The sequence below is a fragment of the Pedobacter sp. MC2016-05 genome (genome assembly GCF_026239735.1).
GTDB lineage: Bacteria > Bacteroidota > Bacteroidia > Sphingobacteriales > Sphingobacteriaceae > Pedobacter.
Window position 1 is genome coordinate 1 of sequence record NZ_JAPIVT010000009.1, and the last position, 57,671, is coordinate 57,671.

General features: G+C 38.5%; 44 protein-coding genes (1 of these 44 running past the window's edge). 17 read left to right on the plus strand and 27 right to left on the minus strand.

The annotated features are described in order from the left end of the window. From OQZ33_RS13150 to OQZ33_RS13165, 4 genes are all read left to right on the plus strand, one after another. The coding region (locus OQZ33_RS13150) for a sensor histidine kinase (protein WP_265799479.1) at positions 1 to 820 on the plus strand (820 nt) is incomplete at its 5' end. Positions 821 to 1,196: 376 nt separating this feature from the next. Beyond that, positions 1,197 to 1,856, plus strand: coding sequence for a recombinase family protein (locus tag OQZ33_RS13155; RefSeq protein ID WP_265799480.1), 660 nt, complete (start codon positions 1,197 to 1,199; stop codon positions 1,854 to 1,856). A gap of 241 nt (positions 1,857 to 2,097) precedes the next feature. After that, positions 2,098 to 3,189, plus strand: a complete 1,092-nt coding sequence (locus tag OQZ33_RS13160; protein ID WP_265799481.1) for a ligand-binding sensor domain-containing protein — start codon at positions 2,098 to 2,100, stop codon at positions 3,187 to 3,189. A 590-nt stretch (positions 3,190 to 3,779) separates the two neighbouring features. After that, positions 3,780 to 4,637, plus strand: coding sequence for a DUF5694 domain-containing protein (locus tag OQZ33_RS13165; RefSeq protein ID WP_265799482.1), 858 nt, complete (start codon positions 3,780 to 3,782; stop codon positions 4,635 to 4,637). Positions 4,638 to 4,980: 343 nt separating this feature from the next. Here OQZ33_RS13165 and OQZ33_RS13170 read toward each other — a convergent pair whose 3' ends face one another. The 3 genes from OQZ33_RS13170 to OQZ33_RS13180 all read right to left on the minus strand — a co-directional run bounded on the left by OQZ33_RS13170 (position 4,981) and on the right by OQZ33_RS13180 (position 9,495). Continuing rightward, the gene (locus OQZ33_RS13170) at positions 4,981 to 6,219 is read right to left on the minus strand and encodes a PepSY-associated TM helix domain-containing protein (RefSeq protein ID WP_265799483.1); all 1,239 of its coding nucleotides are present in this window, start codon (positions 6,217 to 6,219) and stop codon (positions 4,981 to 4,983) included. Positions 6,220 to 6,274: 55 nt separating this feature from the next. Next, positions 6,275 to 8,647 carry a TonB-dependent receptor gene (locus tag OQZ33_RS13175; RefSeq protein WP_265799484.1) on the minus strand — a complete coding sequence of 791 codons (2,373 nt, stop codon included), beginning with the start codon at positions 8,645 to 8,647 and terminating at the stop codon, positions 6,275 to 6,277. 347 nt (positions 8,648 to 8,994) lie between these two features. Then, positions 8,995 to 9,495 carry a hypothetical protein gene (locus OQZ33_RS13180; RefSeq protein ID WP_265799485.1) on the minus strand — a complete coding sequence of 167 codons (501 nt, stop codon included), beginning with the start codon at positions 9,493 to 9,495 and terminating at the stop codon, positions 8,995 to 8,997. Between the two features lie 455 nt (positions 9,496 to 9,950). Here OQZ33_RS13180 and OQZ33_RS13185 point away from each other — a divergent pair, with 455 nt between their 5' ends. Further along, the gene (locus OQZ33_RS13185; RefSeq protein WP_265799486.1) at positions 9,951 to 10,724 is read left to right on the plus strand and encodes an SDR family NAD(P)-dependent oxidoreductase; all 774 of its coding nucleotides are present in this window, start codon (positions 9,951 to 9,953) and stop codon (positions 10,722 to 10,724) included. Between the two features lie 59 nt (positions 10,725 to 10,783). Continuing rightward, complete coding sequence (locus OQZ33_RS13190) at positions 10,784 to 11,701, plus strand: helix-turn-helix domain-containing protein (protein ID WP_265799487.1); 918 nt, start codon at positions 10,784 to 10,786, stop codon at positions 11,699 to 11,701. Positions 11,702 to 11,774: 73 nt separating this feature from the next. Here OQZ33_RS13190 and OQZ33_RS13195 read toward each other — a convergent pair whose 3' ends face one another. The 10 genes from OQZ33_RS13195 to OQZ33_RS13240 all read right to left on the minus strand — a co-directional run bounded on the left by OQZ33_RS13195 (position 11,775) and on the right by OQZ33_RS13240 (position 20,387). Continuing rightward, positions 11,775 to 12,071 carry a S41 family peptidase gene (locus tag OQZ33_RS13195; RefSeq protein ID WP_265799488.1) on the minus strand — a complete coding sequence of 99 codons (297 nt, stop codon included), beginning with the start codon at positions 12,069 to 12,071 and terminating at the stop codon, positions 11,775 to 11,777. An 8-nt stretch (positions 12,072 to 12,079) separates the two neighbouring features. Next, positions 12,080 to 12,505 (minus strand): S41 family peptidase, encoded by a 426-nt coding sequence (locus OQZ33_RS13200; protein WP_322975060.1) that lies wholly within the window; start codon positions 12,503 to 12,505, stop codon positions 12,080 to 12,082. A 112-nt stretch (positions 12,506 to 12,617) separates the two neighbouring features. After that, positions 12,618 to 12,839, minus strand: a complete 222-nt coding sequence (locus tag OQZ33_RS13205; protein ID WP_265799489.1) for a hypothetical protein — start codon at positions 12,837 to 12,839, stop codon at positions 12,618 to 12,620. A 340-nt stretch (positions 12,840 to 13,179) separates the two neighbouring features. Continuing rightward, positions 13,180 to 14,532 (minus strand): DUF4932 domain-containing protein, encoded by a 1,353-nt coding sequence (locus OQZ33_RS13210; protein WP_265799490.1) that lies wholly within the window; start codon positions 14,530 to 14,532, stop codon positions 13,180 to 13,182. A 644-nt stretch (positions 14,533 to 15,176) separates the two neighbouring features. Further along, positions 15,177 to 15,923 carry a glucose 1-dehydrogenase gene (locus OQZ33_RS13215; protein ID WP_265799491.1) on the minus strand — a complete coding sequence of 249 codons (747 nt, stop codon included), beginning with the start codon at positions 15,921 to 15,923 and terminating at the stop codon, positions 15,177 to 15,179. A gap of 83 nt (positions 15,924 to 16,006) precedes the next feature. Next, positions 16,007 to 16,918: a helix-turn-helix domain-containing protein gene (locus OQZ33_RS13220; RefSeq protein ID WP_265799492.1), complete on the minus strand. Its 912-nt coding sequence runs from the start codon at positions 16,916 to 16,918 to the stop codon at positions 16,007 to 16,009. Between the two features lie 416 nt (positions 16,919 to 17,334). After that, positions 17,335 to 18,489 (minus strand): MFS transporter, encoded by a 1,155-nt coding sequence (locus tag OQZ33_RS13225; RefSeq protein ID WP_265799493.1) that lies wholly within the window; start codon positions 18,487 to 18,489, stop codon positions 17,335 to 17,337. A gap of 69 nt (positions 18,490 to 18,558) precedes the next feature. Further along, complete coding sequence (locus OQZ33_RS13230) at positions 18,559 to 19,140, minus strand: TetR/AcrR family transcriptional regulator (protein ID WP_265799494.1); 582 nt, start codon at positions 19,138 to 19,140, stop codon at positions 18,559 to 18,561. Between the two features lie 254 nt (positions 19,141 to 19,394). Next, positions 19,395 to 19,904: a hypothetical protein gene (locus OQZ33_RS13235; protein WP_265799495.1), complete on the minus strand. Its 510-nt coding sequence runs from the start codon at positions 19,902 to 19,904 to the stop codon at positions 19,395 to 19,397. A 66-nt stretch (positions 19,905 to 19,970) separates the two neighbouring features. After that, on the minus strand, positions 19,971 to 20,387 hold the full coding sequence (locus OQZ33_RS13240) for a lysozyme inhibitor LprI family protein (RefSeq protein ID WP_265799496.1): 417 nt from the start codon (positions 20,385 to 20,387) through the stop codon (positions 19,971 to 19,973). A gap of 479 nt (positions 20,388 to 20,866) precedes the next feature. Between OQZ33_RS13240 and OQZ33_RS13245 the strand changes: the two genes are divergently transcribed. Next, positions 20,867 to 21,226: a response regulator transcription factor gene (locus tag OQZ33_RS13245; RefSeq protein ID WP_265799497.1), complete on the plus strand. Its 360-nt coding sequence runs from the start codon at positions 20,867 to 20,869 to the stop codon at positions 21,224 to 21,226. Here OQZ33_RS13245 and OQZ33_RS13250 read toward each other — a convergent pair. Then, positions 21,223 to 21,450, minus strand: coding sequence for a LuxR C-terminal-related transcriptional regulator (locus OQZ33_RS13250; protein ID WP_265799498.1), 228 nt, complete (start codon positions 21,448 to 21,450; stop codon positions 21,223 to 21,225). The two genes, OQZ33_RS13245 and OQZ33_RS13250, sit on opposite strands and share 4 nt — an antisense overlap. Positions 21,451 to 21,968: 518 nt before the next feature. Between OQZ33_RS13250 and OQZ33_RS24495 the strand changes: the two genes are divergently transcribed. The 3 genes from OQZ33_RS24495 to OQZ33_RS13260 all read left to right on the plus strand — a co-directional run bounded on the left by OQZ33_RS24495 (position 21,969) and on the right by OQZ33_RS13260 (position 24,396). Beyond that, on the plus strand, positions 21,969 to 22,259 hold the full coding sequence (locus OQZ33_RS24495) for an SdpI family protein (protein WP_416338753.1): 291 nt from the start codon (positions 21,969 to 21,971) through the stop codon (positions 22,257 to 22,259). A gap of 328 nt (positions 22,260 to 22,587) precedes the next feature. Then, positions 22,588 to 23,559, plus strand: coding sequence for an aldo/keto reductase (locus OQZ33_RS13255; protein ID WP_265799499.1), 972 nt, complete (start codon positions 22,588 to 22,590; stop codon positions 23,557 to 23,559). After that, positions 23,560 to 24,396 (plus strand): helix-turn-helix domain-containing protein, encoded by an 837-nt coding sequence (locus OQZ33_RS13260; protein ID WP_265799500.1) that lies wholly within the window; start codon positions 23,560 to 23,562, stop codon positions 24,394 to 24,396. It abuts the gene before it with no gap. A 582-nt stretch (positions 24,397 to 24,978) separates the two neighbouring features. On the opposite strand, the gene OQZ33_RS13265 is transcribed toward OQZ33_RS13260, so the two are convergent. The 3 genes from OQZ33_RS13265 to OQZ33_RS13275 all read right to left on the minus strand — a co-directional run bounded on the left by OQZ33_RS13265 (position 24,979) and on the right by OQZ33_RS13275 (position 26,213). Continuing rightward, positions 24,979 to 25,134, minus strand: a complete 156-nt coding sequence (locus OQZ33_RS13265; RefSeq protein WP_265799501.1) for a hypothetical protein — start codon at positions 25,132 to 25,134, stop codon at positions 24,979 to 24,981. Positions 25,135 to 25,483: 349 nt separating this feature from the next. After that, a complete protein-coding gene (locus tag OQZ33_RS13270; protein WP_265799502.1) occupies positions 25,484 to 25,834 on the minus strand; it encodes a phytase in 351 nt (116 codons plus the stop codon). 112 nt (positions 25,835 to 25,946) lie between these two features. Further along, on the minus strand, positions 25,947 to 26,213 hold the full coding sequence (locus OQZ33_RS13275) for a hypothetical protein (protein WP_265799503.1): 267 nt from the start codon (positions 26,211 to 26,213) through the stop codon (positions 25,947 to 25,949). Positions 26,214 to 26,669: 456 nt separating this feature from the next. On the opposite strand from OQZ33_RS13275, the gene OQZ33_RS13280 reads away from it, so the two are divergent. Continuing rightward, complete coding sequence (locus OQZ33_RS13280; RefSeq protein ID WP_265799504.1) at positions 26,670 to 29,855, plus strand: SusC/RagA family TonB-linked outer membrane protein; 3,186 nt, start codon at positions 26,670 to 26,672, stop codon at positions 29,853 to 29,855. A 17-nt stretch (positions 29,856 to 29,872) separates the two neighbouring features. Next, positions 29,873 to 31,528, plus strand: coding sequence for a RagB/SusD family nutrient uptake outer membrane protein (locus OQZ33_RS13285; protein ID WP_265799505.1), 1,656 nt, complete (start codon positions 29,873 to 29,875; stop codon positions 31,526 to 31,528). Between the two features lie 492 nt (positions 31,529 to 32,020). On the opposite strand, the gene OQZ33_RS13290 is transcribed toward OQZ33_RS13285, so the two are convergent. From OQZ33_RS13290 to OQZ33_RS13325, 8 genes are all read right to left on the minus strand, one after another. Then, a complete protein-coding gene (locus OQZ33_RS13290) occupies positions 32,021 to 32,356 on the minus strand; it encodes a response regulator (protein WP_265799506.1) in 336 nt (111 codons plus the stop codon). Positions 32,357 to 32,843: 487 nt separating this feature from the next. Continuing rightward, the gene (locus OQZ33_RS13295; protein WP_265799507.1) at positions 32,844 to 33,458 is read right to left on the minus strand and encodes a Crp/Fnr family transcriptional regulator; all 615 of its coding nucleotides are present in this window, start codon (positions 33,456 to 33,458) and stop codon (positions 32,844 to 32,846) included. A gap of 449 nt (positions 33,459 to 33,907) precedes the next feature. After that, positions 33,908 to 36,190 (minus strand): family 20 glycosylhydrolase, encoded by a 2,283-nt coding sequence (locus tag OQZ33_RS13300; RefSeq protein ID WP_265799508.1) that lies wholly within the window; start codon positions 36,188 to 36,190, stop codon positions 33,908 to 33,910. Positions 36,191 to 36,239: 49 nt separating this feature from the next. Beyond that, positions 36,240 to 38,129 (minus strand): beta-galactosidase, encoded by a 1,890-nt coding sequence (locus OQZ33_RS13305; RefSeq protein WP_265799509.1) that lies wholly within the window; start codon positions 38,127 to 38,129, stop codon positions 36,240 to 36,242. A gap of 9 nt (positions 38,130 to 38,138) precedes the next feature. Continuing rightward, the gene (locus OQZ33_RS13310) at positions 38,139 to 38,930 is read right to left on the minus strand and encodes an SDR family oxidoreductase (RefSeq protein WP_265799510.1); all 792 of its coding nucleotides are present in this window, start codon (positions 38,928 to 38,930) and stop codon (positions 38,139 to 38,141) included. Positions 38,931 to 38,941: 11 nt separating this feature from the next. Then, complete coding sequence (locus OQZ33_RS13315) at positions 38,942 to 40,585, minus strand: UxaA family hydrolase (RefSeq protein WP_265799511.1); 1,644 nt, start codon at positions 40,583 to 40,585, stop codon at positions 38,942 to 38,944. Between the two features lie 10 nt (positions 40,586 to 40,595). After that, the gene (gene fucP, locus OQZ33_RS13320; RefSeq protein ID WP_265799512.1) at positions 40,596 to 41,882 is read right to left on the minus strand and encodes an L-fucose:H+ symporter permease; all 1,287 of its coding nucleotides are present in this window, start codon (positions 41,880 to 41,882) and stop codon (positions 40,596 to 40,598) included. Positions 41,883 to 42,433: 551 nt separating this feature from the next. Beyond that, on the minus strand, positions 42,434 to 43,294 hold the full coding sequence (locus OQZ33_RS13325; RefSeq protein WP_265799513.1) for an AraC family transcriptional regulator: 861 nt from the start codon (positions 43,292 to 43,294) through the stop codon (positions 42,434 to 42,436). 390 nt (positions 43,295 to 43,684) lie between these two features. On the opposite strand from OQZ33_RS13325, the gene OQZ33_RS13330 reads away from it, so the two are divergent. Continuing rightward, positions 43,685 to 44,572 carry a helix-turn-helix domain-containing protein gene (locus OQZ33_RS13330; RefSeq protein ID WP_265799514.1) on the plus strand — a complete coding sequence of 296 codons (888 nt, stop codon included), beginning with the start codon at positions 43,685 to 43,687 and terminating at the stop codon, positions 44,570 to 44,572. 301 nt (positions 44,573 to 44,873) lie between these two features. Here OQZ33_RS13330 and OQZ33_RS13335 read toward each other — a convergent pair whose 3' ends face one another. Both OQZ33_RS13335 and OQZ33_RS13340 read right to left on the minus strand, forming a co-directional pair. Next, positions 44,874 to 46,949, minus strand: a complete 2,076-nt coding sequence (locus OQZ33_RS13335) for an alpha-L-fucosidase (protein ID WP_265799515.1) — start codon at positions 46,947 to 46,949, stop codon at positions 44,874 to 44,876. 118 nt (positions 46,950 to 47,067) lie between these two features. Then, a complete protein-coding gene (locus OQZ33_RS13340; RefSeq protein WP_265799516.1) occupies positions 47,068 to 49,563 on the minus strand; it encodes a glycoside hydrolase family 95 protein in 2,496 nt (831 codons plus the stop codon). Positions 49,564 to 50,990: 1,427 nt separating this feature from the next. On the opposite strand from OQZ33_RS13340, the gene OQZ33_RS13345 reads away from it, so the two are divergent. The 4 genes from OQZ33_RS13345 to OQZ33_RS13360 form a co-directional block, all read left to right on the plus strand. After that, positions 50,991 to 52,127 (plus strand): FecR family protein, encoded by a 1,137-nt coding sequence (locus tag OQZ33_RS13345; RefSeq protein WP_265799517.1) that lies wholly within the window; start codon positions 50,991 to 50,993, stop codon positions 52,125 to 52,127. Positions 52,128 to 52,396: 269 nt separating this feature from the next. Beyond that, complete coding sequence (locus tag OQZ33_RS13350) at positions 52,397 to 55,690, plus strand: SusC/RagA family TonB-linked outer membrane protein (RefSeq protein ID WP_265799518.1); 3,294 nt, start codon at positions 52,397 to 52,399, stop codon at positions 55,688 to 55,690. A gap of 19 nt (positions 55,691 to 55,709) precedes the next feature. Further along, a complete protein-coding gene (locus tag OQZ33_RS13355) occupies positions 55,710 to 57,215 on the plus strand; it encodes a RagB/SusD family nutrient uptake outer membrane protein (RefSeq protein WP_265799519.1) in 1,506 nt (501 codons plus the stop codon). An 89-nt stretch (positions 57,216 to 57,304) separates the two neighbouring features. Continuing rightward, positions 57,305 to 57,671, plus strand: partial view of a glycoside hydrolase family 97 protein gene (locus OQZ33_RS13360; protein WP_265799520.1) — the 5' end (the start) only. It continues 1,577 nt past the right edge of the window; 367 of the gene's 1,944 nt are visible here — the first part of the coding sequence; it begins with the start codon at positions 57,305 to 57,307; its stop codon lies off the right edge, out of view.

Sequence of the window (57,671 nt, forward strand, 5' to 3'; positions counted from 1 at the left end):
CGAAGTGCAAAGCGGAAAACTATTATTAGATGAACGGTTTATATATGGAGGCCTCTGGCGCAGCATTTATTTTATCCTGCTAGCCTCCGGTTATTATTCCCTTATCAATTACCTAAAAGAGCGGGATAAGAGAGAATTATCTGAAAAAAGTTTCCTTGTCGGGCAGCTAAAAGCCAAACAAACACAGATAGAACTGCACCATAGCAAAAATGCATTTCTCCGTGCCCAGATCAATCCGCATTTCCTTTTCAACACCATTAGTTTCATTTACAGCAAGATCCATAAAAGCGATCCCAAAGCCGGCAAAGCACTTGCGCTGCTATCCAGGATCATGCGATATGCCCTGCGCAGCGGCAACGAACCATCACTGATCAAAATATCAGACGAACTGCAGCAGATCAGAAACCTTATTGCCCTATGGGAAATGCGCCAGGAGGGCGAGCCAACAACTTTCCTTTTGGAGATCGAAGCGCGTGCCGAGCAGCATGAGTTCATTCCTCTGGTCTTGCTCACGCTGGCAGAAAATATGTTCAAGCATGGAAACCTCAGTCATTCGGATTATCCCGCAACACTGAATATCCAAAGAGACGAGATCTGCCTCTACATTCAAACCCGTAACCTGGTCAATACCGGGCTGAATGACAGCGGAGACCATACCGGACTGCAGAACATCAGGCAGCGCTTGCTGCTCAGCTACGGACCACAGGCACACATCGAGCATTATACACTTGGAGATCAATATATCGTGAAGATAAAGACACCACTCGAGATTCCATCTTCACAGGATCCCTTTTTAAACCACGTTACAGGTACAGAATAAATATAAGAAACAATTATATGATGATTATGAGAAGGCTAAAAATAACATATCAACAAGCTATTCGACATTTAGCTAATTAACTTTTCGCTCGAAAGTATACCGGCATGCAATAAAAAAAGACCAAGCCATGGAAGGCGGGTTTTACTTTGTCAACAATACGGGCCGTCAAATGAGTTCTAGCGCGGTTATCATGCCGTTAAAAAAATAAAACGTTAATGCTTTCTATAATGGTGGCAGCAGAATATATAAAGCTCTATTGGCTACTATAATAGCAAGCAATAATAAATATTTCATCTAAAATAAACGGTGGTTTTATAAGATTTTAAAATCTGTCTAGGATTTAATCAATATTCTAAAACCCCAGCTTCCCAAAAACTTGTATCACAAAACAAAGTTTATTAAATTTACAAAGAAGGGTTTTAGTGATACAATAATGAAGATCGGATACGCTAGAGTTTCTACTAAAGAACAAAATTTATATTTGCAAATTGAAGCACTCGAAAAAGCGGGGTGTGAAATCATTTTCAGAGAAACAATTTCTGGAGCAACAAAAGTTCGCCCAGAACTTGATAGAATGATTAGCCAGTTTCGAAAAGGTGATGAATTGGTTGTTTGGAAATTGGACCGTTTGGGAAGAAGCTTAAAACATATAATTGATTTAGTTTTAAGATTAAGTGAAGAAGGAATTATTATCAAAGGTTTAACCGATGGAGTTGATACATCAACAATTAATGGTCGCCTTTTTTTAAATATCATGGCTTCGTTAGCTGAATATGAAAGGGAATTGATCAGAGAAAGAACAAAAGCCGGCTTAGAATCCGCGAGGGCAAGAGGCCGTACGGGAGGCAGGCCGAAAGGTTTTACCAAAGACACGATTTCCAAATTGTTGGTTATGCGCTCAGTGTATAAAGATTTCGATAAAACTCCTGAAGAAATCTATAAAGGACTACAATTAACTAGAGCAAGATTTTACCGCTATTCAAAGATCCTAGACACTTACAATAACGAGGAAATAAAAAACATGCAGAAAAAATAAAAACCATTATTTTATTACCTTTACTAAAGCTTAAAAGATAAGCTCTTTATTGTTCTAAATAAAAATCATCCCAAGATTTATTAGCCAAATGTCGTGTGAAACGACTATAAACGTTTAAAACGCTTATTTACGATAACAAAATTTATAAACAAAACAGCTGAAACAACATCAAGGCGCGGGTTCTAAAAAAGGTGTTGCGTAAATCTAGATGTTGTGCGTCATACTAAAAGACACCGTTACAATGAAAGTGAAAATATATAATCAAAACATTTTTATCCTTTTATGGACATTATTTATTGTTGTAACAATCTCTTGCAATAATCAAAGTCAATCAAATAAGGAAAATCAGATAGTACAGACTAAAGCTGACAGTAAATTATTGAAATACACAACTGGGGTTCGGTCATTTTTAGAGGATAGTAAAGGAAATGTTTGGTTTGGTAGTGGCAATGAAGGAGTGTGTTTGCTTCAAAATGGGAAGTTTCAATATTTCACAACAGAAAACGGGTTAAGTAATAATCAGATAAGAAATATTTATGAAGATAAAAATGGTATAATATGGTTTGAATGTGGCAGAGGATTAAGTATATATGATGGACAAAAAATGTCTATTTACAAAGAAAGGAATTACGATTCAACAACACAATGGCAATTAGGAGATAAAGATATTTGGTTTAAAGGCGATGAATTAGAAGGCTACAACAAACTTGAAAAGAATCCAGGAGTGTATCAGTATGATGGAAAAAAACTTTCCTATCGCACATTTCCTGTTACACCAAAATCCGAAGTTGAGCGTAGGTTTCATTATGCAATTTCAACACCTTTTTTAAAAGGTAAAAATGGCACGATTTGGTTTGGAGCCTACAAAGCGTTAGTTGGATATAATGGCTCAGATTTTAAAATAATAACTGATGAATATCTTGGGCTAAATGGAGAAAATGGTTCTTTGCATATTCGGAGCATCTTGGAAGACAGCAAAGGAAATCTTTGGATTGCTAATAATGGAAGCGGTGTTTTAAAGTATGATGGAAATGAAATAATTAATTTCACAACACAACAAAAATTACAAAAGGAGAACACCAAAGGCAGCTCACTTGAGAGAGCTTTTTCCATTGGAGAGGATGCTTCAGGAAATATTTGGTTTGGGACTGTAGAATCTGGGGTATGGAGATATGATGGCAATTCCGTTAAAAATTTTACTAAAGACGATGGACTTGAGAGCAAACACATTTGGGAAATATATAAAAGCAAACAAGGAGAATTGTGGTTTGGAGGCGCCAATCCAAGTGGCGTATATATTTTCAATGGAAAGTCTTTTGAAAGAAAATATTAAAAGTACGAACGCACAACATCGGTTTGGCAATATGGCGGGGAAAGTGCTTTTATGAAACATTTATGCAAGGTTGAACTTTAGTAATTCTTTTCGATATTTGTGCTAAAAGTCCGCCACATCGCCAAGCCGAAAACCGTTGCAAGCATTACCAAATAATGAATTGCGATAGGCCAAGAATTTATATTTAAATTTTGTCTCGCGAAACGAACTTTTAATTTGCTATTATATTATCATTTACTCATTATCAAAAACTAAAAATTAAATTTGATTAATGAAATGGCTTATGATAATATAGGAAAAAAGCGGAGTACTTTAGGACAATAGTAGGCGACTCTGCTTACTATAATATTCTCAAGCCCTACCTTCTGGAACTTATTAAATAACTAGGAAATAGTGATAATCTAAAACGAGAATTTTAAGCTAGGGTTATAAAGACATAAAAGCTTTTTAATATCATATTTGGCATGATATTCCCTGCTGCCTTAATTTATATTATTGTGAATAATTAAGAACATAATTATACAAAGGCTATCAATTAAATACCTGTAACAAATAATAATATCAATGCTCTAAGGATCAAAATTGAAAAGATGAAATTAAAGTTTACACTACTCATTTGCTTGATAGCAACCTCGCTAGTAAATTATGCCCAAACTTCCAAGACTGACATCCTTATTTTGGGTTCAGATCACTTAGGGCAAATATATAAGAAAGAATTTCCCACAACAGATGTATTTATGCCACAGGCGCAGAAGTCTGTAATAGATTTCACTAATTCGGTAACGGCTTATCGGCCTGATATGGTATGCGTTGAGATACTACCAAAATACCAAGGAGAAATTGATAGTCTCTACTCACTATACTCACGAAACAAGCTTGATTTCAAAAGTTTGGAGGATGGAAGAAGTGAAGTGTACCAAATCGCCTTTCGTATAGCTAAAGAAATGAAGCTAAAGAAGATTTATTGCGTAAATGCTCCCGGTGGCACATCACAAAGCATCCTAGATAATGGTGATAACATCGAAATATACAAAAAAGAAGGATTAGAATTAAGAGCGTATGCCGTTGAGAAACTGACCCAACTACAAAAAGGGACAATAAGTTTCAAAGACTATCTTCATTTTGGAAATCAACCAGAGATTGCTCAGAAAGTTTATCATTTAAGATATGTTACTCCGTCAAGAGTTATTAATGGACGGTTTAAAAACCCTGATTCAATGATTGACACAGCCTACGTAAATCCCAAATACATTGGTGCAGAATTAACTTCAGTTTTTAAGAATCGAGATTATAAGATTTATTCTAATATTGTTACGGGTCAAATGGAAGCAAGATCTAAAAGAATTTTACTAGTTATTGGAGTAGCACACATAGGCTCTTTAAAAAACATATTGAGGGATGATAGTGAATATAATATCATTGACATTCGAACCTATTTAAAAAAATAGCTTTATACCATAATTTACAAAGAAGGCTTGTTACAGTACAAGCCTTATCTTTGAATCATTATGAAAAAATTAAACGTAATTTTTATATAAAAAACGATCTTGTCTTTCTAATTCTGGCAGATAAGTACATTTTTGTGCGTTTGCGCCAAAGCATCAATATTCCCAAAAAACGGTCGAATTTTGATAGGCCAATAGATATTCATTATGAATAGTTTATCTCAAAAAAGGAAAGTATTCCTCCTACTATATTGTTCTTTCAGCTCTAAGGTTAGCTGCACCAAAAACCGCGAAGAAAAAATCTTTAAAAAAATGAACAAATAATTCTGATAAGAATAAATTTAATTTATTCGGCCCCATCAACTTGACTCTTTCTATATACTTTCTTGCTTCTCTTACCCCATTTCCTGTTATACCAGATAATAAAACCAGTTATTGGAAGACTTGCCCCGATAATACAGGCTATGAACGCGATTATTTTAGTTGGCAAACCGAGGATTTGTCCGGTATGAATATCGAAGTCCATCCGGTAGATCTTTTCGCCTAAGGACAAGCTACTATAAGGCCTGGCTCTTTCACCTTTACTCAATAATTCCTTGCCTGAGATTTTGTCAAAATAATGTACAGCATTGTTGTAAATAAGCGTTCCGTCCCCGAACTGGACCATCACCTGATAGGAATCATTTGATTTTTCGGGAAAATCGATAGAAATTTTACCATAGCGGTCTCCATATTTCTGATGCATCCTATCCCATATTTTGTCTTCAATATTTACCGAATGGGTATCTACAGTAGTGATGGTGTCCGATGTTGGTGGATCATAGGATTTTTCTGCCGGTGCCCGCCAGGTAAGAGTGCGGAAGACGCCATGTTCAAACCATCGAAAAGTAAACATAATCCCCGTTATGGTCAGCAGCATAACGAAAAGCAATGAATAAAAGCCGAAAACATTATGTAAATCGATATTTAAGCGCTTCCATCCGGCAGACCATTTTACCCTGAAACTTTTTTCCCTTGTTTTTTTTGTCCACTTGAGCGGGAACCACCAGATAAGACCAGTGATCATGGTTACCACGAATATGATACAGGCAGCGCCCACTATTGGGCTGCCAACTTTCTGCGGAAGCCATAGGAAGCGGTGGCCAGCCCGGATGAAAATAAAAAACTTTTCTGCTGGCGCAGCTTCGGATTTATCCTTTAAAATCTCTGCAGTGTAAGGATTAACATACAACTGAGCAAAAGTGGATGTATCGGGGCGATAAAAAATCAGTGCCGACTTACCTGGCTTACTATAATTGATACCTGTGATTTCCGCACCCTTCAATCCTTTTTTGTCAAAATAATCCTGAACCTTTTTTTCTATTGCTGAGGGAGTTAGATAAGGCTTGTCAAGAGCAATAACCCGCTGATAAGGCTCTGTAAAATACCAGGTTTCATACCTCCAGGTCCAGATTCCGCCAGTGAGGCAAACAACGAATACGATCACTCCTGAAATTAATCCGAGCCAGAGGTGTAGCCATTCAGAGACCTTTCTGAATATTGACTTTTTTGATTTTTTGGTTACGTTTGATTTGGCTTTAAGCATGAGATAGAAATTAGCGCAGCCATTTTGTTAAATGGCTGCGCTGTTGGAACATTAATTAAAATTTAAAACTGATGTTCGCCAGATACTGTCTCAAGGTTTCCGGTATGCCATAATTTGTCCAGTATTTTTCATTGGAGATGTTGTTGGCCTTAATGCTTAATCTCCATTTGGGCTGATCATAAAATACGGACGCATTGATTACCGTATATTTTGGAATAACAATGGTGTTTTCCGCATCAAAAAAGTTATCAGACACATAGTTGCCACCAAATCCGAGTCCGATGTTTTTGAGGGTTTGCCCAGTAAATTTATAACTTACCCAAATGTTGGCATAATCCGTTGGCGTTTGCGCTTGGTAATTGCCCACGTTCGCAGCGGCATTGATGATGCGGTAACTGTTTTTGGCATAACCTGCAACAATATTCAATCCAGATATTGGATTGGCGATCACTTCAGCCTCAAATCCTTTACTTTTTGAAGTTGCATCCTGAATGGTGATACCATTGACCAAACGGGTATCGTTAGTAATTTTTATGTCGTAATAACTTAATGTTGCATTCAGTTTTTTACCAAAGGCTTCCACTTTAACACCACCTTCCCACTGATTTGCCTGGCGAGGTTTCAGGATGTCTATCGTTCCGGTTGGCTGCGTCACCGGACCGTTGTTCTGGAAACCGTTCATATAGTTTCCAAATAATGACAATTGATCTTTCACAACCTGATAACTCAAGCCAAGTTTTGGAGAGAAAGCCGTCTGGTTAAAGGATCCTGTGGTTGCCTTTACACCGTTTGAGATTGGTGCTGCATTTTCAAAACGGTCCACACGAAGGCTCAACATGGCATTTAACCGGTCTGTAATGCTCAACACATCAGATGCATAGGCGCTGTATGAGCCCTGTTTGTTCGTGGTGTTGGTCTGACTGGTTGAAGTGGCTATTAAAGCACTTATTTTTTCAGAATTTAGTCCCGGAATCACTTGAGAAGTGTTCAGGTTGATTCTATCATATACACCAAGGTTGGTGAATCTTAAGGAACTTCTGAATGTATAGAAATTAACTCCTGCCAATAAGCGGTTTCTCATACCTGCAAGCTTAAAATCACCATTGAAGTTTTGCTGACCATTTAATGAAGTAAAAATCCGGGGACCATAATTAAATATTGCACGGTCAAATATATTATCTGAAATCCACTGCGGATATATCTGGCTACTGTGATCTATCTGGTTTTCTCCATAAGAGATACTGGTAGTCGAGGTCCATTCTTCTGAAATCCTATACTTTCCTTCGGCGAATATATTAGTTGATTTTAAAGACGCATCAATGTCTGCTCCGCCAAGAGAAGTCTCAAACCCAATTGGAATGTCCCTGAAGTTTTTATAACCCGTTCTGCCCAGATTCTGGTAGTATGCTACCGTTGAACGGTTGGTCTGATTGAATTCTCCTTCAAAAAGGAAAGATAAACGGTCACTCACTTTATAGGCAAAACTTGGCGCAAAAGTATACATGCGCTTATACCCGAAATTTTGAAATGAATTTTCACGATGTGCTGCTGCATTTATCCGCAGGAGCGCTGTTTTATCTTTATTCAATGGGGTATTTATATCAGCGGTCAGCCGGCTAAGTTCATAACTACCAAGCGTCACTCCTACTTCTCCCGCCAGACTATCAAAGGGTTTTTTGGTTACCTGATTGATTAGTCCACCGAAACTAACTATACTTGAACCAAACAAGGTTGCCGATGGGCCTTTGATTACTTCAACCCTCTCCAGATTAATAGGGTCGGTTTGGTAAGACTGTACTGCTAAACCATTTCTAACCGTTGTAGTTGCATTGAAGCCCCGTATAGTGGCACCTGTTCCTCCAGCGGGATTATTGTTTGGCGCAATGCCTGGGACATTTCTTAATGATTCCTTGAAATCTACAACGACCTGTTCGGCAATCAGTTCTTTCCCTACTGAGGTATAAACCTGAGGATTCTCCAGATTATCCAAAGGCATTCTGGCAACATATTCTGATTTTTTATTGGCAAACTTATTGGTTTTAAAAGACATGATATTTACGGATTCAAGTTGTCCGGAAGTTTCAGTCAGCGTAAAGATCATGGTAGTATTCTGACCAGATATTACAGCTGTTTCCTTTATCTGGGCCTGTAAGCCAACAGATTTTGCAGTGACCGTATAATTTCCTGCAGGAAGCCTGTTGAATCTGAATTCCCCTTTTTCATTTGTTTGAGTAGATCGATTCAAAGGTGAAATGGCGATCGTTACGGCAGCCGCTGCTCTTCCATCGGAAGTCTTTACCGTTCCCACAAGAGCAGATAGTTGCGCCTGAGCGCTCAGTGAAGCAAAAACCAGAAGTAATATAATGACGCTAAAGTATTTGAATATAGATGTTTGAACTGTTTTGTCCGGGAAAGTAAAAAGATTCATAACGAAGAGTTTGGATTAAATTTTCGCAAACATAGTTATTATTTAGAATAAAACTAAATAAAAACTGCGATAGTTTTTGTCCATATATATGAGACATTAATGTAGTACAATATAATTCGCTTAGGTGGAGATTACTGGTTAGCCTTACCAAGTCAAAAATAAGATACATTAGTGTCCATGAAAATCTCTCGCCATTACTCGAGCTTTGTCGAGCAAAATTAATCCTTTCTATATTTGTCTCACAAAACGAAGGTATTGATTTACTAACCCATCTACGACTCGAGTTAAAATTGCAATACGCTCCAATACAATGAGGAATAAGCGTGGTAACTAACATTGAAAAGCCACTAGTTTTTAAAATCCTTTTTAAATTCAATTCGATATGCTTCACCATTAGAATTGCTCAGATTAGTAATGGAAGTTGGCGTTTCTGGCCCGATCAGTTGGCCTAAATTGATTGGCATTTCCTTAATCAATAAACTATCCGTTTTAACTAGCGTTCCCCTAGCTTCTTTATAATTGTTTATTTGACATGAAACTATAGGTTTAGCAATCCACATTATACTGCTCCATCTATGAGTATGAATGGGTTCAGATTTTTTGCTGTCAAGTGCTACCATCAAAACACGAACATTGCTGTCTTCATAAACCAGTCTATGATTTTTTGGTGCTGCTACCATGGCATCTAGGCTATCGGGCCACCTCCACTTTGCTGACGCTGAACGGGTATCCGCTAAAGTTTCGCGTGCTATTTCCTGAGATTTCATAGCGTCAGTGCTATATTTTAATAAGAAAAAAACTACTATTCCACCAACTAATAAACCCAAAATAAATTGACCGAATTTCATAAATGAAGTTTTAAAGATTGATTTTCAACTATTTAATCATTGTAACTAAAACCTAAATATACTCAATCTTGCTTGCAATATCTGCAAGGATCAGTTACTAATAAATTAAAGATATCTACTAAACATCACTTACGATTTGCTTCAAATTTAAAAAATTGCAAAAATTTTCTGAGGGCTGACCTTAGTTGATTAAAGTGTCTCCCGCCTTTACTATTATTTAGCCTTTTAATGTGAATAAGAAATATAGGTTGGAACTTTACAGTTGTCTCAAAAAATCAGGAATAAAATAACACCGCTTATTCCCTAGGGAAAGAAACAATAAACTGGTATTTTGCAAATAGGAATATAGCCATGTTGTATTTACCTCTATACGGCTTCAAGATTCCTTGATTTGGATACACCTAAATCTTTCTCAATTTTCAGATTTGCTATATAAATTATAATCAATTAAAATTATGCTAGTAAATAAAAAGAAAGTAGCACTGGTATCAGGTGCTAATACAGGAGTTGGCTTCCAAATTGCCAGGGCGCTTACTGAAAATGGTTATAGGGTATATGTCGGTTCACGTGATCTTCAAAAAGGAGAAAGTGCTGCTTCAGAAATTGGCGGTAATGCAGAAGCGGTACAGTTAGACATCACTGATTCTGACTCCATTGTTTCGGCAGTCAAAATTATTGAAAATGAATACGGATATTTGACATTACTTGTAAATAATGCTGCCATTTCACATGTCGGTCAATCCGGAAGGACAATGGAAGAAGTCCTAGGTGCGCAGCGTGCAAGCATTGTGCCTATAAAGGAGTTGAAAAATGTTTGGGAAACCAACGTCTTCGGTACTTTATCCCTAACACAGGCCTGTCTACCCTTGTTGCACCAAGCGCATACTGCCAGAATTGTGACGGTATCGAGTGCTTTGGGCTCGCTTGGCATCAATTCAGATCCTGATAACCCATACCGGTTTGCATTTGATGCTGCTTATGGGGCTTCCAAAACAGCACTTAATGGCATATTTCTGTCTCTTTCCATAGATCTGGAAAAGACAAATATCAAAGTTCATCTGGTGAGCCCGGGCTTTACAGCAACGGCACTCAACAATTTTCAGGGAACGGATAGCGTGGAGGAAGGATCTATCGAACCCATTAGAGTAGCGCTTGCCGAAGATCTGCCGACAGGAAGTTTCACAGGACCATCCAATGCGAGCGGCAAAGACAACAAACTCCCCTGGTAGTATTTAATTTAGAAAAACCTGTGATGAAAGTTATTACAGGTTTTCTGTATATTCAAAATATGAAGACTAAAGATGATAAATTGATCCGTTTTATATCCATATCAGAAAGTCACAAAGCTTTCGGCTTGCCTGCACCACAACATCCTTTGGTAAGCCTGATCCACTTCAATGAAAACAATCCATTCAATATGGAGATGGCACCCATATATGATGTGGTAAATTTTTATAAGATCACCTTTATCACAAAAAACAGCGGCAGACTGAAATATGGACAGGATTACTATGATTTTGACGAGGGCAGCATGTTGTTTTTAGCACCTAATCAACTGGTAGGAAGTACCGATTACAATAGCAAAACTTATTGCTACATACTACTGATACACCCCGATTTTTTACTGGGTCATCCGCTGGCAAAAAAAATAAAGCAATACGGCTATTTTTCCTATTCTTCCAGTGAAGCGCTGCATCTTTCATCAAAAGAGCGGGAAGTTATTCTTTCCATTTACGACATCATGCAACAAGAGTTGAACAATGGGATAGATGAATTTAGCCAGGAGGTAATTATTGCGCAGATCGAACTGATGCTAAGTTATGTCAACAGATTTTACAAACGCCAGTTTATCACGCGAAAAGCAGTCAATAGTGACCTGTTGGAAAAAACAGAAAAAATTATAGATGGATACCTCAATCAGCAATCCCTCAAACTGGGCCTACCGACTGTAAAATATATTGCTGATCAACTCAATATCTCACCTGGTTATTTAAGTGATATGTTGCGTTCACTTATTGGTAAAAGTGCACTGCAATATATACACGAAAAGTTAATTGATAAGGCAAAAGAGAGATTAACGACTACGGAGCTGTCTGTAAGTCAAATTGCTTATGAACTAGGATTTGAACATTCCCAAAGCTTCAGCAAATTATTCAAGACAAAAACCAATCAAAGTCCAATGGAGTTTAGAAAGTTATTCAATTAGATTTGCTGGTGAAAAGGCTTAGCTGGCAGAAACAAAATCGTTTCAAAAAATGAAGCTTATGTCGCTTAAAAAATTAATTTTTAGATGTTTCTGATTCGATAAACTTTACTGCCTCCTGAATATTAGCGTCGGACATCAGGTTTTCAAAATTATCCTGTTTGGAGATGACAATATCAGGAACTATGTAAGGGTAGTAATTTCCATCTCTATCGCTGTCATAACCTGTCGGTAATGCGATCAGCGACCCAAATGGTAAAGGCCATGTAACATTACCTGTGGTGTATCCGGCCGTATTCCCACCTATAAAAATAGTATTTTCCTTACCCTTAAAAGCAAGTGCGGTTACCTCACCAGAGCTTCCGGTGAACATTCCTGTGATTACCGCCACCTTTCCTGATCAAGTAACCTTCCGCTCGGTGTAATAGCTGCAATGGTTTGTGATTTCTGAATATAGCTTCCATCTACTAGTTTGAATTTCCTGACGGATTTCTTATTCTCATCGAGTTCACCCCATATCTCATTGTTCCCCAGCAGGTCGTACAAAGCTAAAAGCATTGGGGCAGAGTTGCCACCCGTATTTAATCTCAAATCAATTATCCAGCCTTCCAACTTATGACTTGATTTAATTCTTGAAATCCAATCATACAACGGCTGAGCAATCTTACAAATATTTTCTGCAGAATTATCTGAAAAAACCATTCCAGGTATCATGACGTAGCCGAACTTATCGTCAATGACCTTGACTTCAAAAGATGGCTTACTGTCATATTTTTTTTTCCATTCAACAGATATAACTCTTTGGATATTGCTTTTCTACTAGCAGTATATCTATCATCGCCCCTGTACACCAAGCAGTTTGTGGCATTAATCTTATCAAAAACATGAGTTATTCTTTTAGGGACCCTTCGAAAGTATTTTAAGATTCAAGATTTTTATAAGTATCACTTTCAACGGATTTCCAGTCAACTTTTTTTCGGTCTAAGTAACCGACCTTTAACGTTTTAAAAAGTGCTTTGTAAAATATACCGATACTATCAGCTGTTTCAATGAGTGAGTCACTATTTTTTTTTGTCACAGTTTGAGTAACACCAGAAAGGTAAGTAAATACGAGGAAAAGGATAATAATTGAAACTCTCATAAGTCAATGTTTTTTGTAAGACGAGAAATCAATCTAACAGGTTCAATATAAATAAGAATTTGTCTTCGGTATAAGTTTAACCAAACACGCAGAATCTGAAGAAGCGTGAGAAGATTAATGGAGTCTCCGCTCTTGGCTTTTTTTGGTGTTGTTCTATCTACACCGGCCCCGTTGGCGACAACGTTTTGCGTGAGATCAAGTTCAAACATAATAGAATTGCTTTGCGATAGATCGAGCGAATTTAAAGGTTATACGTTGCATCACCCAGGATTAATGGCGATATCATTCATAAAGATCAATAGTCTATTGCGCAATATGGGTTGCGTTTTTTGCTATAATTTTATGGTGTGGTATTGAAGCTGACCACAAAATTTTTAATTGGCACTTGATCAACTGACTTGAATGACCGGCCACTGAGCTCAAACTCATATTCTTTTCCTTTTTCCAGCGCAGTTTCTAAAATTATTGACGTATTATCTTTGGAATAGCTTACCTTACTAATCTTTGGGAAGGCGTCTTTCCCTTTATCGGTGAGGTTTATGGAATAACCTTTGCCGAATAGCGGCCTGTCAAAATTGATGGTAATGGAATGGATTGCCGGATCAACATTTTTACTATTATTGGCAAATTCATCTATTGAGGTCACTTTTGGCCTTTGTTGTTCAAATCTATTTTGGTAAACAGAGATATTTTGGGCATAATCATGATATGCCAGTATAAGGTTAGGCAGGTAACTTTCCAACGTCGGATATCTATCCCGCTGTTGATCATATTTCTCCAGTTCTATTAAAAGCTCATTAATCCAAAGAAAACCCCGATCGAGTTGTTCTAAAATCTCACGATCGATAGCCTGCTTATCGAAGCTGTGATCTTTCATATACTTAATTACCGCCGCCCGTACAAGTGCCTCGCTGATCATCGTTTGCCAACCTGCATAAGCCTGTCCACTCATTTGTTCCTGAACCGCTTTGTAAATGACCTGTCCATTCTTCTCAAAACGGGACGGATTCTGGTCAGTGAGATAATTCACAAAACTATGGTTAAATTCATGTAACAGCGTCGGAAAATAATCCCTTAGATCAAATCTGGCCATTCCTGTGCTGTCTATAGTCCAAGTTCCCATAATGGCATATACCTCACGTTTTCCATCTTTATAAAATATATCGGGGCCATAATTTCCTCCACCATTCCCAACCCCATTGATAATAATAAATTTCTCTTTCGGTGACTTGCCATAAAAATCCTTATACCAATTTAGATCAAGCTGGTCATAAATAGTCAGAAAACGTTGACTTACTTCCTTATAAATATCGGCATTCGCCTTAAAAAAAACATCCGCCCTGGAGTCTTTATAAAACTTTCCCAGCAGCCGGATAAACTCCTGTGCCTTTTCCATTTTCCATCGTTTTTCAGGAACAGAATCTGAAAGCTTCACCAACGGCTTAAAGCCAGGGGCTGGGCCTAAATGCACCGCCATTTTCATCACCGCATCATAGCCAATGCCATTTTCTTTACGAATCTTTTTAATATAGGAAATCAACTCATGATTTTTATAAGCACCAAAGTGTCGTTCAATATTATCTGTATAACGTTTGAATTGCGTAGAACTGAATTCCTGTGCACCGGCCAGCCTAAATACGATACTTAACAATTCTACCCGCTCATCCACCCTGGGTTTTGCGAGAATTGTCACCCCCTGCGCAGCTAAATTTGAAGAAGCAATAGAAAAAAATAATAAAAAGGATATTGATATACGGAAAGGAAAATTCAAATTCATGCGAGGACTAAAAGATTGCGATCATTAGTTAAATAACTTTACTAAGTTAAAAAAAGGATTTAACATCTTTATCTGACATTACATTATTGGTTGACTAATTTATTATCAGTTATTAATTATATTTTACCACCTTTCTACTACCTAACCGTATTAAAGATAAAAAGCATGTGTAAAATCGAAACTAGCTGGCATCTCCCATAGGAGCCTGCCTTGTTTTATCTGCTCCCCTGTCACGCCCTCAATTTCATATCTACTTTTCCTTGAAATTTAAAGAATACGGGTGATGTTCCAACAATCTTGTGATTTAAGCAATAAGTTCATTTATAAATTCTTGCTATAACCCTTATATGTATATATCGAATTTTGTAGCTTTCGTTTTCCAAAGCACACTTAGGCCTATCTCCCCCAACTTACATCTGAAGTCAGTTTCTATAAATATTTCATGGTAACTTTTGTTGCCCCCTTAACAAAAGCAAACGCCTTGCTTTTGTAATATAAAAAGGCTCTCTCAAAATGAGGAAGCCCTTTGTTAATCTATCAAACTTTATTTTATTGAAGATCTATTGAATACTCATTCCACCATCTATTACTTGTTCCGTCCCGGTTAGAAAGGATGATTCATCAGATGCTAAAAATACCACAAGGTCACTAACTTCACTCGCATCCGCCATTCTTCCCAGAGGCGTAACATCTGCTGCCCCACTTCCATCTTCTCCAGTCGCTTCAACCATCATTGGGGTTTTGATATATCCGGGATGCACTGAATTGGCTCTGATATTTTCTTTACCATACTCAACCGCTGCTGCCTTTGTCAGACCTCTGACAGCAAATTTACTGCCCGTGTAGGCCAGGCTCGGATATCCGGGAATTGCTACTATTCCGGCAACTGAGGAAATGTTTACAATGGAACCTACACCAGCCTTCTGCATCGAAGGTATAGTATATTTCATTCCATAGTAAACAGCATTTTGATTGATCTCAATCACCTTCAGATATTCTTCTTCCGTAATTTCAGTTACCTTCTTTATAGGTCCTAAAATTCCTGCATTGTTGACTAAAACATTGATCGGTCCAAACTTTTCCTCGCCTTTCGCGACAACATCTTTCCATTGCTGCGTATCGGAAACGTCGTGTTTAATAAAAAACGCATTTTCGCCTAAGTCATCTGCGATCTTTCTTCCCCTGTCCTCATTCAGATCGGTAAGTATTACCTTCGCTCCTTCTTGAATAAATTTTCTTGCATGCGACTCCCCCATTCCTTGGGATGCACCTATAATTATTGCTGTTTTTCCTTCTAATCGTTTCATACTAATTAAATATTTGTGATAACATAAAATTAGCGATTGATCTTCTCCTATTACTTACCAGAAATTGGAGAAACTTTATCATTTTATGGATTAATCAAATTATGGTGTGTCCGGAACGAAATGGGTGTCTCACCTGTCTGCTTTTTAAAATAACGGCTGAATGATTGAATATTGGTGAATTCAAGATGATCAGCGATTTGACTGATGGAATCCCGGGGATCCGACAAACGAACTTTGCATTCAGACAGCAGCGCCATATTGATGATTTCTGAAGGCGTTTGATGAAACTGACTTTTAACAATTTTGTGAAGGTAATTCGTTGTGATATTCAGCTCCTGAGCGTAAAATTCGATGTTTCTGAAAGTCAGGTAGTGTTTTGAGACAAGCTTTTTGAAGTCATATCCTATCTGTTCTTCACGGGGTTGGTGGATGCTGTTTCTGTTTTCGATATACCGGTTTACTAAAAAATCACTTTCATTAATCAGGGCCAAAAGAATACTTTTAGCGGAATAGATCCATCGTTCATTGTCCGCTTCTGATACAATTAAAAAATCAAGTGTTCTCGTAAACAGTGTATTCATTTTCGAGTGATCCTCTTCAGTAAGCACAACCTGAGAACCGAACTTATTTTTCAGAAAAGAGTTGGGTGCAATTGAAAAGAAACTTTCGAAAAGATAATCCATAAACTTTTTCGTAAACAGTACAAACATCCCCTTCGTACCAGCCTCTATTGTGATCACTTTTACATTTTGTTCAGGACGATAGATCAATAATGAACGCTTATCTACCAAAAAATTCTGGTAATCCACTTCAATCATGATGCTTCCGGAATTGATAATTCCATAGGCAAAGTAGTGCGGTTTCATTTCAAAAGGCTCAAAAATCTCCGGTACATCTGTCAGATACAGGAAATCATCTGAAATACTCCAGTCGAGCTTTCTGTAGTTGATGATATTCCTGATCGTATACTCCTTGATTTTATCCTTTGCTTCCATTGATTTAAGTTATCAAATTTATCGCAATGACACCTCATTTTCAAGCAATCTATTATTTAGTAGCCTTGATGCAAATTTGTATATTTCTTGAATGATTAAATTCAGATGAAAACGTTTCGACCAAATCCTGAACAGAACATTGGGGCTCAGTAATGGTGTCTGATCTTTGTTAATAAAGCCAAAGCTGCAGAATTGATTATCCAATGTATTGAAGCCAAGTAATTTACATCATGACTAAAAAGCTATTAAAATAATTTGTAACCTTTAGAAGCGAAAACCAGTTATATTGAAGATTTAATTATGGTGCAGCTAAAGGTTCAGTCTCCTGCGCCAAAGCAAAAGGAGGAACGGAATAAATGGAACAGCGTTGAATGCTGAACCTTAAATTCGTAGCAGAATTGGATTGATACCACCTTCTAAGCCCTATCCAGCCAGGCTCTCCAGAAAATCATCAATATAGCCAATAGACCAAAACCCATTCCCACCCAGGGCGTAACGGCTATCCCATAATGACTGATGAACCAACCACCGGTTGCCGTACCGAGCGAAACTCCAAGATTTCCAAATGAAGTCTGGAGGCTATTTGCAAATTCCTTCGCATCCTGCGCCGCAGATACCATGTATCCAACCCCAATCAGGAAACAAGGTCCATACATGACTCCCCAAAAACCTACCACCAGCGAAATATTAAGAAATGAATGGGTTACATACTGAAATGCAAACGGCATCAGAAAAATACCTGAAAGGAAAACTAGCGTTGTACTGATCATATATTTACCTAATAGCCGGCCAGCCAAAAAATTAGATATCACACCCATTACGCCAAACAACAGGAGCATATAGCTGATTTGCGAATCCGTTAAGCCCATTGCTTTAGAAAGAAAATCTGCAAAATAACTATAAGCGCAAAACCACGCGGTGATTAGAAATAAATTCAACCCAGTTCCCGCAATAAACTTTGGCCTTTTGAGTATATTCAACTGGTTTTTGAACGACTTTACTTCAGTGTTCGGCATAGCAGGCAGTCCTTTATAAATAATTACCAAAGTGAACAAAATCACCATAGCCTGAATCACGTAACTGAATTGCCAGGCATAAATACTGGCGATAAAAGTGGTGAAGGGAATCAGTGTTACCTGCGCCAGCGCTATACCACCTATGATGATACTGGTCAGGCGCATCTGTATTTGAGGGGAAGTATCTTTGACTGCCGCAGCGATGGCCATCGAAAAAAAGGCCGGATGTAAGATGGTCGGCAAAATCCGCAGAACCATCAGCAGCCAGAACGGAGGGCTGAAAGCCGAGCCCACATTGGAAACCAAAAATAATCCCAATGCATAAAGCATGATTTTCTTTTTATCAAACCGCGAGGCATATAAAACCATAAATGGTCCCGTCAACGCAATAGTCAAGGCGAACAAGCTCAATAAATAACCTGCCGTACCAATACTAAGATGATAATACGCCGCTATTTGCGGCAAAATGCCAATGACCCCAAATTCAGTACTGATAATTCCGATAACGCCCAGACATCCGATGTAGGCCACTTTTTTATTTACACTTAAATTCATATTAAACCGATCAGTTTAAAAAAGATTAAAAAAATATTTATTGTTGATTATTTTTAAAAAAAGGAAACCCTATGCTTTAACCATGCTGATCAAGTTCTCAATCATATCATAAACCGCCTTTCTGTTTTTATTCAAAGCATAATTTTTAAATAGTGCACTGGAGGAAGCTGCAAAAAAATCAGCTGTCAGTTTAGCATCCACGTTATTTCTAAGGGATCCCTGGGCCTGCCCGGCTAATAAAATATTATAATAGATTCCCTCAATCTTCTTCTCACTGCTCAACAGTACCCGCCTGACATCTTCATCGCCTGGCGATATTTCAAAAGCCATCTTAACAGCCAGGCAAGTCCTCCCTTCCCTGATACTCTGGTCAACCGCAAGCCTGAACATTCTCCTTAAGTTTTCGATTGCATCAGTATTAGCCCCCCCGGTAATGGCCGCATATTCAGCCACTTTACCTTTCAGGTACTTGGTCAGGCATTTGATCAGCAACTCTTTTTTATCCCCGTAAGTAGGATAAATACTGCTGCGATTAATACGCATCTCCCGCTCCAGGTCAGTGATAGAAGTGACATGATACCCTTGCGTCCAGAAAAGTTCCAGCGCTATATCCAGTTTTTGCTCGTAATCAAATTCTTTATTTCTTCCCATGATGCTACAAAGATATATTTTAAACTGATCAGTTTAAAATAATAACCAAATAAAATATAGCTCATTTATTGATCTTCACTTTTAGTGTCAAAAATTAAACTGTCAGACTTTCAATCTCCTTTCTTCTCCTCCATCGTTGGTTTCCATGGAGTGAAGAATCAGGCTAAGCGTTTTAACCAGGGAGCCAGATTCAGCCAATGGAAAGATCTCTAATCCTCCCAAATAAAGCCAAATCAAAACTAACTTCTCTTATCTCATTTGCAGTAATAAGTCTCAAAGTGCCCTTTAAAATCAATATTCTGTTCCGTCCATTTCACATTAACCTGGCCGCTCACCTTATCCGCTGTGATGGAACTAATGGTAATAATGGTTTGTTCAGAAGAGAATAATGAACCATTCTGACCGCTTGGGTCGCCAGGATCATTGACCAGGATATAAGTATCGTTGCCCGAAAATGTCCCTGTTTTTTTAGGCACCGTCAGGCGTATCGAAAAATCATTCAATGGAGAGCTACAGTTTTTAGATTGATCTCCTGCCAGGTATATACTGAACAGGTCTTCGGGACGGTAGTTGTTCATACCAAATTTTGTATAACGCTCCAGTGTCACTTTTGCCGTAAAAGGCGATCCGTATAGCTTTCCTGTAATTACCCTGGGCACATCTACTTCGGGAGGGGTTTGCGCTTCCTTTTTCTTACAGCAAGTAAAGATACTGATGAGGAAGATTAGACAAAAGAATCGTCTTGAGAGCTGATAAAAAGTCATTGCAAGTGGAGTGTTAGGTAATAGTATAGGGGATTAATTAATACATATTTGAAAGACCGGAATGTGCTATGATTTCATCCTCACCGAGCCCAGGCAAACTTCACCTTCTTCGATTCCGGTGATCCATAAATTTAAAAATTTAATTCGGTCTCTGGTCAGCGTTTCCAGGTATATCGATTCGCACATGGGCGCCACCGAACCATAGGTTCCGCTGTTGGGGTATCTCGCGGCCAGTTCTGCATCACGAAGCTGGATCCAGAGCCGCTGTGCATTCCTGAATTTTTTAATAAAAGTAGTTTCCCTGACATAGCTTTTCAGGATTTTTTGGTACACGCCATTTAGTTCCGCATCTGCCTTTTTATAATCCGAATAGGCCTTCATATTCAGGGAGGTTTGTGACTGTGCAAAAGTCGTAGCGGTAAAGAGCAAAACCATAAAGACAGACGCCAACAGGAAAATCAAGGATTGGTAGAGGTTTTTCATGGGTTTGATTATTGATATTCGCAATCTAAACCCTAAAAAGATCCTTTTGTTTGAGTAACTTGCTTACCCTGCTTAGACATATCAATACATCTGGGTCTTCTCTCGCTAGGCCATCAAAAACTTACAACAAATCAATTGTTGTTGAGAAGGGGTCAATTTATCGATTTATTCATGTTGATGAAACCAAGGAATTTAGCTTATTTTGTCCTTCTGGGATCAACATTATTGAGAAAATGCTAAAAGAAAGAATAGTTTTATTTCCCGCACTATAGAAATGACAGAAATAAATAGCACCTCACCTGATAGCAATACCCTAGGAACAGTTGGTTTATTTTCACTAAAGCGAAAATCATTCACCATTATACCACACACTCTGGTGTAAGAAAGTTAGAGTTGATTAGTTCATTTCATTCATTGTATGATTTGCAAAACATTCCTTAAATAATGCTGATTTTACTATTACACACAAAATTAGTCTTATGGCAAAGAGAATAATAGTATTAGAAGATGATGAAGGCATAAGAGACGTTATGCATCTCATTTTATCAATGGAAGATTACGACACTACAAGTTATGATTCGGTCAACGCATTTAAAAACAGAGAAAGCATTCAGCCGGATCTTTTCATTTTGGATGTAATGCTGCCAGATGGAAACGGAATTGACGTCTGCAGAGATTTGAAAGGCTTAAATCACGTTACACCTATATTGATGATGAGCGCAAATGCATCAAGGAAGGATATTGAGCAAGGGTGTGCTGCCGATGGCTTTATTGAAAAACCTTTTGGTATTAATCAGGTACTTGATAAAGTGCGGAGCCTCATCGAAGGCATAAATTAAACAAGCAGCCCGGCTCTAAAAGCGAAAGCAACAAGCGCTGCGGTATTCTTAGTTTTAGTCTTCTGCATCAGTGCCACCCTATTACCTTCAATTGTTCGCCTGCTTGCAAAAATTCGAAGTGCAATTTCCTGATTTGTCAACCCTTCAGCAATCAGTTCTAGAATTAATCTCTCACGCTTGCTAATCATGATAAAAGGCTTGTCAATAATAAAATTGTTATGCATCTTTAAATGTAGTCAATAGACATTACCACATCATGAATTTACCTTATATTGAGTACAAACACGCTATAATAATTGAGTCATAGGTTCATTATCGATTTAGCTTTTGGTAGTAGCAATGTGTGTGATTTTTGTTTGCGTAGCTAAGGGTTGCTCTTTTCGCACGATGCAAAAAAGGTTGCGATCAAAATTATGCTGCTACTATATACTTCATTTGCTATGTTTTAAAAGATTTAATTTAAATATTTCATCGGTATGTACCCAACAGTATAATTGGACTTATTAAAAGGTTCAGTTTTTATAATTTAATGGTTTTCTTTTTGATAAGACGGAATCTTTCCTAAAGGTTATTTTTTTAAAAAGCGACGGTTTGCAAACTAACTCTTCATAACAGTAAGTTTAAAAGTAATTAACATTGCTATTTGCATTCGAAGGTTTTAAGTTTACATTTGATTATGCAGTTGACCCCAATATTTGTAGCAATAATCATAGCTGGTGTTGTCTTCTTCTTGGCCGGTATAATGATACTTATATTTCCTCCTAACAAGATAAACAATCTTTACGGCTATCGTACCAAAAATTCGATGAAATCTCAATCTTCGTGGAATTTTGCTCAAAAGTTCTCCGGGTGGGAAATTATTAAATCAGGAATCATATTGTTTATTTGTTCACTAGTTGGATTACAGTTCGATTTCAGCCAAAAATTTGAATTACTCGTTGGATTAAGCGTATTGATCGTTGTTGTTAGTATTTTTTTACTAAGAACTGAACAGGCAATAAAGAAACATGCCTTAACTGAAAAGCAACTATAAATAAATAGCATTGTTGAACAATGGTGGATTTTTGATAGACATGCTTTCATAAAATGTAATTCGATATATCGATAGCTGATGTATTGACACATTGCCCCACTTCTCATCATCCTTAAAGTAAACAGCAACATTAATGTATTAGAACTGTAATCTTGAATTAACTGTCACCCAAGGCCATAAATAGACATTAAATACTTTTGCTCAATTTTGAATGCATTAGTCAGGTAACCAGGTTTCCTTTCCTAGAATCGGAAGCATGAGCCGTATAAGCAAATTAATTGAGCTGTGCAGACAATTTTAGTTTCCTTCTCTGTTGGATATTTGTGCTATGAAAAACATCAATAAAATTCAACTGGGCCAAGATGGCCCTTTCGTATCCAGCCTTGGGCTGGGTTGCATGCGAATGTCTTCAATCTGGGGAGGACCTACTCCAGATGAAACGGAAAGTATTGCCACTATTAATGAGGCCTTGGATCTGGGCATTAACTTTTTAAATACCGGCGATTTTTACGGCGCCGGCCACAACGAAATGCTCATCGGAAAAGCGATAAAAGAGAGACGGGATGAGGCTTTTATCAGTGTCAAATTTGGAGCGATTTTCCATAACGGTCAATGGCTGGGCCTTGACCTTAAGCCAAATTCAATTAAAAACTTTATCAATTACTCGCTCACCAGACTTGACATCGAAACCATTGACCTCTATCAACCCAGCCGGATGGATGATAGCGTCCCGGTAGAGGATATTATCGGAACAGTGGCTGAACTGGTTAAGGAGGGAAAAGTCCGTCACATCGGCGTATCAGAAATTACTGCGGATCAGCTACGCAAGGCCAACGATGTTCATCCGATAAGTGCACTGGAAATCGGCTACTCACTAGCGGACAGGCAAATAGAAAACGAATTGCTCCCAGCAGCCAAAGATTTAGGGGTAGCCGTCGTTGCTTTTGCAAACACTGCGGAAGGTTTGCTGAGTGGAGGATTAAGCGCACCACTTAGTGATCAGGATTACCGTCAGCATTTCTCCAGGTTTCAAGGGGGAAATTTGGTAAATAATCTTCAAAAAGTTGAAATACTAAAAGATTTGGCGTCTACAAAGGGATTTACCCCTACACAGCTGGCGATCGCTTGGGTCAGACAGCAGGGCCAAAATATTATGCCCTTAGTAAGCATGAGCAGAAGATCCCGCCTGGCTGAAAATATTGCAGCCATGCAAATCGAGTTTAGCGAAGAGGAAATGAACACATTAAATACTACTTTTGCAATAGGCGCCATTAAAGGAGGTACCTATTTAGCACGATAAATGGAAAGTCCAGCAGAAATTCTTCCGGGTGTAATTTTTTACTCTTATCTCTCTACCCAAAGGAAACAGAAAGCATGTTTCTGGAATCACCATACCTTGATACTGCAGGTTTCAGGTAAATTTACACTGGAAACCTCAGCACAAAGCATTTCCATGGGGTCTGGGGAAATGTTACTGATTGGCAAAAACCAATTGGGCACCCTCACCAAGACACCCGGCGAGAACGGAAGCTATGAGACCATTGTAATATCACTTCAAGAAGACTTGATGCGGAAAATTGCATTGGAAGAAAAAATTAAATGCCAGGAGAAATACATCGGTAGTCCAAACCTTCTGATTCCCTCAAATGAATTTTTGCAGGGCTATTTTCAATCCATCGTTCCTTATGCTAGAAGTTCGGGGGCTACCATGACCGACGAAATGGGCATTTTAAAAGTAAAAGAAGGCATTAAATTATTGCTGCTGGCGCTCCCGGCATTACGGAATTTTCTGTTTGATTATGCAGAACCTCACAAGATTGATCTGGAAAAGTTCATGCTTAATAATTTCCATTTCAATGTACCAATAGAGAAATTCGCTCAGCTCACCGGCAGGAGTCTGGCAGGATTTAAACGTGATTTTCAGAAAGCTTTTGATCTTCCACCTCGACAATGGCTGCTATCCCGACGGTTAGATGCAGCTAAATCTTTGATTGAAAACAAGCACTTAAAACCCTCAGCTATTTATTTGGATCTGGGTTTTGAAAGCCTTTCTCATTTTTCTCATGCCTTTAAAAAGAAGTTTGGATTAATGCCAAGCCAACTCAATAAGTACATTGTTCGCTCAGAGCAGAACTAAATTAGCCAAGTAAAGGTTCATTATGCATTTTATTCCATCTGATAAGTAAGCGTCTACTTTTGTCAGTAAAAAGAAAAACAAAAAGCCGAACGTACCAAACGACCATTAATTACCTTTCCCAAATTTTTCCCGCTCAAATCAGTCTCCAGTATCACCAGTACAATTACAGTCATGCCGCAAAATATATCCCCAATTAATCTGCAGAAACCTGCAACACTAAAACACTGGAAGTGAACAACAATAATTTCACTAAACAAGCATCGCCGGCATTACCGCATAATCAAAAAAGGTACTTCCTAATCTTGCTGACCAATGGTCTGTTTCACAAAAACTAAGTGTGAAACACAACAGCCAACCGGACTGCTCTGCACTCCTATACTTTCCGCATCAAATTCACCAATCTTTCCCTAGGGGACATAAAACTTGGTACCCCCAAGAATGTCTTTTATCATAACGTCTAGATCTGCAATAGGGTGAGGTTAAAAGCTAAGGTTTCACATCAAGTTGCTTACCCGCAATATCTTCCCAACGATAGAAATGAAAAGTTTTATCATCGTTCATGGCAACCAGTAAACCATGTTTTTAATTTTTATTTAATGGCACTGAAACCACATCGATACCATCAGTTTGGTTGGCAGAATATTTAACCGTTGCCAATAACGGATGTTGATTTGGGGCATCTGGCTTACCCGCTCTATTGTAAACTTTTAATTGCCTTGAGCCTTGATCGGAAACCAAAACATAGCCTTTATCTTCAGCAGTTTTATAAATTGCGATTCCTTCATTATCTATAGAACAATCGCCTTATCCAATAAAGAAAGTTCTTGATTTCCCTTGGAAGGATCAGCATAATATTTACAAACGCCAAATTGTTCATCGCAATAGTATACATAGCCCAATTTGTTATCCACAGCAATGGCTTCAATTTCTTTTTTGCCACTTTATTGGCCAAATTTTCTCCCCAATATGGCTTTAGTACGTCCTTTAACATCATCTTCTAACAAATACTGCCTTAAATATCCACCGTCTTTTGGTCCGGACTTACAGCCAACAATGGCATAAATTATACCCTACATCTCAATGCCCATCAAATCGGGGAATTCTGGCCTGTTTCTAATTCAAACACCCGTAAACCACCATTATCAACAGGTTTCACATCAGGAGGGGCAAATATTCTCAGCTTTTGGATATAAAGTTCAGTGGTTACCGCAATATCGGTTTTCTTGCCGGCAAGATTAAGTCCGTAGGCGATATCGACATTATCCGGGCTTTTCAACCCTTTAATAGTTTTTGAGGGAATGATTTTTCCTTCCAAATCGAAAACATATAGGCCACCGTTAGTATCCTTATCCGTTTCGATTACCAGCGACTGCGTTGGATTTACAGCGTTAACCCAAAATGCCGGATCATCGGTATCAAAATCAACCGGATCACACACATACAAAGGCTTTACCGCATCCTTACCTACTTGTTGTGCAATTCTAATACAAGAAAAAACCAGTCATAAAACGGTTATCGCAGCAAAATTAATTATATTCTTATTCTTCATTTTAGTTTTTAATTCCATAAGCACCTACAAAACCAGCTGGCGCCGGAGAGGTGTAAGTTATTCCATTTTTCATTATCATTCCTCCCGCGTGGTGGCGGGTGAAGCTAGTAATGCCTTTACTTAAGGCAGGTGAATTTCCCTGTATGTGAAAATCCCATGAAGTATTAAAATCAGCATTTGATACCGCGGTATTTAACGAATAGTTTACAAATTTAGGATCATTGACTCCGGCAACGGTACTGATTACATCATTAACTGCTCCAATCACACCGTTTTTACCTAGCCGAAACTGATTAACCGTAAGCTGATCAAATCCGTAATAGCAGTTGTTACTATAAGCAGAACGGGTATCCTCTGGTTTTTTCCCATCTCTCTTTATCCCAAATTGCGCATTGGCAAAAAGATTGTTCCCATAAAAATCTTTTTATCTTCCTCAACAAGCTCAGTATTAAGCCAAATTTTTTTCGATTTGCTCATTGAGAATAATACTTCTGAAAATCCATCTTAAAAAAATGATTATCTGTAATTAATCTAGTTTTTGAAAAGTGGCAATTTAAAACTTGGATTTTGTATGCCAATATTGTTTAATAAATCGCCAAATGCTGATATTTTTCTAAAAAGCGAGAAGTGTACCTTGCACCTAACAAATAAACATTTACAGTATCTCCGGGCTAACTATCTGGATAATACCAGCTAACAGTTCAAAAATTTTAACCAAATATATATGAAAGAAACAATACCTTTTTACAGGCAACTAAAAACTGTTGCCTCAATTTTAGCAATTTCAATTGTTACAAACTTATTCTGCTCCGTAGAAAACGTATTCGCCCAAACTACGGTTCAGGGGACTGTTACCGATAAAGATGGTGCAGGTGCTTTGCCGGGTACGACAGTTAGAGTTAAAGGTTCAGCTATTGCAACAACAACGAATGGTGAAGGAAAGTTTTCTATTGCTGTTCCACAATCTGGTACGCTTCAGTTTAACCTAATAGGATATGGCCAACTCGAGGTATTGGTTAATTCTAGAACAACAATAAATGTTCAATTGACATCTTCTCAAAAGGCACTAAATGATGTGGTTATTGTGGGTTATGGAACACAAAAGAAAATAAATTTAACAGGTGCCGTTGCAACCATAAACAGTGAGAAGCTAGAAAACAGACCAATGGTCAATCTTGCAGACGGACTTCAAGGTTTGCTCCCTGGACTAAATGTAAATCTTAATAATGGTCAGCCGGGTCAGGCAGCTTCATTCAACGTTCGTGGGAACGTAACCATCGGTGGAGGGTCAAGTTCTTCACCATTAATTTTAGTAGATGGGGTGGTGAGAGATCCTAATTTGATAGACCCTAATGATGTCGCAAGTGTAACCGTATTAAAAGATGCGGCCTCATCTGCGATTTATGGTAGCCGGGCGGCAAATGGGGTTATCATAATCACAACTAAATCTGGTAAAAAGGGACAGACACAATTAGCTTATTCTGGAGCGTACACCGTTTCAAGACCAACGTTATTACCAGACTACGTAAACTCTGGAGACTATATCACAATGTTCAACAGTGCCCAAAGAACAGGCCAGGCAACAGGCGGGTACACATCAGGTGATCCTTTTACTGCACAGGATTCCACTTTTGCAGCGGCATATCGTGCTGATCCGGTAAATAATCCATCGGCTTATGTAGATCCTGGGAACCCACGTCGATATCGTTATGTTGGAAATACAGATTGGATTGATATTTTGTATCCCGGCTGGGCTCCTCAACAGCAGCACAACCTGTCATTATCTGGCGGTGAAAATAAAACGACTTATGTAGCAAGTTTAGGGTATTTCCGTCAGGAAGGCTTACAGAAGCCTGCAGATCAGATTTTCCAACGCTTTACTCCAAATTTGAAAATCACTTCTGATGTGACAAGCTGGCTAACCTTCGGCGCAAATTTATCACTTACCCATACGGATAATAATCAGGGGGCCTTTACCCGAATTAATCAGGGTGGGTCTTGGATCAGTGGCGATTTACGTCCACTCATGCCGGTATATCATCCTGATGGGAATTTTTCCGGACAAGGTAATTACACCAACCCTATTGCCGTTTTGACTAATTCGGGTCGTGATATCGATTCTAAAAACGATTTTTTCGCTACTGGAAGAGTAATTATACGACCTGCGAAAAACGTTACTATTAACTCCGACTACACCTGGAATAGTTTTACTTCATTCAGAAGAGCTAACCTTATTCCTTATAATGAATTTGGGGTCAACGGCGTTTTTCTAAATATATTCCCATGGACAAACCCTTCTCAGGTATCTGAAAATCGGCAAAACAACAATTATAATGCTTTTAACTTATATGCAACTTACGAAAATACATTCGCAACTAAACATTACTTCAAAGCAACGGCTGGTTATAACCAGGAATATCAACACTACCAATTAAGTAATTCTTTAGCGAGAAATCTAATTGATCCTACTTTACCTGCAATCGGTTTGAATAATGACACCCGACCAGTTGTTGGCGGAACAGAAACTCAATTTGCCTTGGTAGGTACGTTCTTTAGACTGAATTATATATTTAACAACCGCTATTTATTGGAGGTAAATGGCAGATATGATGGTACTTCACGCTTTCAGCCAAGCAGCCGCTATACTTTCTCGCCTTCAGTTTCTGCAGGGTGGAATATTTCGGAAGAAAGTTTTATGTCTTCAATCAAGAAGACATTTAACCTGTTAAAATTAAGGGCATCTTACGGCCAATTACCTAATCAACTTACGTCTGGAGCTATATCTTCAGCAGCACAATACCCATATATTGCCACCCAGACCACCGGGACAGTAGGTTATCTTTTTGGCGGTCAACCAGGTATCGTAGTCAATACACCAGGACTGATCAGTCCAAACTTCACCTGGGAAAAGGTCCAAACTCAAAACATCGGTGTTGATTTTGGATTGCTGAGTAACCGTTTAACTGGAAGTTTCGACTACTTTATTAATAATACGAGAGATATGCTCGTACCTGGATTACAACTTCCATCAGTACTGGGAACTTCTGCGCCAGCATCAAACTCTGCGGACTTAAAAACCAAGGGTTGGGAAGCGTCAATCACCTGGGCAGATAAAGCTATCGATAAAGAACTCTCTTATAGCGTAGGGTTTAATATTTCTGATAGCTACAGTAGAATTACAAAATTTAAAAACAATCCAACCAATAACTTAGGAAATTTCATTGAGGGTGAGCGAATTAATGACATTTATGGTTTTGAAACCCTTGGGTTTTATCAAACAGATGCTGAAGCCGCTGCTGTGAATAATTCTCAATTGGCAGGTTACCGCTGGTTGGCAGGTGATGTAAAATATGCAGATTTAAACGGCGATGGTAAAATTGATTACGGAAACCAGACCATTTCTAATTCAGGGGACTATAAAAAAATAGGAAATTCTACTCCAAGGTACCGATTTGGGTTAAACATCAATTTGGCTTACAAAAACATCGATCTCACTGCTTTTGTGCAGGGTGTTATGAAACAGGATTATATGCCAAGTGATTATGTGTTCTATGCCTTTAAGGATGACGAATACAGTATTCCTTTCCAATATGCAACAGATTACTGGACGCCACAAAACCGTGACGCATACTTTGCAAGACCGAGATTTGCTGGTGGGGGTAATACGGTAAGTCAAACGAAATATATGCAGAATGCGGCATATGCGAGATTAAAGCAATTAACCTTAGGCTACACCTTTCCAAAGCTATTGACTGATAAGATCAAGTTGCAACGCCTGAGGGTATATGCAACAGGTGCTAATCTATTTACCATTACGTCCCTTTATAAAGGCTACGACCCAGAGGTCTTGAGTTATACAACCTATCCCCTAAACAGGTCAATCTCATTTGGTCTTCAAGTTACTTTATAAACAACAAAAACATAAAAATGAAAAAGTATAAATATATTTATCTGATGATGGCAACTTTGCTTGTCTTTTCATCTTGTAAGAGAGATGAATTCCTAAACCGTATCCCATTGAGTGATATTAGTCCGGAGAACTTTTTTAAGAATGAAAATGATTTGCAGCTTTATTGCAATCAATACTACTCCTCTCTTCCAGTTCAGAATTTAGTCCGAGCTGATAATAATTCAGATGATAAAGCCAACAGCTCAATCAATACATTGCTTAATGGAACGCTTAATGTAAATTCGGCGGCCAGTCTTTGGGATTTCTCACTCAATAGAAGATGTAATTTCTTTTTAGCTAACTATTCGAAGGCTGCTATACCTGAGGCTACCAAAAATATCTATGTTGGTGAAACACTTTTTTTTAGGTCTAATGATTTCTTTAATAAAGTGAAGGATTTCGGAGATGTACCTTACATTAGCAAATATGTTACTGACACTACAACATCAGTGTTATTTGGTAGCCGCATGCCACATAAGCAAATCATGGATTCGGTATTGAGGGATATAAATTTCGCAATAGCAAGTTTACCCGTTGCGCCCTCAAATGGCCGTATCGGAAAATATGCTGCGCTTGCATTAAAAGCAAGAATCTGTCTTTGGGAAGGTACATGGCGCAAATATACGGGTGCAGGAAATGAGGAAGTCTATTTACGTCAGGCCGTTACTGCCGCAGAAGAAATCATGAATTCTGGACTCTATAGATTATATAGCACTGGAAACCCTAGAACCGATTATTACAATCTATTCATTCAGGAAGAATTGCAAAACAATCCTGAAGCAATCCTTCCTATGAGGTATCTACCAACCATACTGATGAATGGAGTTAGTCGATCAATAGGAGAAGCCAGTGATGGTTATTCAAAAGACTTTGTACGCTCATTCCTCTGCATCGATGGTCTCCCAACCTCGCTCAGTCCGCTTTATAGGGGTGACAATTCTCTTGATGATGAAGTTCAAAATCGTGATCCAAGATTTCCGCAGCAAATTGCAACAAGAGGATTCGACTTTCTAGCAGGCGATCTTATCACCTTGCCTCGGATAGGTACCTCAGTTACTTCAACGGGTTATCAACCAATCAAGGGAAGATCATCAAGTCTTGCCGCGTGGAATGCTAACCAATCTTCACTGGATTTTTTCATCTTTAGATATGCAGAAATATTATTGATAGAGGCTGAAGCAAAAGCAGAACTTGGAGAGGCAACACAAACTGTAATTGATAATACGATAAACAAACTCCGAGCTCGGGTGGGTATGCCAAATTTGGTTATCTCAGCCCTAGTGAAAGATCCAAAATCTGTCTTCCCCACTCTTCCAGTACTATTGGATGAGATTCGCCGAGAAAGGAGAATAGAATTAGGCTCATCGGGTTTAAGACTTGACGATCTGCGAAGGTGGAGAGCTGGAACACTCATTAATAATCCGGAAACTATCTTGGGAATGAAACTACTTCCTGCACTCAGAGCGCAGTACCCAGCTTCACAAGTAAATGGCATTGTGGTAAATGCAGATTTCTATATCCGAGTTTATCCTAACATTGCCGCAAGGACCTGGAACGACAAAAATTATTTATACCCAATACCGCAGACACAATTAAATTTGAACCCAAATTTAAAGCAAAACCCAGGATGGTAATTATAAACAATATGCATAAGTCTCCCGGAATTTATAACCATTGAGAACAATGGAGGTTTAGTTAGATTAGTTGGAACGCCGTTACCCCCGAGGGACGGCGTTTTTTATTAGAAGGTACATTCGATTGTCGAAGAACAACTTAGGAGAGATTAAAAGCATTCAGCCGTCATCGTTATTATTTAATGTACATCACTCCTACACCATGAAATCAGGCACATCGCCAATTTAAAAAATCCGATAGTAGTGATCTCATTAGCGTCAAGGGGCAGCAGCTTGGGATAGTCCGTTCGAAGAAAATTCAATTATTAAAGCGCATTGTTCTCATCTGTAGGTAAGTTCTGAAATGCGCTCAAATACTCGTGCGATGAAAAATCTGCACCAATAGGGGTAGAAAAAAACCAGGTCATTAGTATCATATCCTTAACACCAACTCCGAAAAGCAAACTTGCTTAATTAAGTCTGCTGCTTGAATTTCAATAACTGCTCAGTTGTCTACAGTAACCTTTCAGTTGTGACCGGTTTACCTATGATCGCATCTGCCAGGCAATCCATCTCACTGATTTCATGAAAAGAAAGTGCAGTAATTAAAATTACAGGAATATGTTTTGTGGTGACATCCTGTTTTATTTCATCACAAATGAGCCGTCCGTCTGCACCATCGAGACGAATATCCATCAAAATGATTGTCGGTTTAAAACTCTCCAGTGCTCCCTTAATTAAACACTCGGTATCAATCGATTTTCCCTGATATGCCTCTGCAAGAAACAACATTTCCAGTGATGATAACATTTGTGCGTCATCATCAATAATTAAAATACGCTTATCCATAATTGTAATTACATAGACTCGTCTAGGGAAATAAAACAACTTGTAATAATACTGTTAATTGCCTGCGAATTAGTACGCGATTTATATCCATTTTTTCCTAATTAAAAATTAAATTCACACATTTAACTGAAGATAAAACAGACAAATCGGTCTACATCTAAACCAGTTCTAAGACATTTACAAAAGAAAACAATTGTTACCATGTCATCTAATTGTGAGGAAGATTTGAAAAAACTCATCTTAAAAAAATGTGGAATTGATACTGTCTCAGTCAGGGATTGCAGGATGATTTCTGAGAGAATTTTTGAACAGGATAAAAACTATCTGTCGGAAAGCACACTCAAAAGATTTTTCGGTTTTCTGGATCCCCCTTCATCATTTTCGCCATTTGTAAAAGATGCGCTATGCATATTTTTAGGCTATGGTAGTTTTCAACAATTTAATAATGAATGGTCTAAACAACACAAATGCTGAAATCACATATTGATTATATATTTTTTTTCGTTCTCCTCAATCGGCTTAGTGTTTCCTGCCTCATTACCAGATAAGAAGATAAATATTTGTCCGGCACGCGGTCGAACAGGCCCGGATCCGTTTGCATCAGTCTTGAATATCGTAACATCGCTGTTGGGAGTCTGCTTAAAAGGTTGCGTTCAGTAGCCTCAGAATGATACCTCCAGATGAAATGATCATTGATTAAAGACATTTGTTTATGACGCTCCCTTAACAGATAAAGAAGAGAAAAAGGTAGCGCCAGCAGGCAACAATCCTCTAGCGCCTGATAAGTTAAAGCATAATCCGTGCGTGAAAAAATTTCCAGATTTGAGCTACCAATCAGCTGGTTTTCCTGACTGATCATTAGTGTTACATCTTTATCCTTCTCATGTATAAAGCCCCTGATTGCGCCAATATTGATAAATATCACATTGGATTTCAACATCTCAGTCGGCAGAAGCTCACCTTTGTACAATTTTACAGCTAGGCTGTTTTTGATGATTCGATTTCTCATCGTTTCGGGAATGTCGCAGATAACGGATAAAAATTCAAGAAATAACTCGGCCTTTTGGTAGCTGGTTTTCGATTTTCGTTTTAATGGGGACATGGGATGTGTTCTTAAATGAACGTTAGGTTTATAAAAATCCTGATGCTATGGAATGATCTGACTTTATCGCTTGGCGGGAAATAGAAAAAAACGTAATTGAGTATACCTCAAGCCCACGCGGGGTTAAATAGATATCAAACCAGATGGACTGCAGCAGTATCAATTGTGAGCTCACCAGATTGATTGGAAAATCAATCTCCTGATCATTGATATCAGTGATCGTAGCCTCCCCTGTGTCATGGTTTATTGAAGTGATTTTGCCTAGACGAAGCATGTTGATCGACTTAAAATTCAAATTTCTTACGCTATCGTACCCCAGGTATTTTTGTTTCTACCTTAAAGCCCCATTTATCCAAGCCATTTTTAATATCGGGGATTTTCATAAAGAGTTTCCAAAGCATGCCAATAGAGTAATTTTCTATCATCACTACGATTGGCATGAAGAAATATCAATGTTTTAACCAAGTGGAAGGAATTGCAGCTGGCGAAGAATTATTAAAGCTGTATAACAATCTAAGTTTGTAACCCCCACCTCCTTCTTTAAAAATTAAATTAAAACGATGTCCTCCTTTTTTCAGTGCAACTTGTCCGTTTTTCTCAATTGAAGAATGCATTCCACCGTTGTCTACCACCAGGCGATCGGCAATGGACAGCACTCCGCTGTCATCACAGTCAAGATAAAAAGTGTAAACCCCATCTTGAGGAACATCGATTATTCCAGTAAAATCAATTTGAAATGTAGGTGCATCGACCGTTTTAGGGACTGAAATTGTTTTTATAATAAATGTACTGTCCACTTTTTTCCCGGCACCTGTGCTTAAGCTGTCCGGAAGAAATTTATAATAGTCCCCTATCAGCCCGGCATGCTTACCCGAAACGGTCATAGCCTCGGCCATATCCTGTTTTTTAAAATTGATTTTATAAATCTCTCGTATTGCCGTATCTCCTTGTGCAAATACCCCCAATGTTACAGCTGTATTATGATTAATTTTCAATTTCTCTGAGAGTTCATTACTTGTCATATTAGGAATTGAACCATTTAATGTATACCTAAGCTTCATGTTATTAATTGGTTTATCAAAGTATAAACTATCTCTGTTCATAAAAACACGCTCAGTGATTACGTTTTCCAAGTCAGGTAAACGGTATTTTACAGCCAATAGATCCAGCCTCGGGTAATGAGATAGCAACCGACGGCTAAAGGAATTAAAATCAAGGTGATGATGACTCCATAGATTTTCAGCAAGGGCTAAAGCTCTTGGAAAAACCATATATTCTGCCCGATTTTCACTCGGGACCATTTCTGTCCAGAGATTTGCCTGTGCACCATAAATATTGCGAACACCACTTTCCGGATAATTTTTGGGTATTACTTTGAAATTATAGACATCGTATAATGAATTTTTATTTGGAAGGTAGTCAAAATACAAGGGCTCTCCTGGGGTCATAATTACACGATTTCCATTCTTTAGTGCAGCTAGAGGCGCAAGGGGAACCCAAGAACGCCAATACATAACCATCGCAGTTGTACTTATTCCCTCTTCTAGAATTTCGTCCCAACCAATAATTTTTTTTCCATTTGCAAGAAAAAATTTTTCCATCCTGTTTATAAAATAGCTTTGAAGACCAGCAGTATTCTTAATGCCTTCACGTTTCATTAGCTCGGCGCATGCTTGATTAGTTTGCCAGCTAGCCCTATCAACCTCGTCTCCTCCGATGTGTATATATTGACTCGGGAAGATCTCAAATATTTCCCTAAAAACATCCTCGGCAAAGTCATAGGTAGATTCGTTACACGGACATATCGGCGTAGTAAATAGCTTACCCCAATTTGAAGTTCCTGTGCAAGATAAATATGGATAAGCTTTTATTGCAGCCATCATATGCCCAGGCATATCTATTTCTGGAATAATTTCAATATGCCGCAATTTGGCATAGCTGACAAGGTCAATCATTTGTGCCTGGGTATAAAAACCGCCATATTTTTTAACACCATCTTTTTTCACAATGAACCGCGGATCAATAGCCATATCTGGATTCTCTTTGGATTTGACTATGCAAGCAGAATCTTGATTATTAAATGTCCGCCATGCACCCTCACTGGTTAATTTAGGATACTTTTTTATTTCTATTCTCCAACCCTGATCATCTGTTAGGTGTAAATGGAGTTTATTGAATTTGTAAAGGGCCATCACATCAAGATATTTCTTTAAAAATTCTATGGTAAAAAAATGCCTGGACACATCAAGGTGTAAACCACGGTAATCAAATACTGGAAGATCTGAAACCAAAACGCAGGGTATGGATAACGCCTTTAGTTTACCGGAGTCTACTTCAACTTGATCACTGAACATCTGACGCAAGGTTTGTAAACCTCTGAAAACACCTGCTGGAGAACCTCCAGATAAAGACACAATATCTGTTGAAACCGCTAAGGCATATTCCTCGTGCTTAAGTCTATGGTCAACAGCGATTTTGATAACATTGCTCTCCCCTGCTCCAAGCCCGAGTTTAGTCCCAATTCCATTTTCAATCAAGCCATTTAGAAAACTACATTCCTGAGAGAGCTGATCTGAACGGTTTAACAATGTTGTTTTAGTGATTTTAAAATTTCCTTTTCTTAGGATCACTTTACTAGGATATGGAATAACATTGAGAACGGGTTTTTCCTGAGAGACAACCGACAGTGTCGCCAGAAAGGTAATGACAGCGAAAGCTAATAATTGTTTCATGTAATTATGGACGTTGTGTTTGCAAAGTAGAGAATGAAGACAATAGATATTATTGAATATTCAGGCTATTTAAAATTGGAAAAGATACACTCTGAATATGATTTTTTAACACTTCATTCTGCTGCTCAAAAATCACAATCTCGTTTTTGCCAGTTTTAAGCCAACAACCAGGAAGGTACAAGGTTTGTTGGGGACCTATTTTCCAATATCGACCTAAGTTGATGCCGTTGATAAATACAATTCCTTTACCCCAGCTGCTCATATCTAAAAAAGTATCACCTGTTTTTTGCAACGAAAAAGTGCCTTGATATATAGCAGGTTTCCCAACTATTGCTGAACCCTTCATTTTAGCGATATTTGGCATAGCGTTCATTGGCATTTTATACATATCCCAATTACCTGTTATGGTTTGATCATTAATGACAACCGGAGAAACTATACCTTTACTACTGTTTACAATTTTGGCTCCGTAATTGATCCTCCCCATATTTTCTACAATAATATCCAGAACCGCGTTGAAGGGAATATCGATATCACATTCATATTTTTGGAAGTTGCTGTTTAGTTCTGCTACTTTAGTTCCATTCACATAAATTATTGCATAATCCCTTAATCCCTTTAATTGCAATTTTCCGCTGATAGGTTGTCTAAAGCGTCGGCTGTACCAAACGTAACCATGTCCTTGATTTAATTTTTCAAAGGTTAAGGGCTGATCATTACTTACAGGTACGATCGCATTTTTAAATACTTCAAGATCAATTGATTTAGACAGTTTAATATTAGGAATCGAAATCACAGGGATTTTCGCTGGGATAGCCGGTGTTTTGTCATTTTTGAGAATTTCCCTTAGGGCGAAGTACTTTTCCGTTGCCCAACCCGCTTCGCTAATAGGTGCATCGTAATCATAACTGGTAAGGTCCGGCTGAATATCATGCTTATCATCATAATTCGCACCCGAAGTGAAACCAAAATTTGTACCACCATGCACCATATATAAATTAAATGAAACGCCTCCATCCAAATATTTGTTGGTTTGTTTCACGATACTTTCATTCGATATTTTAGGAAAAGGTTCTGCCCAATGGCTTAACCAGCCTGGATAAAATTCAGCAACCATGTATGGGCCTTTATTACCGTAAAACTTCTCCACCTGTGATTTTAGCTTTGCTACATCATCTTCACCATTTGCGGTAGGCAGAGCTCCAGGTAATGTGCCCCCTTCAAAAAGCCAGCTTCCATCTGAAGTAAAAAATGGCACATTAAATCCGATATCTTTCAGCTGTTTATAAATTGTAGCATTGTATTTTCGATGTTCTTCCAAAGAAATATCTTTACGCTGTGACACGTAAGACCCAAATTCATTTTCGACCTGAACCATGATAATCGGTCCTCCATTTGTAATAAGCAAGCTTTTAACTTCCTGATATAACCTGGTGAAATAAGCTTTGGTTGCATCAAGATACGGCTTATTATTCCCCCGAATTGTTATACCATTTTGGGGCAAGAACCATGGATAGCCCCCGAATTCCCACTCGGCACAAACATAAGGGCCAGGGCGAAGGATCACAAAAAGTCCTTCTTCCTGAGCAATTTTGATGTACTCTGACACATCGCGATTATCGGAACTGAAGTCCCATACTCCAGGAGTTGTTTCATGATAATTCCAGAAAACATAAGTCGCTACTGCATTGAGCCCCATAGCCTTCATCATTTTCAACCGATGACGCCAATAAGGTTTAGGAATTCTTGAATAGTGCATTTCTCCACTATGTATCTTAAACGGTTTTCCATCTAAATTAAAATTTCCCTCAGCTATAGTAAAGGTTTGTTTTTTAACATTTATATTATTTTGCGCCTGGAGATTTATCGAAAATTCCAAAAGAAAAATTATTAGCAATACTACCTTCCTAAAAGGAAGCAAAATTGATAGAGATGACATATTTATAGGTTAGATGTGATTAATTAGTGCCCTGTCGAGATGAACATATCCACCATCCACGTGGATTAATTGACCGGTGGTATGACTGGATTTATCAGAGAGCAGAAACAGTACCATATTGGCGATTTCGTTAACAGTAGTCATGCGGTTTTCAAGCGGGATGTTTTTAGTTATTTTTCGCAACTTTTTTTCAGGATCAGGAAACGAGGCTAGCCAGCTTTGATAAAGTGGGGTGTAGGCTTCAGCTACGATTACCGCATTTACCCTGATGCTATGCGGAAGTAAATCCACAGCCCATTCACGGGTGAGTGCGTTTCTAGCGCCATTCGCAGCTGCATATCCTGAAGTGCCTCCTTGCCCTGTTTCAGCTGTTTTGCTTCCTATATTGACAATAACTCCCTTGCTTCTCTTAAGTGCTGGTAGTGCCAGTTGGGCTAGTAGAAAATAGTGAACAACATTTTTATGTAATGAAGCTATGAAATCAGTATAACTACCGCTTTCAAGTCCCACGCTATCATTAACGCCTGCATTATTGACTAAGCCGTGGATAGTGTTATACTTGTCTGCTATACTTTTCATAGCTTGCTCACATTGTTCGGGAAGACATAAATCTGCCGTCACATAGTCCGCCTTCAATCCAATGGTTTTGAGATAAGTGACAACGCGAAGATTATCTGATTCAACGCGTCCGATGATGATTGGACAGGCTCCTTCTTTCGCAAGATTCTGAACGATTGCCTCACCGATACCTTTTGCTCCCCCCGTTACGATGATAATTTTATTTTTTAAATTTAAATTCATGCTTATTATAATTACAGTGAAACGCCCCGTTTCCAAGGGATAAAATCATCTTGCCTAAGACTGACTGCCTTAGGTGTCATCAGGCCACTGGCTACTGCTATACAGAATTCGAGTATTTCCTCACCTTTTTCCTCTATAGATTGATTCCCACTAATGATCTCCCCTGCATTGATATCAATGATATCACTCATTCGCTCTGCTAAAAAGTTGTTGGATGATACTTTTACTACCGGACAAATCGGATTACCAGTTGGTGTCCCCAGACCAGTAGTAAATAGGATAATTGTAGCACCGGATGCTGTTTGTCCGGTTGTAGCTTCGACATCGTTCCCAGGGGTGCAAACTAGATTCAAACCGGGCTCCGTCGCAATTTCTGTATAGTCTAATACATCAACAACAGGTGAACTTCCGGCTTTTTTTACCGCACCGGTCGACTTAATTGCATCTGTAATCAATCCATCTTTTATATTGCCGGGAGAGGGATTCATGTGAAATCCCGAACCCGCCTGATGGGCTAACTTATCATATTCAGTCATCAGTCTGATAAATTTTTCCGCTGTTGTTTTTTGAGAAGCACGATCTATAATCTGCTGTTCAGCGCCACAAAGTTCAGGAAATTCAGAAAGCAAAATTTTTCCACCCAAAGCGACCACCAGATCTGAACAATGTCCCACCGCGGGATTGGCTGAAATGCCACTGAATCCATCACTCCCACCGCACTTTACTCCGATACAAAGTTTATCCAAAGTGGCATCCGATCGGCTTTGTTGATTGACAATAACCAGTTGCTTAAAAGTCTCCAGGATGGCCTTTTGTATAAGCATTTCTTCAGAAGCTTCCTTTTGTTGTTCAAAAACAAGGAGTGGCTTATCGAATGTGGGATTGATTTGATGCAAGTCCGCCTTGAAGTCAGCAACTTGAAGATGCTGACAGCCCAAACTTAAAAGCGTCACTCCAGCAACGTTGGGGTGATCAGCATAAGCAGCAAGCAACCTGCTCAGTGTTTGGGCATCCTTTCTGGTCCCCCCGCAGCCCCCAGTATGATTCAAGAACTTGATGCCGTCAAGGTTATTAAATACTTTTTTAAGTGGATTGTGCGGTTGGTCAGTTAGGTTAATGCTATCCAAATCACCGTTTTGAAGGTAAGCATGAACAAGGCTTTGCGCATAAGTTTGATATTTATCGTCATGGTCATAACCTAACGATTTATCTAATGCGCTTTTAATAACATCGAGATTTCTATTTTCACAAAAAACAGTGGGAATGAAGAGCCAGTAATTTGCGGTTCCAACCCTACCATCTGCTCTATGAAAACCTTTAAATTTTCTCCCGACAAATTTTGCAATATTGGGTTTTATCCATTCCTGATCGATTTCTTGCATTACATAGGGCGTCGTGGCGTGAAATGTATTTTTGGTAGTCATTAACTCTCCTTTTTTGATACTCTTATTCACCTTACCCACAACCACACCATACATAACTGCTACATCATTGACATTCATGTCGTTGATGTAAAATTTGTGTTTGGCAGGAATATTTTCTAATAAAACAATGCTATGGGAATTGAAATCTATGCTATCTCCCGCACTCAAATCCCTTAGCGCTACTAAAACATTATCATTCTTATTAATTTGTAACACTGATTTATTTTTCATACTGTTTTTTTTAATCAATAGTTGGCTTTCTAAATCTCAAAGCAAAAAGCAATACTACTGCAAAGCAGAGCAATGGAATATATAAACCAAGCTGTATTTTTTCGGTATAATCAGATATAAAGCCCATAACCAGCGGCAGAATGGCACCTCCAACCACAGACATGACCATTAGTGAAGAACCGAATTTTGTAAATTTGCCGAGGCCGAAAATGCCCATTGAAAAAATGGTTGGAAACATAATCGACATGAAAAATGAAATGCCAATTAATCCGTAAACTGCTGAAATACCTGCAGAAAGTATTGCAAAAATTGTCAGAATCACGCATGCCAGCGCATAGCAAATCAGAAGGAAATGGGCACCAATAAATTTCATCAGAAATGTCCCTACAAACCTTCCGGTCATAAATGCTAAACCTGCCCCTCCAGCATACCAACTGGCCTCGGATAAAGGTAATTCAGCTATTGAACTGGCAAAACGAATAAAGAAACTCAAAATGCATACCTGCGCACCGACATAGAAGAACTGTGCTATCACCGCTGATCGAAGGTGTTTGATCTTTAGAATATGCCACATCGGAGCTTTACTTTCGTTCGTATGTTCCTCCTTAATTTCTGGGAGTTTAATAAAGAAAAATAATATGGCAATAATCAATATGATGACACCTAGTGTAAAATACGGACCTTTAACAGTGGAGGCTTGCGCAATAATAAACTGTCTCTTTACCTCCTCAGACATGCTGATGTGTTCGGAGTATGCTATATCAGATTGACTCAAAATAAATTTCCCACCAATAATGGGCGCTAGAAATGCAGCCAAACCATTGAAAGACTGGGCAAAATTTAATCTTTCGGTAGCAGTTTTGGGGTTCCCGAGTGCGATCACGTATGGATTCGCAGCAGTTTCTAAGAAAGCAAGTCCACACGCGATAATAAATAATGCGGCAAGAAAATAATAATATGTCCCTGTATTAGCTGAAGGTATAAATAAAAACGCACCTGTGGAAAACAATGCCAGTCCCAATAACATTCCATTTTTATATCCGAATTTCTTTATGAAAATTCCTGCTGGAAGAGCCATAAAAAAATAAGCAATAAATACAGAAAAATCTATGAGTGCAGTTTCGAGGTCAGATAAGTCAAACGCTCCTTTGAGATGTGGAATTAATACAGGATCAAGATTATGAACGAAGCCCCAGAAAAAAAAAAGACTGATAATGATGATCAATGCAAAAAATTGGGATTTATTGTTATGATCAAATCCAGTCGTATGAACGGATTCGGTTGGAGACTTCATCATAAATGTGTTGCTAAAAGAATTTTAAATATTGTCTTTTCTTGCAGCAAGATAAATGACATTGGCCACAAATTATTGCCTGATAATGCCCTATCATTAAACTTAGTTAACATCGTTTTCAAATCTTACATTTCTATACGAAGATTACTTAGTTTAAAAATGGGAACATATTAAGTAAAAGGTCATGAACTTTAATGACGTAAGGCGAGCAAGATTGAATTAAGTTTATAATTTGTTAAGGCTTTTCAGAACATAAAGATTATTTGAAACAAATAATAGCGGCTGTGGGCATTACTTTTTTTAAACATCTCGGTCCGATAATTTAGGCTGCTCTAAACTTATACCTTCATAAATACCTTCATATTATGGCCATCATGAAAATTTTTATAATGAGGGGACCTTTGAAGAAGTGGTAAAGCGTCTAACATGTTCGGGTATTATCATCAGCATGATGTGCTTTGGCGATAATTCTCTAAACCTATTTAAAAGTTAAATCTATCTATAAGGATACTATAAACCTGTAATTGACAAAAATTATTATTGAGCCAACAAAATTAGTCGAATGCCCTTTGGTAAACCAGGGGTGATTTACCTGTGATTTTTCGGAATGTGCGGTGAAAACTTGTGAAATTTTGAAAACCACTCTCATAGCATATTTCCTTAACACTAAACCTATCCTCTATTAACATTTTACATGCCTGACCAACTCTCACTTCACTTAAAAACTGTGAGTAGGTTTTTTTGCAGGTTGTTTTAAAGAATCTGCAGAACGAATTCGGACTCAGCCTTGCCACTTCTGAAATTTCTTTTAAATCGATGTTATTTTTATAATTTCTGGTGGTATACTCGTAAATAGTTCTTAATCTCTCCTTTTCTATTCTTGGAAGATCAAACAAAAAGCCTGGTGTAGCAATATTTTTCAAGTTTTTATTAGCAGATATTTCGTTAAGGCAATCAATCAGGAGAGAAATCTTCCTGGCGCCTTTTGCTCGAACAATGCTGCTAATCAAATTTGTAATTTTCCGTTGATTTCTTCCTGAGATCTGCAGGCCAAGCTTGGATAGCTCGAGCAATTTTTTGATCTCTTGAAATTCTGGAAGAGAGATTATATCCTTACCCCAAAAATCCTCATTAAAATGAATGACATAGACCTCCACCTGACTATTTGAATCAACGCAATTGATCGGGGAAAAACGCCAGTAATGCGGTAAATTCTTGCCCACCAATACAACATCACCATCTTTAAAACTTTTGATATTGTCTCCAATGTATTGGGTGCCATTCCCTTTTTTAAAATAAATTAATTCTAGTGCCGAATGGCAATGCCATCGGCTATTGATATCAGGGACAGTATCAATCCTTGCACCAAACGATTGGAAAGAATCGCCTGCTACATTTAAAACTTGAGGTCTCATATATGCTTACAATAATTAAGTCAGTATTATGCAAGCCCAATATTTCACATCACATTGCTGTTCGAATTGGCACACTTATTAAAAACTAAACCATAAGCAACAATGGTCTATTTCTTGCAATCCCAGAACTACTAAACATTAAGGAGCAAGTGTATATAGATTTACACTTAGAACTTCCAATGCCGCATCAAGCAAAATTTCAAAAAGTTAATTTCGAAAAGGCTGATTATCCAGAATAGTGCGTAGCACTGATCAAATAGGAACAGGTATTATATTTATATTTGGCTTCCCAAACTTAAAGGTTAATCTCATTTCTAATTTGTACTTTAAAGACTTTTAATTGTAAAATTCCGACAATTAAATTATCTTCGTTATTGAAATTTCTCCTCAATGCCCAACCGCTTTAGTCATCAGCGATATTCTTTGCTCAACGTGGATCAAGTGAATTTGAATGCGCGGTGGAAGTATTCGGGCATCATTAGTCCGTATTGCAGAATTTATTATATAAGTTCAGGAGAAGGACAACTTTCGGACACCTATGGCATCTCAATATTAGAAAGTGGTTATCTATACCTAATCCCCAGTTTTACTATGTGCGACATGTCCTGTCCTCGAGAACTGACTCAATTTTATGTACAGTTTTTTGAAGAATCAGGAAATGGAATTTCAATATTTGAGCATTTGAAGCAAATTATTAAAATCCCTGCAAGCGAGCTAGATATCCAATTATTCACCAGACTATTAAAAATCAATCCAAATCGAGGAATAAACAGATCAGACGATCCTAAAAAGTACGAGAATGACCGTTTTTATCAAGATTGTCAGCTGTCTAACCTGCAACAGAATCCTGCAGTTTATTATGAAACCCAAGGAATTTTGCAACAACTTTGTTCAAGATTCTTAAATTCTATTCCGAGATATGTTCCCAGGAACAATCCACATTCTCATAAAATGGCAATGATTGTCAACCATATCGTGAGTAATCTAGGTCAGAACCTGTGTATTTCGGAATTGGCAGAAAAGGTAAATTTACATCCTGACTATTTTTCTCGTCAGTTCAAGGAGCAAACAGGCATTCGTCCCAACAATTTTATCAATCAAAAAAGAATCGAAAGAGCCCAGTATTTATTGGCTACCACTGCGCTGAATTACACAGAAATTGCTGATGCAACAGGGTTTGATAATTTGTCGTATTTCTCAAAAACCTTTAAAAAAATAACGGGATTATCTCCAAGAGACTATAAAAAGCAGGTATATAATACGAATATTGGATTATAATACATGCTCATTTAAATCTTTCCATTGACAGTGCATTGTGCTATTTTACATAAAAAACGAAATATCCACAAATGGATAACATCTTGAACGCTCACATTTAAAGCGTTTTATTTGCTATCACACTTGTCCATCTCGTTTTATTTGCAAAAAAAAACGCCACCTCTCAGAGGTGACGCTAACTAAACTAACCATTATAGTTTTACTAACGCAAAAGCATTATTACTCATATATTATAAATTCTAAGAGTTCAAAATCGAATGTTCCATTTTGAAAACTGACAATAGATAAAACAACGTGATCTTTACCGAATACCAAGTTCAACGATCGAAAAACGCCCGCTACCGTTGAGATGGCGTATCGTAAACCTGAAGTAGCGTGCACTGAGGATTTCCTTAGCCCTTATAATTTGTTCGACTGGATTTGCCCTGATATTTGAGAACTCCCCGTCAGGTAATTTCCTCCAGTTTACCCCATCCTCACTAACAGCTATCCCATACTTATCTATAATACTTTCATTGACATCGGGCTTACCTGAATAAAATGTAAACGCTTTTATGGTATTAGTTTTACCCATATCTACGGTAAGTTCAATAGGAAGGGCATCATCAGGCAATTTATCAAATTCAAGTCGGGTGTTTAAATTATCATCAATCGCATCTGCTGCAAATCCTTTGGTGGGTTTAACATTTGATGAAAGACTCCACTGTATTTTAGATATCCCCAATTCAATGTAAGTTACATCGCTAATGTTATTCCATCGGTCTATCGCGATGGCTCTTATCTTACCACCATTTTTAAAATCAAAAGCCCTGCTGTAAACCTTAGACGCTGAAGAGGGACTATCACCATTTACGGTATAATAAACTGTACTTCCAGGTTGCTCCACTATCGTTACAATTCCGTTTTGGTTTCGTAGAATTTTTGGCGTTTCAGGACGCAATGGTTCACTGTAGAGACCAAAATGGCTCAATGCAATGCAGGCATCAGCTTGATTAATGTTTAACCTAACTCGTGAGACCTTGAGTTTCTTGGGAAGACGGATCAAACGGTTAGATCCAATACTAGTGCCTTTAGCAATTTCTTTCCAGACACCCTGATCAAAGATATCTACGCTGAATGCTCTGATGCGCTGACCGAGCTTGATGTTTTCCCTTAGCTGAATCACATTGAAAGTTTTTTCTTGAGGCAGTGTAGCCGTCAGTTGTGCGGTATGAACATCATCATCTGTAGCCCAATAACTGTATCGGTCCTGATCTGTCAAAAACTGTAAACCAAATTTTTTACTGTTTCCCTGACGAATATTTTTCGCACGAAGTTGTGCGCCCGCCAGTATATTAGCCTTAAATGTTAGATTAATAATTTCCCCGAATTTTTTAAGCTCTTCCACATCTCTTCTTTCCAGCAAGCCATCCGGATTTGGGGAAACACCGAGATTAAGATTTGCTCCGCGACCAACACTCTGGTAATAAAGCGCCACCAGATCGGAAGCTGTCTTTAGCTTCTCATTCTGATTGGCATGATAAAACCATCCTGGTCGCATTGGAACGTCACATTCTGCGGGCATCCAGTATTTACCGTTTTTTGTTCCTTGCGTGGATTTCCAATACTGGCTAAATCCATTTGAGGCCACTTTCCCAGGTTCAGGTGCTTCCGGTGTATAAGTTGCCCAACAGGTTTCTCCTGCGTGGCCTTCCTCATTCCCAACCCATCTAATGTCTGGACCAACGTCCCCAAATATCGCAATTTGAGGCTGCCATTTTCTTATCATTTCCCATGTCTGCGGCCATTGGTAATAAATAGAACGGTCAATTTTTCTTTCCTCGTTCGCACCGCCATAATAACCATTTCCACCATTTGCGCCATCATGCCAGGAAACAAATACGGGCCCATAATTCGTCAATAATTCTTTTAACTGATTTCGGTAAATATCAAGATAGCCGGGTTGACCGTAGAGCGCATTGTTTCTGTCCCAGGGAGAACAATAAAGACCCAGCTGCATATTGAGTTTATTGCATGCGTTTTGGTAATCTTTAATCATATCCCCTTTACCATTCATCCACTTACTGGCAGAAATACTGTGTGAGGTTGTCTTAGTCGGCCACAAACATAATCCATCATGATGCTTTGCAACGACAACTATTCCCTTGAATCCTCCAGCCTTCAAAGCACCGACAATTTGAGCGGCATCAAATTTTTTAGGATTAATAAGTTCTGGACTTTCGTCGCCAAAACCCCATTCCTTATCCGTGTAGGTATCTACTCCAAAATGTATAATTGAATACATTTCCATCTCATGCCAATTTAATTGTGCTTTGTTGGGTATCGGACCATATGGTTTGGGGGCTTGTGCTTGGGTGATTAACGCAAAAGTAAACATTTTTGAAAATGTTGAGATGATCAGGATCACCCGTAAATTTCTAAGGAAACTATTTATGAAATAACGCATTGAAATATTTATAAATTACAGATTTATTTATGTTTTACTTATTTATGTTTTACTTAATATTTGGTAAGATATCATATAACTTCTCTGCCTTTGAATCAAAACTTAATATGTAACCAGTCCCAGATTTTTTAGATTCTAACTGACTTCCTTTTAGATAAATTGGCTGATGTGATTTAATCACACATAATCCACCAATAATGGATTTTATTCCCGCTTGTGTCATCTGGCCATTTTCCCAACGAATACTAACTTCAAAATTTCCCCGAGCTTTTAAACCTGTTACTTCACCGTCTTTCCATGCTGATGGTAATGCCGGGAGAAGCTCAATAGCTTTGTTGTGACTCTGAAGCAGCATTTCTGCAATCCCAGCAGTACCCGCAAAATTCCCATCTATTTGAAAAGGCGGATGTGCATCGAAAAAATTAGCATAGGTACCTCCATTTGATTTTTCATTAGCATCTACATAGTTTAACAATTTTCGCAGTAAAAGATAGGCATGATCGCCGTCTTGAAGCCGGGCCCACCAGTTAATTTTCCAACCTCGGCTCCATCCTGTTCCATCGTCGCCACGTAAGGACAGTGATTTAGCTGCAGCCTTGAACAGTTCAGGCTGATCATGGGTAATCTCCCTACCGGGGAATAAGCCAAAAAGATGGGACGCATGACGATGTCTTACATCTGTTTCCTCGAGATCTTTATACCACTCTAGTAATTGTCCTTTACTCCCTATTTGCATGGGATAAAGTTTTTTAAGTTTGACTAACAACGTATCTCTAAAGTTTCGATCTATATTTAAAATTTGGGATGACTCAATTACATTATTAAAGAGATCGCGAATGATAGACATGTCCATGGTAGAGGCGATCGAAACGGCTTGGGCTTTCTTATTGCTATCAAAAAATGCATTTTCCGGGGAGGTTGATGGCGCAGTTACGAGATATCCGTCCTTGTTTTGAACAAGCCAATCAAGACTGAAGGTTGCAGCAGATTTCATTATTGGATAAACTGCTTTGAGAAACTTTTTATCTTTCGAAAACTGATAATGTTCGAATAAGTGCAGGCAAAGCCAGTTCCCTCCCATTGGCCAGTTCGCCCAAAGTGGATCTCCCGCTCCGAAATCGCCCACAGGATTGGTTATTGCCCAAATGTCAGAATTATGATTAGCTGCCCAACCTCTTGTTCCATAAAACTCTTTTGCCATTGACTTACCCGTAATTGAAAGATCTTTTATAAAATCAAATAAAGGAACATGCATCTCTGATAAATTAGTAATTTCTGCAGGCCAGTAATTCATCTGCGTATTGATATTAATCGTATAATTTGAGCTCCAAGGTGGTCTCATCATATTATTCCATATCCCCTGAAGGTTGGCTGGAGGGCTGCCTTCACGGGAAGAAGATATCAATAAATACCTGCCAAACTGAAAATAGGTTGCTTCAAGATCAGGATCTGCTTCACCTGATGAGTAATCTTTCAATCTCAAGTCTGACGGAAGGGTATTTTTGTCGGTTATAGCACGATTGGATAATCTAAGTGAAACCCTATCAAAATAGTGCTTATACTCTATTGAATGACGGCTTAACAAATCGCCATAGGTCTTATTTAACGCGGCTTTTAGTCTTTTTTCTACAAGTTCATTTTCATCTACCCCCTCACTGTCCGGACATTTTCCATAGCCATTGAAACTGGTTGCTGCGCTAAGGTATATTGTTGCTTCCGTTCCCCCTTCAAGATTAATGGAATCATTTTCTGCCTGAATTGACCCATCTTTGGAAACTACCTTTATCCTGAACTGAAACCTCATTCCCTTACAACCTAAAGTATCATCGTACTGGATGGGTTCTACATTTTTTGGATTATAATAAACGGGAAGCACATTTGCTGGTGCTTTGCCATTAATAACCAGTCCTCGATCAACACTTGTATTCTTTTTAATTTTAAGTTGACTGTTAGCAAGAACGCTGAAATTCAAAGCGCCTTTTTTGCTTGCAGATAACTTGATCACCAGCACCTGATCCTTGGCGGAAATAAAAGTCTTACGTTCATATTTAACTCCATTAATCGTAAAAGATGTTGTAGCCACTGCACTATCAAGGCTTAATTGACGTCTGTATACTGAGGGCTTTTGGCCTTTAAAGTCTTGTTTTATAATCATATCCCCCATTGGAAGATACGATTGGGAATAAAGACCTTGCATTTTTTTCATTAGTTCATTGGCCAGGCCATAGTCCTCTTTATTAAACAACGCATTTCTGATTTGAGGGAGATATTCTAAAGCTCCCGGATTAACTGAGCGCGGTACAGGTCCGCCACTCCATAAAGAACTTTCGTTCAGCTGCAATACCTCCTCTTCTATTTTTCCATAAATCATTGCACCAAGCTTGCCATTTCCAAGTGGAAGAGCTTCCACCCAATTCTTAGCTGGCTGCGCATACCATAAAACATGTTCCCGATGTTGCTGAGCGCGACATAGGTTAGAATAAAAAATTGGAAAGATGCATAGAATGCTCGATACGATTATTTTAAAAGTTTTTGATTTCAGCATTAGAATTAAATTTACGCTTAAATAATGTTGGTTTGTTTGGATTGTGAACCTTTAGACCGAATGTTTTTAAGATAAGAAATGGATCATTAAGATTATCAAATTAATAAAACATTAAACACTTATAATGTTGTTAGTTTAACATTGTATACCATCATGAGTACATCTAACTATTGGACCGCCAACCGTTTTATCATTCAATAAGTGTACGACTGTAGCGAAGCACATGACACACATACTCCTTACTGAATAAGTAAAAATCAATATTTTTTTCTTCATGTTTTTTTATTATTTAATAATTTGGTTAGCGTATTAATGTGAAGAATGTTATGCCGTTAAGATTGCCCGAACATTTGCTAAGGGCAAGATATTCCAAGAAATCAGAAAAAAAATAGCCGTTATTGGCGATCTATTAAATGTTATTACCAAAAAGTGAACCGAAAAAGTTATCAGGTGAGCTTATAAGTAAATAAGGATAGAATTGCCAAATGATTAGATAGTTATGACGCTAATTTTATTCCTAATCATCTATTGCTGATGATCTCGTGATAAAGAATGACGGCTGGTGAAACTGTGCTAAAATAAAATACATTTGTATCCTAATCAATAAATACATCATTCTAATTTTGTGCTTTCAATGAATATCATTTAAACGGTTATGCAGCATTACAAAGACATCAGCATTTTTAGCAATAAAATTGGAGTTACTAAACCTGAGCATCCCTTGATTAGTATAACATTTGGTCATAAAAACAGCAATAGCATAGAGGACATTGATTTTACCGCTGGATTTTATATCATTTCTTAAAACCATTGAGATCATAATAACTTATCCCAGCTGCAACACACCACGATAATTAATTTCATCTGATCCAACATTTGGGTCATTTTTCAGGAGTTATAGACCTTGATTCTTATCGCCAACTTGATGACTTTTGGTCCTTCTCAAAATTAAAAGTCAAACACAGAATCATAATGTATAAATCACTGTCAGATACGGGCGATTTCTAAAAAATATAATAAAATTTTTAGTTTATGGATCAGTAGTCTATCTTACCTCAGAATTCTTAAGGTGGAGTGCAATAGATGAGACATTTGGCCGAAAGTTCAGCGAGGATCCACTGTAGTCTTAGAGTTAGTTATTATTTATCCCCTGACGTTTAAAACCTTTCACATATTCAGTTTCTCGTCAATGATTGGAAATTTTACCTGACTTGTAGGTTCAACATCATGGCAAACGTCAAATATCTGATTTCCTTTGATAAACAACTGGGCAAAGACCACTGAAGAATCAACTTTTCCGCGGTAGCTCGAAATATCACTAAGTGAGCAGAACGAATTTCGAAACAAATAAAATAAAAATTAATATCCGATACCCCACATGCATTCCTGAAGTGTCTTACCTTTAAACCAAGTATAAAAAGATCCTTATGATGACCCAACAAGAAGCAGATAAACTTATCGAAAGATATTTAAAGGGTGATGCTTCACCAGCGGAAGAAAAAATTCTCTTAGCCTGGTATGAGTCTAATTCGTCTGGCAAAAGCTTGACCGATTCAGATGACTTTGAACACCTGTATCTGGAAATTTGGTCCAATACACAAAAGAGAGCAGGCCTGGTCAAAAAGAATGCGTTCCCGTTATGGTCAAAAATTGCTGTTGCAGCATCAGTTGTCTTAGCGTTCTTGATCATTTTCGAGAAAAATCCCAAACAGCTAAAAGATAAGGTAACTTTTACAGCAAAAAAAACATATGACTCGCAGATCACACCTGGAGGAAACAAAGCTATCTTAACTTTGGGAAATGGCCGAAAAATAAACCTGTCAGAGGTTAAAAACGGTGATTTAGCACAGGAAAACAATATCAATATAAAAAAATCCGCGCAAGGAGAGATAGCGTATACTAGCAATGGAAAATCATCAGCATTGGTCTATAACACGATAACTACCCCTAGAGGTGGTCAATATTCCATTACGCTATCTGACGGTACAAAAGTGACTTTAAATGCAGCATCCTCAATGACCTTTCCTACCCGCTTTGCAAATAAAGAAAGAAAAATCCAGATTAATGGTGAGGCTTACTTGGAAGTTGCGCACAATAAAAAAGTCCCATTTAGGATAGTTTCAAAGGGTCAGGAAATTGAAGTCCTGGGCACTGAATTCAATATTAACAGCTATGAAGATGAGCCATTAGTCAAAACAACGCTTGTTAAAGGCAGTGTAAAGCTAAAAAATTCAAGTTCATCAGTGATTTTAAAACCTGGCGAACAGGGGCAAGTTAACAATTCAAATTCTTCACGACCAATAGCGGTTCAGCCAGTAGATTTAGAAGAAATTACCGCATGGAAGAACGGACATTTCGAATTCAATGAATCTTCATTGAGTGAGGTATTGCGTACAACGGCTAGATGGTATGATATCGATGTAAATTATTCAGGGAAGGTTCCTGATCTGAAAATTTCCGGAAAAATCTCCCGAAAGGTCAATTTCTCAGGCTTAGTCGCCTTGCTGGAATTTGAAGGGGTTAAGTTCAGAATCAATAAAAAAAGTGTAGAAATCATTAACTAGCAGTCAAACAATAAAGGTCCATAACCTAGAATATTAACGTTGGAGATAAACATATGAGCGGTTTATCAAACCAGCCAGCATAACTAACCAAATATTAATCTTAAACTATTTTCACGTATGACATAAGCAATACACCTCAGTTCCAGACAAACTGGATTATTTCCAGATGGAAAAGCTGGCGAGTGTTTCCGCACTCCACCAGCATAAATGTCTGGGCATCACAATATCGCGACAAACGAACCGAAGAATAACCCAAACCTTACGAATGTATGAAATTTAAATTAAAGCCTGCGGCTATTGGCACAGGCATGTCCAAACTATTTCTGGTTATGAAGTTAGTCATTGCCTTTTTTATATTATTCTCTACGCAGGTAAGTGCCAAGCTACTTGCCCAGGAAGTGACCCTAAAAGCCAAAAACCTTTCTCTTGAAAAACTCCTGATGGAGGTTGAAAAGCAGACAGGTTATCATTTCATTTACGACAGTGACCTGAAGCTGCTGAAATCAATCAAGATTGATGTAAATGTTCAGAAAGTAAAAGTAAAAGATTTACTTGACAAATCACTTGGCAACTTGCCGATGCAATACACTATAATTCAGCAAACTATTGCTATCAAAGGCGTTCGGCTGCCCGAGTCGGACGCCACAAAAAAAGAGGTGGTGATAAGCGGCAAAATCACAGATGAATCTGGTCAGCCCATCCCAGGTGCCTCGGTGATGTTAAAAGGCTCAACTAAAGGCGTTGTATCAGACAGCGAAGGAAGGTATTCCATTTCCACGCCTGATGGAAAAGGCATTTTAATTTTTGCTTTTGTGGGTTACAGCAAAGCCGAGCTGGAGATATCCGGCAGAACAACGATTAATGTAACGATGAAGATTGAATCTTTTGGCCTGGATGAAGTGGTGGCCATTGGTTATGGAACCAAAAAGAAAAGAGAACTCACCGGAGCAACTGCTACAGTAAATGCGCAGGCCATCAGTGAGCAAACCATAACCGGATTTGATCAGGCTCTGGCCGGAAGAGTTTCTGGTGTTCAGATTGTGCAAAACTCTTCAACACCCGGAGGCGGCACCTCAGTAAGAATGCGTGGCGTGAGCACACCAGGCGTGAACGAGCCATTGTATGTGATTGATGGAGTACCGGTTTTTTCAAACGATGTTGGTAATGGTGGCGGCGCTTTAAACGTATTGAATTTCATTAACCCCAATGATATCGAATCTATTGATATTCTTAAAGATGCAGCTTCTGCCGCTATTTATGGTTCAAGGGCAGCCAATGGCGTGGTGATTGTAACCACTAAAAAGGGAAAAGAGGGTAAACCAAAGCTTTCGATGGATTACTATTACGGTGCACAAACCTTTGAAAAACGCTTCGACATGCTCAATGCAGAGGAATACAAGTCGTTCCTTACGGCAAGAAAAACACCTTTCACAAACAGTAACTTTAACACCAACTGGCTGGAAGAAATTACACAAACTGCGCCAATGCAGAATGCCAATATTAGTGTAAGTGGAGGGAATCAATCTTCCAACTATTATTCCTCAGTTGGCTACCTCAATCAGGAAGGTATTGTTAAAAATAGTAACTATGAACGCTTCACAGCAAGATTTAATAGCAACAGCACCATATCAGAAAAAATAAAAATCGGAACCAATTTCTCTGTAGCTAGAGATAAACAGTTGCGTAGAGGTGAAAATGATTTCTTTTCTTCTTCTGTGGGCCTTGCGTTATATTTTCCGCCAACAGTTCCGGTAAGAGAAAGTGCTGGTCAATATGGAGATGCACTAGAGTATGTACCATCTTTCGTAGCCAGTCGCCCAAATCCTGTAGCCAATGTTGAAGTGGGTAGTGGCTTCCGCAAAAACATGAAACTACTCGGCAATATATTTGGAGAGTACCAACCCATTAAAAACCTGGTCTACAAACTTAATTTAGGTGCTGATTACCAAAGCTCAAGTAGTGATAGTTATTTCCCGGGCTACATTTTTGGTGTTGCCAACCGCGTAGTCGGCACACCCGGTGTAAACCGTGGCACCAACAATTCACTAATCTGGTTGGTTGAGCACACCTTGAATTACAAATTGACACTTGCGAATGACCATAATTTTAATGTCCTTGCAGGTGCAACCCAACAGGCGGCAAGACTGGAAACCTTATATGGCGCAAAAAGTAATGCGGTATCCAAAGATCCAAATCTTACCACAATCGATTCTTCTCCAGCAACACTTCAGTCTGCTTCGGGCAATGTCTCAGAATGGTCAATCGCATCGTTCCTCGGTAGATTTGATTATAACTATAAAGGCAAATATCTTTTCTCTGCAACCGTTAGACGAGATGGTTCTTCACGTTTTGCACCTGGAAATCAATGGGGTACCTTTCCATCATTATCAGCGGGATGGATTGTGTCTGATGAATCGTTTTTCAAATCAAATGTAATCTCCAACTTAAAATTACGTGGAAGCTGGGGCCGGTTGGGTAACCAGGAAATCAGCGCCTTCCAATACTTATCAACGCTAGGTAACACACAGTATATTCTCAATGGGGTGTCTGTAGCGGGCGTTTTCCCAAACAGTGTTTCCAATCCTAACATTACCTGGGAAACTTCTGAGCAAAAGGATATTGGCGTAGACATATCACTGTTGAAGAATAGAATTACATTTACTGCTGATTATTTTGATAAGACCACTAAAGGTATTTTGTTATCGAATCCGATAAGTACGGTTTATGGATATACCAATTCTGGTGGCGGCAGCATTACCCCTACGTCGAACTCAGGAATAATATCAAATAAGGGACTTGAATTTGCAGTTAATGTCAGAAATTCTGAGCATGCATTAAAATGGTCATTTGACATAAATGCCGCCACACTTAAAAACAAAGTGGTGAGTCTTGGAGGAGGAGACCCGATTATCAACAGCATGAACTCAGGCTTATTTTCAACCAAAACTGATGTAGGTTCTCAAATTGGTGCTTTCTACGGAAAAATAAACACCGGCCTTGGACCAGACGGCCATTTGCAGTTCGCCAAAGATGCCAATGGAGCAGATATTCAAACCATTATCGGTAATCCAATCCCAAATCTCACCTATGGGGCTAATGTGAATTTAAGTTATAAAAATTTCGACTTCTCAATGGCTCTTCAAGGGGTAAATGGAAATGACATATTTGCCACAACCCTATTTCAGATTGGAAACTTTTCATATGGTGCAAATAATCAAATCAAAAGCATCTATGACCAGGCAGGCGTTACCGCTCCGGCGGTAGCTACCGCAAATGGTGCTGATTATGCAGCTTCAACCTGGTATGTTTATGACGGAAGTTTCCTTCGCTTACGCTCAGTTCAGATTGGTTATAATCTGCCATTTAATCTTATGAAAAAAATAGGCATCAGCAGATGCCGTGTATATGTATCGGGCCAAAATCTGTTCACATTTGACAATTACAAAATTGGGTTAAACCCTGAGGTCGGTGCATTTAACCAGAACAATACTTCAGCCGGTGTTGATCAGGGTACATATCCAGCAGCAAGAGTGATTACAACAGGGGTAAGTCTTACATTTTAATTATTTCATTTAAAGTATTATGAAAAAGATATATATCGCATTCATCGTTTTAATTTCGATGAGTTCATGCAAAAAACTTCTTGACAAACAACCGCTAAACAATTTAACTTCAGAAGGTTATTACAAAACTCAGGCGGATGCCATATCAGGATTGATAGGTGCATACAACGATTTTCAAAACACCCAATACATCATCCATAATTATCATTGTATCAGCGAAATTGCGGCAGGCGATTCGTGGGAACCCAATACAAATGCACTAGGTTTCACAGAATTTGAAAAACTCCAGGTAACTGCAGCAAATGGTGATGGAAAAACGCTTGAAATATTCGCGAAAGCGTATGGAAATATTGGAAAGGTAAACAGGGTGCTAGCCGGGCTTGCAGGCATTAGTGCGACAGCAGAGCAAAAGGCACAGTTAGAAGGCGAAATCCGTTTCATGAGGGCATTAGATTATTATTACCTGGTTGGCCTTTTTGGAGGAGTGCCTATTTTGGAAACTGCACCAGTTTATGATGGGAACACCAAATTTACCAGAGCTACAACTGCGCAGACCTGGAATTTCATCATAAGCGACCTCACCTTTGCCGCTGCAAACTTGCCAGCGACCAGGGATGCTGCTAATAGAGGGCGTGCCACCCGTGGATCAGCAAACGGTTTGTTGGCAAGGGTTTTAGCCATGAGAGCTGGTAGTGATGCAGCCATGTGGCAAAGAGCTAAAACGGCCGCTCAGAATGTTATCAGTGATGGTTATGCGCTGGATGCCAGTTATGCAAACAACTTTTTAGCCTCTGGAAATTACAACAAAGAAAGTCTTTTTGAAATCGGATACAACCCAACCTCTTCCGAAGGTCAGGGAAATCAGTTTTCGCTATTTAATACTGCCTCCTTTGCTAACGGATGGTCTTACGGTGAAGCTTTCAGTAATTCATACAACAATTTCGAAGCTGCTGACCTGATCCGTAGAAGGGTATCAGTTTATAAAATTGGTGATACACCAAATAACAGCACGACAGTGTGGACCGGAAGCGGTCAAAGAGAATTTCTAATCCCGTCTGCACGTGGTTTTGTAAGAGCAGGCACGGCAAAGTATAATGTGTCTAACAATACCGACTGGGCTGGAACTGGCGCAGATTATAAAATCCTGCGTTTTGCAGAAACACTTCTGATTATGGCCGAAGCAGAAAACGAGTTGGGCAATCCCACCTCGGCATTAAGCTATTTGGCTCAAGTCAGATCCAGAGTAAGCCTGCCCACCAATATGTCACTGACTGATAAATCTGTAATCCGTGAACTTATTTTTAAAGATAGAATGGCAGAATTGTGTATGGAGGGTGTAAAATTTAATGATCTGGTACAAAGAAAACGTGGAAGAGATTTTAAGGTCAAAACTTTTAATCCGGATAATTTCGTATTTCCAATTCCCGAAATTGAAATCCAAAGAAATGGTTGGGCTCAGAATTCAAGCCTTACCCAGGCTATGAAAGATGAGTTCATGGCGGGTGTTATTGTCGACATCCGTTAATTCTTGGCGTAGTGTCTTACGTCTTGGTTAGTTTGAGACGGCTGGTTTTCCCAGCCGTCTTTATTTACACGCAATCACCAAATTTGATTATGATAAAATTAAAACATATATATTCTTTATTGTTGCCTATTGTTTTGCTGACCAACACCTTAAAGGCGCAGCAAATAACACTGCTATCACCAGATAAAAAAATTAAGTTAAGCATTGACCCTAGAATATTTTCTGGTCAAATACTAAATTGCAAAGTAAGTTATCTTCAGGATGCAGGTTATCAAGTAATCATTCCCCGTATTAACCTTGGTCTTAAAGCGGGCTCTAAACTGTTTTACAAAAACCTCAAATATACAAGAGCAGACAAACAAGTTTTAGTTCAGGAAGATTATCGCATGCCGCACGGCAAAAGAGCTCACCGAAAAAACTCTGCCTCAGAACGTGTCCTTCACTTCCTGACATCAG

What these genes read in the sequence shown, in the direction of transcription:
- OQZ33_RS13345 (WP_265799517.1), top strand. Translation starts at nt 50,991, where the DNA reads ATGATGACCCAACAAGAAGCAGATAAACTTATCGAAAGATATTTAAAG.
- OQZ33_RS13255 (WP_265799499.1), top strand. Translation starts at nt 22,588, where the DNA reads ATGAAAAACATCAATAAAATTCAACTGGGCCAAGATGGCCCTTTCGTA.
- OQZ33_RS13315 (WP_265799511.1), bottom strand. Translation starts at nt 40,585, where the DNA reads ATGAAAAATAAATCAGTGTTACAAATTAATAAGAATGATAATGTTTTA.
- OQZ33_RS13185 (WP_265799486.1), top strand. Translation starts at nt 9,951, where the DNA reads ATGCTAGTAAATAAAAAGAAAGTAGCACTGGTATCAGGTGCTAATACA.
- OQZ33_RS13240 (WP_265799496.1), bottom strand. Translation starts at nt 20,387, where the DNA reads ATGAAAAACCTCTACCAATCCTTGATTTTCCTGTTGGCGTCTGTCTTT.
- OQZ33_RS13195 (WP_265799488.1), bottom strand. Translation starts at nt 12,071, where the DNA reads ATGTTCACCGGAAGCTCTGGTGAGGTAACCGCACTTGCTTTTAAGGGT.
- OQZ33_RS13325 (WP_265799513.1), bottom strand. Translation starts at nt 43,294, where the DNA reads ATGAGACCTCAAGTTTTAAATGTAGCAGGCGATTCTTTCCAATCGTTT.
- OQZ33_RS13285 (WP_265799505.1), top strand. Translation starts at nt 29,873, where the DNA reads ATGAAAAAGTATAAATATATTTATCTGATGATGGCAACTTTGCTTGTC.
- OQZ33_RS13295 (WP_265799507.1), bottom strand. Translation starts at nt 33,458, where the DNA reads ATGTCCCCATTAAAACGAAAATCGAAAACCAGCTACCAAAAGGCCGAG.
- OQZ33_RS13190 (WP_265799487.1), top strand. Translation starts at nt 10,784, where the DNA reads ATGAAGACTAAAGATGATAAATTGATCCGTTTTATATCCATATCAGAA.
- OQZ33_RS13280 (WP_265799504.1), top strand. Translation starts at nt 26,670, where the DNA reads ATGAAAGAAACAATACCTTTTTACAGGCAACTAAAAACTGTTGCCTCA.
- OQZ33_RS13340 (WP_265799516.1), bottom strand. Translation starts at nt 49,563, where the DNA reads ATGCTGAAATCAAAAACTTTTAAAATAATCGTATCGAGCATTCTATGC.
- OQZ33_RS13170 (WP_265799483.1), bottom strand. Translation starts at nt 6,219, where the DNA reads ATGCTTAAAGCCAAATCAAACGTAACCAAAAAATCAAAAAAGTCAATA.
- OQZ33_RS13355 (WP_265799519.1), top strand. Translation starts at nt 55,710, where the DNA reads ATGAAAAAGATATATATCGCATTCATCGTTTTAATTTCGATGAGTTCA.
- OQZ33_RS13250 (WP_265799498.1), bottom strand. Translation starts at nt 21,450, where the DNA reads ATGCATAACAATTTTATTATTGACAAGCCTTTTATCATGATTAGCAAG.
- OQZ33_RS13235 (WP_265799495.1), bottom strand. Translation starts at nt 19,904, where the DNA reads ATGACTTTTTATCAGCTCTCAAGACGATTCTTTTGTCTAATCTTCCTC.
- OQZ33_RS13245 (WP_265799497.1), top strand. Translation starts at nt 20,867, where the DNA reads ATGGCAAAGAGAATAATAGTATTAGAAGATGATGAAGGCATAAGAGAC.
- OQZ33_RS13225 (WP_265799493.1), bottom strand. Translation starts at nt 18,489, where the DNA reads ATGAATTTAAGTGTAAATAAAAAAGTGGCCTACATCGGATGTCTGGGC.
- fucP (WP_265799512.1), bottom strand. Translation starts at nt 41,882, where the DNA reads ATGATGAAGTCTCCAACCGAATCCGTTCATACGACTGGATTTGATCAT.
- OQZ33_RS13290 (WP_265799506.1), bottom strand. Translation starts at nt 32,356, where the DNA reads ATGGATAAGCGTATTTTAATTATTGATGATGACGCACAAATGTTATCA.
- OQZ33_RS13305 (WP_265799509.1), bottom strand. Translation starts at nt 38,129, where the DNA reads ATGTCATCTCTATCAATTTTGCTTCCTTTTAGGAAGGTAGTATTGCTA.
- OQZ33_RS13330 (WP_265799514.1), top strand. Translation starts at nt 43,685, where the DNA reads ATGCCCAACCGCTTTAGTCATCAGCGATATTCTTTGCTCAACGTGGAT.
- OQZ33_RS13160 (WP_265799481.1), top strand. Translation starts at nt 2,098, where the DNA reads ATGAAAGTGAAAATATATAATCAAAACATTTTTATCCTTTTATGGACA.
- OQZ33_RS13335 (WP_265799515.1), bottom strand. Translation starts at nt 46,949, where the DNA reads ATGTTTACTTTTGCGTTAATCACCCAAGCACAAGCCCCCAAACCATAT.
- OQZ33_RS13165 (WP_265799482.1), top strand. Translation starts at nt 3,780, where the DNA reads ATGAAATTAAAGTTTACACTACTCATTTGCTTGATAGCAACCTCGCTA.
- OQZ33_RS13215 (WP_265799491.1), bottom strand. Translation starts at nt 15,923, where the DNA reads ATGAAACGATTAGAAGGAAAAACAGCAATAATTATAGGTGCATCCCAA.
- OQZ33_RS13220 (WP_265799492.1), bottom strand. Translation starts at nt 16,918, where the DNA reads ATGGAAGCAAAGGATAAAATCAAGGAGTATACGATCAGGAATATCATC.
- OQZ33_RS13180 (WP_265799485.1), bottom strand. Translation starts at nt 9,495, where the DNA reads ATGAAATTCGGTCAATTTATTTTGGGTTTATTAGTTGGTGGAATAGTA.
- OQZ33_RS13230 (WP_265799494.1), bottom strand. Translation starts at nt 19,140, where the DNA reads ATGGGAAGAAATAAAGAATTTGATTACGAGCAAAAACTGGATATAGCG.
- OQZ33_RS13300 (WP_265799508.1), bottom strand. Translation starts at nt 36,190, where the DNA reads ATGAAACAATTATTAGCTTTCGCTGTCATTACCTTTCTGGCGACACTG.
- OQZ33_RS13175 (WP_265799484.1), bottom strand. Translation starts at nt 8,647, where the DNA reads ATGAATCTTTTTACTTTCCCGGACAAAACAGTTCAAACATCTATATTC.
- OQZ33_RS24495 (WP_416338753.1), top strand. Translation starts at nt 21,969, where the DNA reads ATGATACTTATATTTCCTCCTAACAAGATAAACAATCTTTACGGCTAT.
- OQZ33_RS13260 (WP_265799500.1), top strand. Translation starts at nt 23,560, where the DNA reads ATGGAAAGTCCAGCAGAAATTCTTCCGGGTGTAATTTTTTACTCTTAT.
- OQZ33_RS13205 (WP_265799489.1), bottom strand. Translation starts at nt 12,839, where the DNA reads ATGAGAGTTTCAATTATTATCCTTTTCCTCGTATTTACTTACCTTTCT.
- OQZ33_RS13350 (WP_265799518.1), top strand. Translation starts at nt 52,397, where the DNA reads ATGAAATTTAAATTAAAGCCTGCGGCTATTGGCACAGGCATGTCCAAA.
- OQZ33_RS13310 (WP_265799510.1), bottom strand. Translation starts at nt 38,930, where the DNA reads ATGAATTTAAATTTAAAAAATAAAATTATCATCGTAACGGGGGGAGCA.